The organism is Paenibacillus sp. J14, from assembly GCF_000518465.1.
In the GTDB taxonomy this organism is placed as follows: Bacteria; Bacillota; Bacilli; order Paenibacillales; family Paenibacillaceae; genus Fontibacillus; species Fontibacillus barengoltzii.
In genome coordinates this window covers 115,076-160,425 of record NZ_JADQ01000006.1, presented here as the reverse complement: position 1 = coordinate 160,425, position 45,350 = coordinate 115,076, and the positions used below count along the sequence as shown (strand labels likewise).

At 48.6% G+C, this 45,350-nt stretch carries 45 protein-coding genes and 1 pseudogene (1 of these 46 cut by a window edge); 8 read left to right on the top strand and 38 right to left on the bottom strand.

From position 1 onward, the window contains the following. From M891_RS24810 to M891_RS0102985, 4 genes are all read right to left on the bottom strand, one after another. Positions 1-154, bottom strand: a 154-nt coding sequence (locus tag M891_RS24810; protein ID WP_028537773.1) for a transposase, incomplete at its 3' end; no start/stop codon positions are given. A 173-nt stretch (positions 155-327) separates the two neighbouring features. Beyond that, positions 328-1,083, bottom strand: coding sequence for a class I SAM-dependent methyltransferase (locus M891_RS23215; RefSeq protein WP_036699255.1), 756 nt, complete (start codon positions 1,081-1,083; stop codon positions 328-330). Positions 1,084-1,118: 35 nt separating this feature from the next. Continuing rightward, on the bottom strand, positions 1,119-1,808 hold the full coding sequence (locus tag M891_RS0102990; protein WP_028537772.1) for a glycosyltransferase: 690 nt from the start codon (positions 1,806-1,808) through the stop codon (positions 1,119-1,121). Positions 1,809-1,929: 121 nt separating this feature from the next. Continuing rightward, entirely contained in the window at positions 1,930-2,619 is a 690-nt protein-coding gene (locus M891_RS0102985; protein WP_028537771.1) for a glycosyltransferase, read from the bottom strand. 199 nt (positions 2,620-2,818) lie between these two features. Between M891_RS0102985 and M891_RS0102980 the strand changes: the two genes are divergently transcribed. Then, complete coding sequence (locus tag M891_RS0102980; protein ID WP_009226570.1) at positions 2,819-3,562, top strand: GT-D fold domain-containing glycosyltransferase; 744 nt, start codon at positions 2,819-2,821, stop codon at positions 3,560-3,562. A gap of 38 nt (positions 3,563-3,600) precedes the next feature. Here M891_RS0102980 and M891_RS26060 read toward each other — a convergent pair whose 3' ends face one another. From M891_RS26060 to M891_RS23210, 19 genes are all read right to left on the bottom strand, one after another. Then, positions 3,601-3,807 carry an ATP-binding cassette domain-containing protein gene (locus tag M891_RS26060; protein WP_442852593.1) on the bottom strand — a complete coding sequence of 69 codons (207 nt, stop codon included), beginning with the start codon at positions 3,805-3,807 and terminating at the stop codon, positions 3,601-3,603. Between the two features lie 289 nt (positions 3,808-4,096). Then, positions 4,097-5,368: an MFS transporter gene (locus tag M891_RS0102970; RefSeq protein WP_050769821.1), complete on the bottom strand. Its 1,272-nt coding sequence runs from the start codon at positions 5,366-5,368 to the stop codon at positions 4,097-4,099. Between the two features lie 117 nt (positions 5,369-5,485). Continuing rightward, positions 5,486-6,325 (bottom strand): ABC transporter permease, encoded by an 840-nt coding sequence (locus M891_RS0102965; protein ID WP_009226567.1) that lies wholly within the window; start codon positions 6,323-6,325, stop codon positions 5,486-5,488. After that, positions 6,322-7,506 carry an extracellular solute-binding protein gene (locus M891_RS0102960; protein ID WP_028537769.1) on the bottom strand — a complete coding sequence of 395 codons (1,185 nt, stop codon included), beginning with the start codon at positions 7,504-7,506 and terminating at the stop codon, positions 6,322-6,324. Before M891_RS0102960 ends, M891_RS0102965 begins: the two co-directional genes overlap by 4 nt. Positions 7,507-7,522: 16 nt before the next feature. Beyond that, entirely contained in the window at positions 7,523-8,563 is a 1,041-nt protein-coding gene (locus tag M891_RS0102955; protein WP_028537768.1) for an ABC transporter ATP-binding protein, read from the bottom strand. 30 nt (positions 8,564-8,593) lie between these two features. Further along, positions 8,594-9,418, bottom strand: coding sequence for an ABC transporter permease (locus M891_RS0102950; protein WP_028537767.1), 825 nt, complete (start codon positions 9,416-9,418; stop codon positions 8,594-8,596). 5 nt (positions 9,419-9,423) lie between these two features. Continuing rightward, a complete protein-coding gene (locus M891_RS0102945) occupies positions 9,424-10,458 on the bottom strand; it encodes a LacI family DNA-binding transcriptional regulator (RefSeq protein ID WP_028537766.1) in 1,035 nt (344 codons plus the stop codon). Next, positions 10,455-11,198, bottom strand: coding sequence for a glycerophosphodiester phosphodiesterase (locus M891_RS0102940; RefSeq protein ID WP_009226562.1), 744 nt, complete (start codon positions 11,196-11,198; stop codon positions 10,455-10,457). The genes M891_RS0102945 and M891_RS0102940 overlap by 4 nt, the downstream gene beginning before the upstream one ends. A 16-nt stretch (positions 11,199-11,214) precedes the next feature. Further along, on the bottom strand, positions 11,215-12,237 hold the full coding sequence (locus tag M891_RS0102935; RefSeq protein ID WP_028537765.1) for a CehA/McbA family metallohydrolase: 1,023 nt from the start codon (positions 12,235-12,237) through the stop codon (positions 11,215-11,217). Then, positions 12,237-12,704, bottom strand: a complete 468-nt coding sequence (locus M891_RS0102930; protein ID WP_028537764.1) for a hypothetical protein — start codon at positions 12,702-12,704, stop codon at positions 12,237-12,239. The genes M891_RS0102935 and M891_RS0102930 overlap by 1 nt, the downstream gene beginning before the upstream one ends. A 242-nt stretch (positions 12,705-12,946) precedes the next feature. Next, on the bottom strand, positions 12,947-13,867 hold the full coding sequence (locus tag M891_RS0102925; RefSeq protein ID WP_028537763.1) for a hypothetical protein: 921 nt from the start codon (positions 13,865-13,867) through the stop codon (positions 12,947-12,949). Positions 13,868-14,035: 168 nt separating this feature from the next. Beyond that, entirely contained in the window at positions 14,036-16,693 is a 2,658-nt protein-coding gene (locus M891_RS0102920; RefSeq protein ID WP_036699252.1) for a discoidin domain-containing protein, read from the bottom strand. A gap of 114 nt (positions 16,694-16,807) precedes the next feature. Continuing rightward, entirely contained in the window at positions 16,808-18,478 is a 1,671-nt protein-coding gene (locus M891_RS0102915; RefSeq protein ID WP_028537761.1) for an extracellular solute-binding protein, read from the bottom strand. After that, a complete protein-coding gene (locus tag M891_RS0102910; protein ID WP_028537760.1) occupies positions 18,475-20,847 on the bottom strand; it encodes a helix-turn-helix domain-containing protein in 2,373 nt (790 codons plus the stop codon). Before M891_RS0102910 ends, M891_RS0102915 begins: the two co-directional genes overlap by 4 nt. 267 nt (positions 20,848-21,114) lie before the next feature. Beyond that, positions 21,115-22,245: a glycoside hydrolase family 88 protein gene (locus tag M891_RS0102905; RefSeq protein ID WP_028537759.1), complete on the bottom strand. Its 1,131-nt coding sequence runs from the start codon at positions 22,243-22,245 to the stop codon at positions 21,115-21,117. Positions 22,246-22,289: 44 nt separating this feature from the next. Next, positions 22,290-23,171 (bottom strand): carbohydrate ABC transporter permease, encoded by an 882-nt coding sequence (locus M891_RS0102900; RefSeq protein WP_028537758.1) that lies wholly within the window; start codon positions 23,169-23,171, stop codon positions 22,290-22,292. A gap of 10 nt (positions 23,172-23,181) precedes the next feature. Beyond that, positions 23,182-24,105, bottom strand: coding sequence for an ABC transporter permease (locus tag M891_RS0102895; protein WP_028537757.1), 924 nt, complete (start codon positions 24,103-24,105; stop codon positions 23,182-23,184). Between the two features lie 61 nt (positions 24,106-24,166). Beyond that, positions 24,167-25,822, bottom strand: a complete 1,656-nt coding sequence (locus tag M891_RS0102890; protein ID WP_028537756.1) for an extracellular solute-binding protein — start codon at positions 25,820-25,822, stop codon at positions 24,167-24,169. Between the two features lie 146 nt (positions 25,823-25,968). After that, positions 25,969-26,178 carry a hypothetical protein gene (locus M891_RS23210; RefSeq protein WP_036699249.1) on the bottom strand — a complete coding sequence of 70 codons (210 nt, stop codon included), beginning with the start codon at positions 26,176-26,178 and terminating at the stop codon, positions 25,969-25,971. A 138-nt stretch (positions 26,179-26,316) separates the two neighbouring features. Between M891_RS23210 and M891_RS0102880 the strand changes: the two are divergent. The 3 genes and pseudogenes from M891_RS0102880 to M891_RS0102870 form a co-directional block, all read left to right on the top strand. Next, positions 26,317-26,526 (top strand): annotated as a pseudogene (locus M891_RS0102880) (helix-turn-helix transcriptional regulator); the annotation flags it as partial. 97 nt (positions 26,527-26,623) lie between these two features. Then, positions 26,624-27,148 carry a DinB family protein gene (locus M891_RS0102875; protein ID WP_036699247.1) on the top strand — a complete coding sequence of 175 codons (525 nt, stop codon included), beginning with the start codon at positions 26,624-26,626 and terminating at the stop codon, positions 27,146-27,148. 3 nt (positions 27,149-27,151) lie between these two features. Next, positions 27,152-27,721 (top strand): YdeI/OmpD-associated family protein, encoded by a 570-nt coding sequence (locus tag M891_RS0102870; RefSeq protein WP_028537753.1) that lies wholly within the window; start codon positions 27,152-27,154, stop codon positions 27,719-27,721. Between the two features lie 20 nt (positions 27,722-27,741). On the opposite strand, the gene M891_RS0102865 is transcribed toward M891_RS0102870, so the two are convergent. Together M891_RS0102865 and M891_RS0102860 are read right to left on the bottom strand one after the other, a co-directional pair. After that, positions 27,742-28,158 carry a hypothetical protein gene (locus M891_RS0102865; protein WP_028537752.1) on the bottom strand — a complete coding sequence of 139 codons (417 nt, stop codon included), beginning with the start codon at positions 28,156-28,158 and terminating at the stop codon, positions 27,742-27,744. A gap of 32 nt (positions 28,159-28,190) precedes the next feature. Beyond that, positions 28,191-29,045 (bottom strand): helix-turn-helix domain-containing protein, encoded by an 855-nt coding sequence (locus tag M891_RS0102860; protein WP_028537751.1) that lies wholly within the window; start codon positions 29,043-29,045, stop codon positions 28,191-28,193. Positions 29,046-29,152: 107 nt separating this feature from the next. Here M891_RS0102860 and M891_RS0102855 point away from each other — a divergent pair, with 107 nt between their 5' ends. Then, positions 29,153-30,319, top strand: a complete 1,167-nt coding sequence (locus tag M891_RS0102855; protein ID WP_028537750.1) for an epoxide hydrolase family protein — start codon at positions 29,153-29,155, stop codon at positions 30,317-30,319. Between the two features lie 36 nt (positions 30,320-30,355). Here M891_RS0102855 and M891_RS0102850 read toward each other — a convergent pair whose 3' ends face one another. The 12 genes from M891_RS0102850 to M891_RS0102795 all read right to left on the bottom strand — a co-directional run bounded on the left by M891_RS0102850 (position 30,356) and on the right by M891_RS0102795 (position 40,525). After that, positions 30,356-31,393, bottom strand: coding sequence for a Gfo/Idh/MocA family protein (locus M891_RS0102850; protein ID WP_028537749.1), 1,038 nt, complete (start codon positions 31,391-31,393; stop codon positions 30,356-30,358). A 13-nt stretch (positions 31,394-31,406) separates the two neighbouring features. Next, the gene (locus M891_RS0102845) at positions 31,407-32,375 is read right to left on the bottom strand and encodes a sugar phosphate isomerase/epimerase family protein (RefSeq protein WP_028537748.1); all 969 of its coding nucleotides are present in this window, start codon (positions 32,373-32,375) and stop codon (positions 31,407-31,409) included. 24 nt (positions 32,376-32,399) lie between these two features. After that, positions 32,400-33,110 (bottom strand): ThuA domain-containing protein, encoded by a 711-nt coding sequence (locus M891_RS0102840; protein ID WP_009226550.1) that lies wholly within the window; start codon positions 33,108-33,110, stop codon positions 32,400-32,402. An 18-nt stretch (positions 33,111-33,128) separates the two neighbouring features. Then, positions 33,129-34,202: a Gfo/Idh/MocA family protein gene (locus M891_RS0102835; RefSeq protein WP_009226549.1), complete on the bottom strand. Its 1,074-nt coding sequence runs from the start codon at positions 34,200-34,202 to the stop codon at positions 33,129-33,131. A 162-nt stretch (positions 34,203-34,364) separates the two neighbouring features. Further along, positions 34,365-35,231, bottom strand: coding sequence for an AraC family transcriptional regulator (locus M891_RS0102830; RefSeq protein WP_009226548.1), 867 nt, complete (start codon positions 35,229-35,231; stop codon positions 34,365-34,367). A gap of 178 nt (positions 35,232-35,409) precedes the next feature. Further along, on the bottom strand, positions 35,410-36,162 hold the full coding sequence (locus tag M891_RS0102825) for a sugar phosphate isomerase/epimerase family protein (protein WP_028537747.1): 753 nt from the start codon (positions 36,160-36,162) through the stop codon (positions 35,410-35,412). Positions 36,163-36,324: 162 nt separating this feature from the next. Beyond that, positions 36,325-37,029: an SDR family oxidoreductase gene (locus M891_RS0102815; RefSeq protein ID WP_028537746.1), complete on the bottom strand. Its 705-nt coding sequence runs from the start codon at positions 37,027-37,029 to the stop codon at positions 36,325-36,327. A 256-nt stretch (positions 37,030-37,285) separates the two neighbouring features. Beyond that, positions 37,286-37,627: a TetR family transcriptional regulator C-terminal domain-containing protein gene (locus tag M891_RS25215; RefSeq protein ID WP_028537745.1), complete on the bottom strand. Its 342-nt coding sequence runs from the start codon at positions 37,625-37,627 to the stop codon at positions 37,286-37,288. Continuing rightward, on the bottom strand, positions 37,600-37,785 hold the full coding sequence (locus tag M891_RS26110; RefSeq protein ID WP_425270075.1) for a TetR/AcrR family transcriptional regulator: 186 nt from the start codon (positions 37,783-37,785) through the stop codon (positions 37,600-37,602). Before M891_RS26110 ends, M891_RS25215 begins: the two co-directional genes overlap by 28 nt. 289 nt (positions 37,786-38,074) lie before the next feature. Next, positions 38,075-39,223: an AAA family ATPase gene (locus M891_RS23200; RefSeq protein WP_016311982.1), complete on the bottom strand. Its 1,149-nt coding sequence runs from the start codon at positions 39,221-39,223 to the stop codon at positions 38,075-38,077. Further along, a complete protein-coding gene (locus M891_RS0102800; protein ID WP_016311981.1) occupies positions 39,216-40,013 on the bottom strand; it encodes a DUF6414 family protein in 798 nt (265 codons plus the stop codon). The genes M891_RS23200 and M891_RS0102800 overlap by 8 nt, the downstream gene beginning before the upstream one ends. A gap of 236 nt (positions 40,014-40,249) precedes the next feature. Continuing rightward, positions 40,250-40,525 (bottom strand): DUF6809 family protein, encoded by a 276-nt coding sequence (locus M891_RS0102795; protein WP_016311980.1) that lies wholly within the window; start codon positions 40,523-40,525, stop codon positions 40,250-40,252. Positions 40,526-40,667: 142 nt separating this feature from the next. Here M891_RS0102795 and M891_RS24800 point away from each other — a divergent pair, with 142 nt between their 5' ends. Together M891_RS24800 and M891_RS0102790 are read left to right on the top strand one after the other, a co-directional pair. Beyond that, on the top strand, positions 40,668-40,886 hold the full coding sequence (locus tag M891_RS24800) for a helix-turn-helix domain-containing protein (protein WP_084628800.1): 219 nt from the start codon (positions 40,668-40,670) through the stop codon (positions 40,884-40,886). Positions 40,887-40,977: 91 nt separating this feature from the next. Beyond that, positions 40,978-41,481 carry a GNAT family N-acetyltransferase gene (locus M891_RS0102790; RefSeq protein WP_028537744.1) on the top strand — a complete coding sequence of 168 codons (504 nt, stop codon included), beginning with the start codon at positions 40,978-40,980 and terminating at the stop codon, positions 41,479-41,481. 28 nt (positions 41,482-41,509) lie between these two features. On the opposite strand, the gene M891_RS0102785 is transcribed toward M891_RS0102790, so the two are convergent. After that, a complete protein-coding gene (locus M891_RS0102785; RefSeq protein WP_028537743.1) occupies positions 41,510-43,075 on the bottom strand; it encodes a carbohydrate-binding protein in 1,566 nt (521 codons plus the stop codon). 475 nt (positions 43,076-43,550) lie between these two features. On the opposite strand from M891_RS0102785, the gene M891_RS0102780 reads away from it, so the two are divergent. Then, positions 43,551-45,350, top strand: the 5' portion of a protein-coding gene (locus tag M891_RS0102780; protein WP_028537742.1) for an alpha-amylase family glycosyl hydrolase. 360 nt of this gene lie beyond the right edge of the window; 1,800 of the gene's 2,160 nt are visible here — the first part of the coding sequence; the start codon lies at positions 43,551-43,553; the stop codon falls past the right edge of the window.

The following is a 45,350-nucleotide window of genomic DNA, read 5'->3' as shown; positions in this document are numbered from 1 at the left end:
CCACTCCCTTGTATTTGCACAGACGCTTAAATATTTCGATCAAATCTCTCCTCACTTGATTATAGATCTCTTTCCGTCTATACTTCGGGGTGAACACGATATGGTATTTGCACATCCACTTCGTGTGAGCTAAACTATAGCTCTTGTTTGCCATCTAAGACCATTCCTTTCTTTTATTGAGCCTGAACATCTCAATTTTATGGGAATGGTCTAGTTGGTCAAACCTTCGTTCCTCCACCCGCATAGCGGGTGGTTTTTTGTTTCGCACGCTTCGCGAGCTCAACTGGCTAAAGCCATAATAAAAAACACCCGATGGATCGGGTGTTTTCAAACCTTGGGCGCTTGATTGGACTTCAATTTTCGCAGTTCTTTCAGTTGCTCATTTGCTTGCCCCAGCGCTTTTTTTCGCTGCTCGATGTCTTTCATGTGCTGGCGTTCAATCTCGGCAAATTTTACACTGTCAAAAAGAATCCATTGCTTCATCATGGAAGCATCAGGAAAGATTTGATTCCGAATCTCTTTACGTTTCACAGCCACGCAGCACAAATAGTTATGATGAACTTCCATCTTCGTGACCTCGAACCAAGGATCCAGGCAGATACCTAGGTTCCCGGCATAAAAGGTCTGCTTATGATCGTGGAAGGGATGATATCCGTATGGCACCGTTACAATCAGAGTGCCGCCGTCTGCCAGCAATCGATAAGCATGACTGATCAACACTCCGGGATTCGCAAAATGCTCCAGAATTTGTCCTAGAATGACGGTATCAAATAGCTTATGACCTTGGAATTCCGTAACATCGGCGACTTTAAATTGAACCTTGGATCGGACAGGCTTAGATTCCCGGGACAACTCCCTTTTCGCATACTGGACCGCCCCTTCTTCCAAATCTAATCCAAGAACTTTGCGTCCTTCTCGGCCCAGCAGGATCGAAGTAATCCCTTGGCTGCACCCTACGTCGAGCACTCTTCTACCCGTTACTTGACGGCAAATCCAATGAATGCGTGCTCTTGTTGCTTCATGGGACTTTTCCGAGTTCACCTGACCATAATAGCGCTCGTTGACCCGATCTTGGTTTACCAAAATCCTTCACCTCCTCTATTTCGAGGAAACCGCGGTTAACTCATAAATTCTTTCAGGACTTTCTGGATTTCTGCCGGGCTTAGACGGTCTTTTTGCGGTACCTTCTTGACTAAGGTATTATTTTGATGGATGACATTCACATAATTTCGGGGAGCCAACAGTTCATGGGGTAAATCAATCACATTGCCATGTGTACCCCGCCCTGGAAGCTTCACGCGATATCCCTTCATATACTCGGCAGTCTTGTAAAGAAAAACATAGAATTGCGGGGAATAATGAAAGGTTGGTGCCATTTCTCCATTGACCGTGTCCCATAAATAGCCGTTTTGATTGATCAAAGCAATCGTTCCTTGCTTCGGTTGATAATCGTACAACTGCTGGACATACGTTTTATGATACAGGTCGTCAGAATCCAAACGTGCGATATATAAATCCTCGCTATTTCCGGCGTATGCTTTCATTTTCTCGATACTGTTGCGTTTCGTTCCAAACCAGATATTGTTTGGCAGCGGCGGATATTTTGACAGGATATCTGCTACAATCGCTTCGCTTTCTTCGGCAATCTTAAATATCGCCAGAAAGTTTTGATTCGTTTGGGCTCTTAATGATTTCAAGGTAAAGTTACGAAAGATCGCGATGCGCTTCTCCAACCACGGCCGAGTCAGCCGATCTGGCGATAACCCGAACGTATTGAAATTGCTTTCAATCACTACTTTTCTAGTCATGCACTTCCCTCCTTGTCATAATAGCCCGTATGTTACTTTTACTTTCGTGTAACGGAGCTACCGATCTTTCACTATATGTTGGACGTGAGGAGAAGGACAGGGCCGTCTTCCAATAACGCAGTTACCCCATGAATTCTTTCAGCACTTTTTTCTGCTCCTCTTTCGACAGTCGTCCTTTAACCGGGAGCGTTCTCGGGATCGAATTATAGCGGTGAATAACTTCGACAAAGTTACGAGGAGTTAAGATTTCATGAGGTAATTCAATCACGTTCCCGTGTGTGGCCCTTCCTGGCAGCTTGATGCGATATCCGGATGTAAATTCCGAAGTCTTATACAAGAACACATAGTATGGAGGAGATTTTCGAAACATCGGTACCATTTCTCCATGGATCGAGTCGTAAGCGTAACCGTTTTGATTAATTAAAGCAAGGGTGCCTGGCTTCGGTCGATGGTCATGCAGCTGTTGGATATAGGATTTATGGTACATATCGTCAGATTCCATGCGAACTAAATACAAATTCTCGCAGGATCCAGCATAGGTTTTAATGCGCTCCATCCCTTCTTGATGGGTTACAAACATGATGTTTTTCGGTAGACGAGGGTATTTAGCCAAAATCTCGTTGATCATTTTCTCTGTCTCGGGCACGACCTTGAAGATCGCCATAAAGTCTTGATTGGTTTGAACTAACAGCGACTTCAGTGTGAACTCGCGAAAAATCTGAATTCGATTCTCTAGCCAGGGACGGGTCAGCCGGTGCGGACTAAATCCAAATGTATTAAAATTGCTTTCGATTACGATCCTTTTTGACATCTACAATCCTCCTTGCTTATAGCCGCTCACTCAGCTTAATCTAGTTCTGGAAAACAGGCCTTCTACTTTTTACTATATGTTTGTGATAACGAACGGACAGGACGGATTCCATTGCTTGCTGAAAATAGTCTTGTACCCTCCTCTACTACTTGGCAGTACAAGCACACAATTCATTCCGTGCTCGCAATCATAGACTGAAATGATTAAGCATGCGAAAGGAATGAATTGTCGGATGCAACAAATCTATTTAGATACTAAAGACTTGCTAAAGACAATCGAAGACGCACTCAAGAATCAGAAGGCATTTTCCTTAGTAAGGATTGGTGACGGGGAGAATTTGGTCATGTCTCAACATCATGTCTGGCCTGTGTCTAAAGTGCTTCAGGAACGGTGGGCCATCAAAGCCAACCGAGGGGAAAAAGGCCTGACCCTACCAAATTTACATCTGCGAAATGCCGTGATTTCTTCTGTAAAAAAGGCGACCGTTGTTGGAATCCTTCCTCCCGGAGACAACACGATTAAAGCACCGGATTATTTAAAAAGACCCTTAACGGACGAAGTGTTCTCCTATTACAAGATTGAGCCGCCTTTGATTTGCCATGCCGGAGTGAACCGGGAGTTGGCCAAAATGGAGGAATTCTGGTCCCTCCTTTCCGGCCGGAGAATTCTGATCATCACACGGGAAGCTGCAAAGCTCAAGGAACGGCTTGAACAAGAACCCTATAATCAAAAGATCGTACATGCACTGCCGTTTGACCAATGGTCGGAGTATCGGAATACGATGAAGTGGGTTATCGCTCATAAGAATAGCTTTGACGTGGCTCTGATTTCCTGCGGAGTCAGTGCAGTAGTTCTCGCGGAACAGATTGCGGCGAAATCGGGCAAAGTCGCTCTCGACTTTGGCAAAGCTAACAATATCATATTGAAAGGGCGCCCCAATTAACCTGTGGGCGCCCTCGTTAGGTTTTAAACTTAGCTGTCTTACTTTCCAATCCGCATATAGTCCCGGATCGACATCGCCCCCGGAACTCGGGCATATTGATCCAGGTGTCCTAGCCGCAGACGTGGCTGCCATTTGATGAGGCCTTGATCCGGAATCAACTCGCCGATAAGCATGCGGATCAGCGTACTTTTTCCTGCACCGTTCTGTCCGACAAGCCCCATATGCTCACCCGCATGTAATTCCAGAGAAGTTCCTTGTCTCCAATTCGGTGCGTTACACCGCTTATTTCTAATAACCTCATAGCTAACTCCCCTTATCGCTGAAAAAATAAAAAAGCAGAGAAACTAGCGCCTGTCGGCGCCGGCCCTCTGCTACGGGAACTCCCTTAAAAAACGCAAAGGACCAAGGACAAAACATTGTCCTTGGCCCATCCATTCATACACCGGTTTCAAGCACACTTAAATAAGCCTAGGGATTATATGCTTTCCGAGTTGCGCTGTCACTTAACATGAATCGATTTCGAGGCTACGTTTGTCACGGCAGTGCGCCTTCCTGGATGACCGGTTTGCCGGCTTCCAGCAATGCTTGATTCCGTCCAAGAAAGATCGAAAGAATTAAGATGAGAAGGCCGGTCGCAATCAGCAGCCATTCGATCGCGATCACATCGGCGATCGGCCCGAAGATCAACATCCCGATCGGCATCATCGACGTGGAAATCATGCTGAACACCCCGAAAATCCTTCCCAAATAGCTCTCATCGACTTTTTCCTGAATCATCGTCATCGTTGGCGTATTAAAAGCCGGCATGGCTACCCCAAACAAGGCCATAAACGCCAGATAGATCCAAAAGACGGGAATGACGCCGAGCAAAAACGTGCATGCCCCCATCAGAACGGTAGCCAGCGTCATCGTATGGACTTTATTCTTAAAGCCGCCCCATGCGGCAATCAATCCCCCACCCGCCATCATGCCGACAGAAAAAGCAATTTCAATTGCAGTAAGCCGCCAGACTTCCTCGCCGTAAGTTCGAGTCACCTGAAGCGGGGTTAAAAATGCGGCGGGGGCCATCAGAATAAAGAAGACCGCCATGAAAGCGAAAAAGGATTTTAAGTACGCTTGCCGACGAATGTAGAGCAGCCCCTCCTTAAGATCGCTGAAATAGCTGGACGACTGCTGGTCGGTGGCACGTTGATGCGGCGGAATCCGGAAATAAAGCAACAGTGTCAAAATTGCGATCGCCGCCGTAACCACATCGATGAAGAAAATGGTTTCGATCGTAGCCACGGTAAGCAGTGCAGCGCTGACGATAGGGGACACAAACATAATGACGGCTTGAATGCTTCCGTTAATTCCGTTCACCTTCGTTAATTGGTCGGACGGTACGATTTGCGGCAAAATTGCCCCAACTGACGGCGTCTGCACACCCGAGCCAAGCGCACGAATCGCAGCCATAACAAAGAGCAGCCATGCTTCCTCATATCCCATCAGGAACAGGAGCGCGAGGATCAGGGTGGCCAAAGCGATCATGCCATCTGACAGCATAATTAACCATTTTCGGTTGTATCGGTCCGCCCAAACGCCCGCCACCGGGGATAACAGGAACGTGGGAATAAACCCGCAGATGATATATAACGTCATCATAATCCCCGACTTCGTATTCAGCGTAATATACCACATGATGGCATACTGCACCAGCGAAGAACCAAACAGTGAAATGGTTTGACTGCTCAGGAACAGGATGATATTTCTTTTCCACTGCTCTTTTGTTGTCGCTTGATTTGACCTGTCTACGTTATTCACGGACATCCCCTCTCGATCTGAAAATTACAGAATAATTATACTGTAAGCGACTCCAAATCACCAAATCAATGGAAAAGATGGTTATAAAAAAGAACCCCGAATCCCGGGGTACATCGAGCCTTGTTATAATTTGGCGTTCTCCTCTTTGGCCATGGAACGAATGTAGAACACTCCCAGCACGGAACAAAGCAGAAACGAGAAGAACGCCATCGCTGCTGCCTGCTCTCGCTCCTGAAAGACACTAAACACCTGCTGCATGGACACGCCCAGCATTTGCGGTGAGTTAGCCCCCAGCAAGAATGGAGCCGTAAAGGAGCCAATAGCCCCCATAAACACGAAGGTTAGCGCAACGAGAAACGTTTTGTAGGACAACGGTAAAATAAATCTCGCAAACAATCTTAACTTCCCTGTTCCGACGTCTTTGGCGCTTTCGATAACCGATGAAGGAATTCCGGCCAGCGCCGAGCTGAGCAGCATGGTCGTAAACGGAATATTGAACCAGAGGTTCGCAATGATGATCCCCTTCTCATCGAAAATAATCCGCGGCAGCGTGACGCCGATGTGCGTAAGCAGGCGCGCCAACCAGCCGTGGTTCCCGAGCAGATTGATCAGCCCATAAGTCGCGATCACCCCTGGAATGAACAACGGGATCATATACGTCTTGCGTATCAGCTCGACGATGGGGCCCTGATTAAAACGCATGTAGATCGCCAGCGTATAGCTGATTAGCAGCACCAAGGCACAGGTAATGAGGGTGATCCGCAAGGTAAACAGTAAATTCGCCCGCATCCCTTTATCCGCAAACAGGTAATGGTACCGGCTCAAATCGTATCCCCCAGCCTCGTTCGTGAGACTTAGCACCAATGATTGGATGATAGGGATGATGACGACAACCAATAAAATGGCGAAGGAGGGGAGGACCATTGCCAGCCCCGCCATCGCTTGTTTCCACTCTTTACTCATTGTGCAGCAACTTCACTTTGCCAACGTTTGTTGATTTCTGTGCCGAGGTCGCCAATGTTGAAGGTGCGGAAGCCTTCGGCCACCCCTTTGAATTTATCCTGTGTTTCCTGCGGCATATTGGACAATTCGATCCCCGGGAACCCGTTCATTTTCTCGACGATGACGTTTTGTGCTTCTGGCGACAGGACAAAGTCGAGGAACTGGTAGATTGCTTCTTTTTTATCGGACTCCCCGTTGACCATCAGATACGTAGGCCCGCCGTTAAAGCCAGGCGTGATTTGCTGCATTTTGATCGTATCGGGAAGCAATCCTTCGTTAATTTGCTGCAGCACCATATCCGACCATGCCGGAATCAGCGATACCTCTCCGTTCATCAGAAGATCTAAAGTGCCTTGGTTCTTCTTAGGGTAAATCCCATCACCGTAAACGTATTGACCCAGCTCTTTGAGCGTTTGGAATCCAGGATCCCATTTGGCCATCACGGATGGATCGGAATTGTGAATATCTTCCTCTGGTAAGTCCTTGTAGATTACCGTATGAACAAAGGAACTGCCCGCACCGCCGGTGGACGGGTCATTATAAGCAAATTGTCCAGGGTTCGCCTTGATCCAAGCCAACAGCTCGTCCAACGTTTTTGGCGGGTTGGAGATTTTCGTACTGTCGTAAGCTAGAACAACGGCGGAGGAACGGTAAGGAATTGCGTAGTTATCCACGTCTTTCATAGTATCGGAATTGACCTTGGCCAGATTCGGGATAGCGTTCGAATCTAACTGCTGCCACACTCCGTCCTTCGTGCCTTGGGATACAACGCCGATTCCGTCTTCATACAAATCGATGTCCCCCGAGCCTTTGCCAGCCTGCTTGGCAGCCAGAATCCGATCATAGGTCGGCTGCGCACCGGTTCCGGACGGGATATAAACGGGGTTCACGTCTACTTGATTGTTTTGCTTCTCGAACATCGGAATCAGTGTATCCCACAGATCCTTCACGTTTTGCGAGCCTGTAAAGTAAAAGTTAAACTTCACCGGTGCATTCGCCGTTGCCGGCGTTGTCGTTGATTCGCCCTGTGCTCCTGTATTTGACGCCGCTCCATTTATATCCGCACCCCCACATCCGGCAAGCAAGGCCATTGACAACAACGCAGTAGACAATAGAGTTAACCACGGTTTCTTGGATCTCATGTTCTTTTATCCTCCCTTAGTTGGGTTCACCTGACGGAAACCCGATCAATTTGACGATCTTGACGCCAACGTCCTTCCCAACCGACAAGTGCTGTGTTGCTTCCTTCGATTGGAACGTACGCAGCGTCCCCCATCCCGGCAGCTCCACGGTCACTTCGGCATAATGCCCTAGTACCATCACTTGCTTGATTCTCCCCGCCAACTTCTCTTCATTCTCCTCTGCCTCACTTAACACGACATCCTCCGGTCGGATCGCTGCGGTAACTTTGCCGCTGAGCCGCTTCTCATTCGGAAAGCGGAGCGCGCCGATCCGGATGCTCCGTTCATCCGCCACCCCCTCCAAAAAGTTCATCTTGCCGATAAAGCTTGCCACATATAAAGTCTCAGGCGCATCGTAAATTTGTTGCGGGCCTGCGATTTGCTCGATTCGCCCGTGATTCATCACCACGATCCGGTCGGAGAGCGACAAGGCCTCCTCTTGGTCATGCGTTACGAACACCATCGTAAGTCCGGTTTGCATTTGAATTTCACGGAGTTCCTCACGCATCTCGTGACGTAGCTTCGCATCCAGCGCCGAGAACGGCTCGTCCAACAGCAGCACAGCCGGCTTCAGCAACAAGGAGCGGGCCAAGGCGACGCGTTGCTGCTGTCCGCCCGACAATTCAGCAGGATACTTCTTCTCGTAACCCGATAACCGGACCAGCTTCAACGCGTCAGCGACGGCAGCACGGATTTCCAATTTGGGCATTTTACGGATCTTCAGCCCAAACGCCAAATTTTCGTACACAGACATGTGCGACCATAAATTGTAACTTTGAAACACCATCGACGTAGGGCGCTTCTCCGGCGGCACCCCGATAACGCTACGGCCTTCGATCAGGATGTCCCCCCCATCTGGTTCGAGAAAGCCGCCGATACTGCGCAGCACCGTCGTCTTTCCGCATCCCGATGGACCCAGCAGGGTCACGAGCTCACCTTGCTTCACGGTTAAGTTGATATCGCTGACTCCGTCCCCTGTCTTATAACGTTTCGTCAAATTTTGCAACACTAATTGCATGCGGTTTACCCCCTTTTCCCTTGGGTCGGCTTATTTCGTTTGGAACCCGCTCGCCAGCACATCTGCGCTGACCAGACGTTGTGCAGCAAGCAGCAAGATAATGGTCGGCAAGGTTAAAATGATGGAGAACACCGCTCCTGCGCTGCTCGGAAAGTCCGAAATAATGGAGTACATCACGATCGGCATTGTCTTGAAATCCGGAATCCCCACAAGGAAGGTCCCTTGCGCCTCATCCAACGAGTTGAGAAAGGTAAAGACCGAAGCAACCATAATGCCGGGCATCGCCATGGGCAACGTGATACTCCGAAACACCCGAAATGGAGTTGCCCCAACATCCCGTGCCGATTCCTCCTGCGCCCGATGCACATTACGGAAGGCAGCCGTAGGAATCCAAGTCATGAACATCAACACATTAATCATATGAATCAAGACGACACCCAGCAGGGTATTCATGAGACCAATTCGATAAAACAACACCGCAATCGAGACATATAACCCCATCTTCGGGAATGCATGCGTCAGCAGGAACGAGAACAAGAACATTCGCTTCAGCGGAAACTGGATTCTCGCGAATGCATACGCAGCTGGAATACAGATCAGGATGGATAACGCCGTTACGATCACTGCGATCAAGAACGACAATGAAATCGAGGAGACGATGTCGTCCTTGGCTAATACGAAGTTCCACCATTTGAATCCCCAAGTCGCCGGCAAGAGTTCCGGATAGTTCCACTTCTCACTGAACGCCAGCACCAGCAGGTTCAAGAGCGGGCCGGCGAAAAATATCGCAAACACGGTAAGCAGCACAAACTCGATAATTCGCCTTGCCCCTACTTTTTTCCAATACCATCCCATTCAGGTCACTCCTTCCCTTCCGTTGATTGACGTTTGACCACATAACTCTCATATTCCACCAGCTTCGGCAAATCGGCTTCGCCGCGGATCAGCTTGTCCAACAGCTCCACCGCATCTCGTCCGATCCCGACGGCATTTACGGTAACCGTTGACAGCGACGGTGAGTACATGCGGCCAAGCTCGATATCGTCGTACCCCAAGACAGCAACTTCCTGGGGAATCTGAACGCCTCGATCCAGCAGCAACTTCATGGCGCCTAGCGCCAGCATGTCGTTGGTCGTGAACAGCGCGGTATATCCGTATTTCCGAAAGTCCGAGAAGTGCTTCTCCATCCGTTGGAAGCCGGTATCAAAGCTGGACTCCGGAGAAGGAATCACCCTTACAGCGCCGGATTGCTCCGAGAGGCCTAATTGTTCCAGACGCCGGAGGAATCCCGTTAAGCGGAGCGAGTGACTGCGATGCTCCACTGGTCCGGCGATGACGAAAAATTGACGATGTCCCAGCCCGTATAGATATTCGGCTGCCCGCGCGCCGCCAGTTTCATCGTTGCTGACGAGATGAATCACATCCGGATCGTCGGTCGAACCGTTGACCATGAGGTAAGGCAGATGAAATTTTTTGACGTAATCGATCACGTTCTTCTGCAAACGGCTGACCAGAATCAATCCATCCACCCGCTGTTCCAGTAAAAAATCGGTGGAGCGTAAGCTCATCTCTCGATCCGTCTTCAAGAAGACAGAATACCCGCGGGCTTCGGAAGCGAACAGAATTTCGTCAATGATTTTGCCGTACAGCGGATGAGAGACGATCGGCGGCTTCTCACGAAATACGATGACCCCAAGATTGTAGGTGCGTTTGGTCACCATCGCCCGGGCGACAGCATTCGGCTTGTAATGGAGAGCTTCCGCCGCTTGCAGCACCCGTTCCTTCACCTCCGCACTGGCATATCCGTTGCCGGAGATCACCCGGGAGGCGGTGGACTTGGATACTCCCGCCACCCGGGCTATCTCCCGCAAGCCATGGTTCGGCTTCCTAGTCAACGTAGAGTCTCTCCTTCACTTGCGATCATTTCGTTTTTCACAGCGATCAGCTCGGCAACATTCCGGGATGTGATCGAATCTACGCCCAAGCCAGCCATTCGCCGCATAACGTCTGGCTCTGCGACCGTCCACACATAGACCGCCAGCCCTACTTGTCTCGCCGCGGTTATGAGCTCCGGTCGAACCAACTGGTACGGAACGTTTAACCCGAAGCATCGCGCCGAACGGGCTTCATCACAGGCCTGGGCAACAGCCTCTGCATATGAGCTCAATCGAAAGCTGTCGATATTGACGTTCAGCAGCTTACGAATGGACGGGGTGAGACGTTCAGCTTCCATGGCAACCGCATACCCACATCCGCTGAAGAAGGCTTGATTCGTCATTCCCATTTGGAGCAGCGTCGCAGCCGCTGGTTCCAGGCAGGCCGCTGATTTGATATCAAGGTTCATCGTTTTTCCGGTTTCTTTGATCCAACGCAGAACGGATTCCAGAGGGAGACGCTCCTCCTTCGAAAATTCCTCCAGCTCCGCCAGTGTAATGTCTGATAATCGGGTCTGCCGTCCATCTGCAAGCACCACCTCGTCGTCATGAGCCAACACCAACTTTGCGTCTCGCGTAATCCGAATGTCGTCTTCATAAACGTCCACTCCAAGGGCCAATGCAGCATTAAATGAGGCTAAGGAATGATCGGGGTGCCCCATGCACCCGGTATGAGCTGTGATCAAAGGGAATTGCTTCATGTCATGAATTACCTCCTTAATCGAAATAAACCGGATTGGTAAAAGCAATTAACGTATAAATTTCGCGCACCCTCCCCCAAAGCTCGGCTCGCAGCCATTTTCTCGGCTCAGACGAGAGCGGCAAACCGGATAGACGGATGACATCGTCGCCCGGTTTGCCGCCGTTCCACATCACCTCGGTATCCAGCTCCTGGCCCCGGTCCGAGCAGAGGATCAGCTTGAAATTTTGATCGGGCAACGACCATAACCCCGGCCGAACGGAGAAATCAATCGTGATCTCCGCTTGCATATCCGTGTCCTCTTCCGGTTGCAGAGGTGACGGAATGACGGAACCCAGAGCGTAGCTTTCGCCGCCGCAGCTCACCGAGAGCAGCAGCAACGGGCCGATCGTCACCGAAGCTTTCCCTTCTCGAAGTGCGTTGACCAGATGTTCCTCCTTCGGCAATTCGTCTTCCGGGATGCCGAGATAGGTCACCGACAGCGGCTCATCCGTCTCCTTCTGCACATGCCAATCCCGGCCAGACGTCGCTGAGATCCGCAAGCCTTCACTCAGCTTGTCGGTCCAGAGGGCATACGCTCGTCGGTTGTTGGTGCGAATGGAAGCAAACGTCTCAGACCAAACCTCAATATAGTCAACAACGGACCAGTCCTGAATCTCATACTCCCAGAAGCATCCGGTGCAAGCCGGACTGCCGATCCGGAACGGATGAGCCAAACCGGCAATCCCGCCGAGTCGATGCACCGCTTGAATCCCCTCATCGATCTTGCTGCGGTCGGCTTTCCGCCAATCCGCATATTCGCTTAATCCGATCGTCACCATATGGCCATAGAATGTCGTCCACTCCATCCCAGGAACGATGAGCAGTCCAAACTTTTTGGAGATCGTCTCCTTCCCTGCGAGCCCGGTCATCGTATTGTGATCGGTAAGCGCAATTGCATCGAACCCAAGTTTTGCCGCGCCCTCTGCTAACTCTTCCAGCGTCTGGGCGCCGTCGCTATGCAGCGTATGAGTATGCAGCTCACAAGCCAACCATTTCATTACGCCTCATTCTCCTTTTCCGCCCAAACTTGGAGCAAATAATTACAGGTATCCGTGACGATCGAGTGAACGCTTAGCGTGACTTCCCAATCTCCGGCGGGTAGAGGGCCTGGAAGTAACCCAGGGGAAGCTTCCCTTGCCGAAAGCGCCAGCTCCTGTACCGGATCATGACGATGACAGGCGCCCCGATAACCTAGCGGATCGTCAAGCGAGAGCGTGATCAGGTTTTTCAGGGGGATATATTTGTCTGCTTGGGCTAATGCCGGTGCCTTCTGTTCCGGCAGCAGATATGCGTCGAAGCTTTGACTTAGCAGTTCCAAAGATCGTCCGCGCTCTTCCAGCAGCTTCGGAGTATATTCAAATTTCAGTCGCAACCGGCTGCAATCCTCATCCAATTGAAACGGAATACGAATATGCGTCTTGTTATTGTCCGGCGTCACACGCCCCATCACATCGAGTACTAGCAATACGGCTCATCGCCTTTCTTGTTTTATAGAATCATCACAAAGCCTAATGACCTATCTTGAAGTGGGAACGGTCCCACATGTTCTCATGGTACTGCTCGAACATCAAGGCGGTATCATCCGCGTGTTAATCTTGTGTAAAAGCAAAAGAAGGAAGCGAACAGGTTCGCATCCTTCTTTTTTCATCCTTATTCATGTTCAGTTGTCCGTATGCGTACAGATAAGCCTTACCCGCCGATTGCTTCTTACCGGTCTTGCAGCATAATTCGGTAAGCAGGGTATTGATGGATGGCGATGCCGCCAAACCCGGCATGCTGCGCAAAATAAGCGTTGATGGCCTGAATCTGTTGGTTCATGTAAACTAAGCCTTTATTATAGTACGTAATCTCACTGGGAATCGTAGAGCCATTAGGCGGACTGGTCTCTGCACCGATATAAACCTTCTTCCCCAAGCTTGCGGCATAATCGGCTTCCGCCAATGACGCGCGAATCTGCCGGTCAGCCGTGTCGCGGTAAGCCATTAGGGATACGGTATCCACGATATCCAATACGAAGTAACTTAACGGCTTCCGTTGTCCGCCTGTCTCCACCATCACCGGATTTTCCCCTGTCGCATACCAGCAAGGAATCGCCGCATTAAACTCGAGCGGATTGCCGCTGGTGCGAATTTCTGCCGCGATTTTCTTCAACACCTGCAGGTATTGATAATTGACAGAACCTCGCTTCGTTTGGTATTCCGGCAAGACATGCGGTTCAATATCAAATTGAATGCCGTCAAAGGTGCTGTCCGGGTGGGAAGCATTAAACGCCAGCACCTGACGAAGCTCTGCGAGCGCATCGCGATGTCGTCCTTCCAAGGCCCACTCGGCTCTTCCGACCAGCGCAAAGACGCGGATCCCCTCCGCATGTGCACGATTGATCAGCTCCGTATAGGTTGCCGGTTGATCCGGCAGCGTTCTGCTTGTTCCAATAAACAACAGGTTGATGTTCTGGTCCTTCAAAAACTCCAGCAAAGACGTAATTTTTTGTGAGTTGGAAGCCGCATCATAGAAATCCCATGCCCAAATGGCTTTGGTTGATCTTGCCTCTGCTTGGGCCGGAGTGGTGACTCCCATAATTCCCGCCAAACAGATTGCCAACAACAGCAAGATTGCCTTGTTCTTCACTCGTTCCTCTACACTCCATTCCTTCTCTGATTTCCCTGTGATGCGATCCTCAAATGTCCGTACTTCTTCCAGGGCGATTTGATTCAGAATGAGATTAACATAAAACGGAGGAGCGCAAATGATCTGTTTGGCCTATTGTAGAGGGATTCCAGCCCTGATTATTCGACATTATTCAGCGTGAACCCAAACTTCAAGCAAGCTGTTCCACGTATTGATCTCGTTACCTTGCCCCACATATCGGATAAATTTTGCCGGCGTCGGCGTAAACTCAAACGTCTCCAGCTCCGTTTGTTTCTTGCTGGCCATCCCCGTTAGAACGGGTTCGAAATGCACGCCATCCACGGAGACCTCCAGATCAAAATAGTTCGAACGGGTGTGACCGTTATAAAACCACAGGCTCACCCCATCTACCGTCGTGACCTCATCCAGCTCTATCTGTAAATATTGGCCTTTCCCATCCGCCGACCAACGGGTGTCCGGATCACGATCCAGTGTGTTGCTCGGCACATTGCCGTCATCTGCGCTGGCCGATACTTTGGCAATTGCGGCTAAAGGTCCCTCCGGCTCAGGGATAGGTTCCAGCACCTCAAAGGTCTGGCGCGCTTCAACAATCACGCCTTGGAGCTGGCAGCTGGCAATGATATCAACGACACCGGGCCGTTCAGCGTAAAATGTATTCCCTTCGATATAGCCCACCTGTTCGTCACTAACCCGGTACGTTACCGGGATATTCAACTCGGAAGTGTTCACGACTTCTCCATTATCGAGCGTCAGGAAAGATTGCAGACGTCCGGTCTTGCCTGCACTGATCGCATAACCGGCGGAACGCCAGCCCGGTACGCTTTTGTCCGGAGCAATCGTAATATTCTCCGGCAGCACCGGCGTCTTCGCCACGCTGAACTTCACCCGAACCGTTTGTGTCTTTCCACGCCGTGTAATCGTAATTACACCAGTTCCGTCGATCCCTTTAGGTTGATCGATCTTGAGACGGGCATCCTCGGAAACCGCCTGTGCAGAAAGGACTGGGGTTTCTGTCGTGCCAAAGGGCAGTACGTAATCATATTGCGTTCGCAAAAATTGCACGCCCGCTACGGCTTCCCCGTTGACGAGGATCGACTGGAGACCTAAGGCCTGAAGATCCAACCGTTGCTTCGTTTGATCCTTGTACAAGCTTTGCGGGAATAGCCGCTCCCCTTGCCCAACGCCTTCAACCCAATCAAACGGCGAGGTATCGGCATCCGGGATCGAGCCTACAATATCGACCTTCACCCCGTTCACTTTCCCTTGGGTACCGATGATATACCCGTTGCCAAACTGCTCCGATTCGATAATGACCCCAGGTTTACTTGAATGGGCAGCGATGCCTTTCGTATTCCAAAATACGCTTTCGGTTGTCACTACGCCGTGCCGGCTCGTTGCGGACGAGCCGTAATCCCTTGTAATCGCGGATATCGCGTCCCCGTTCACCGTGAAATTATCAATCAAATTGGCCATGCTCAAATACATGTGGAAGTCCGTGAGGTAAAAAGAGTTCTCAGAATACGAATCGAGCAACACATTGCCATTTGCTGAGAAATTGGCATAGGTGAAGCTGTGTCTCGCCCCAACGGCACGGCTGTTCTTAATCAGGTTATCGTTTCCGATGAATTGGTACAGATAGCCGTTTCCGTTGGCTCCCCGGTATTGCGGATACTGCATCGTGACGTTGTCGACGGTGATATTTTTTGTCCGGTCTAAAATAATGCCCTTCGATAAAATATGGTAGGTGGCATTCCCCGGCGGCTTGTACGTGCTAACATTGCGGATCCAACTGTTAGCCACTGCAATCATATTGATCGCTTTAGCATTATCAGATTCGTACCCGGCGGTTCCTTCCACTTTGAAATCATCTTCCCCAAGCCCCGGCTTCGAGTTCTCAACGTTCGCGATCGAGAAGTCCTCCAGGCCAACTTCCGTAATGGGGGCTTCCGTTTTGGTAATCGTAATGTCATCGCGAAGCTTCAGAGGATATCGGGTAGGAATATCTAGGGTCAGGGTTCTGGCCTTGGGATCAACCGCCACGATCTGCCGATAAAATATCGGCTCCACCTTACCTAGACGGGAAGCCCATTTATTCTGCATCCCATGCTCCTTCAGGAAGCCTTCCGTCGTCTCAAAGGTGATCACGACAAAGTCATCCACTTGAAAGCCATCCGTGCTTTCTACGGGCAACAGCACCGTAGGTTCGGACACCGTTTTGCGCAGCTTGGTCACCGTGCTGGTCCGTTTCCAATCTCCATTGCCAACCCGGATGATGTCCTTTTGTTTCATAAACTCCTGAGTATTGTAAATATGCGTCTGTTGCTGCCCGTCACCCTTAAGCACCACCCCGCTGGAGTGGATATTCAGAGCATAATCCTTCCCTTCCTGGGGTGTCACACGGTACGTCCCTTTGGGAAGGTAGACCACGCCTCCACCGCGCTCCGCCGCATCATCAATCGCTTGCTGAATGGCGCGTGTGGAGTCTGTACGCCCCGTAGGGTCCGCACGGTACGGAGATTTCGTTACATTAATGCCCCGGTGCTTGTTAACGGAAGGGATCGGCATCTCACCTCTCCGATAGCCTGCATAGGAGAAGTCATGCAAAAATTGCCCCTCTTCCGTCCGGTATCCCGGATACCACCCCTTGGGATAAAGCAGGCTTCTCCCATCACGACCAAGGGACGGACCTTGATTAGCTGTAGGATTCGCTTCTTCAGCTGACACCGAGACAGCACCTCCTCCCGGAACAGCGAATCCGGCGACAACGGCGAGGGCGAGCAGCAGAGCGGGCCATCTTTTGCGCATCACATCATCTTCCTCCTTTGTATATGGGATTCACCCCCGATTGTAAAGCGAGAAAGCTTGTTTATCGATGCTCAAAAACGCCACTCGCGTTGCCATTTTATCCAAATCCAACCATCATCTCGCAGATAATGCCGCGTTATATCGATCAAGGGACTGTTGTTGGATTTGAATCGCCCGGTCGATCCCCATGGCGTGGATTTGCTCCACGTAACCTTCAAACGCATCCAGCGGCTCCATCCCATAGATGATCTTAAGCGACATCTCATCCACGAGGCGGTTCACGTCCTGAATAATGACCGAAAACTCCGTACTCTCCTCCTCGGTCTTCGGCAGTACCGGCAAGATGTGCAGCGCAGCGTCCGTGTCGGACCACAGCCGGGTAGCCTCCTGCTGCTCTGGCAACGCATAATACTGCTCCATATACCGTACATCTTGCACGAACGGACCAAAATAACTAGCCCGTGTATACATCGCCAGCGCTTGTGATGGAGCCCACTGGTTCGGATTGTTTAAAATGAGGTCGGTATAAGCTGGATAACCGTCCTTCATTTCATAGCTAACCCCTTCGATCCCAAAGTTGAACAGCATATGCCCCTCAGGGCTGTAACCATAATCCAGCATCCGGGCCGATTCCTCCACATGCTGATTGCTTGTTGAGATCGCAACACTGCCGCTGACTCCCACGACCGGAGCAAGTTGACCAAATTTCGGACGATCCCCCTTTTTCAGTACCGGATAAGGCGTCGGCGCCAGTTCGACCTTCGGGTCCCGGGCTCGCATCACCGGCAACCAAGTCCCGATTCCCGCCCCGGCGTTCCAGATGCTGGCGCCGCTGCGCCCGAGAATCATGCTTGTATCCTGGGTTTCCGAGTCCACTGCAGCAAGGTTGGGATCGATAAGCCCTTCCTGATACCAGTCGCGGAACAGTGCGAGAAACGCCTTGTACTCCGGCTCGATGGCGCCAAATTTGACCTTCCCCTGCTCCTGGTAGAAGTTTTTCTTAATCCCAAAAGCGCCAACGAATCCACCGCCTTCGATACCAAACAACGGATTGGGTACGCCAAGGAAGGTGAGCGGAGCCTCTGCTCCCTTCCGTTCTTTGAACGCCTTCAGCACATCATGCCATTCCTCGATTGTCTCCGGAATCTCAAGCCCAAGGTCATCCAGCCAATCCTTGCGGATGATCGGGCCTTGGTAAGTGCGAAGCCGCGGTTCACCCTGAATAAAAGGGAAAGCGTAGTAACTGCCGTTTGCAGTACGAACTTGGAGATCAATTTCGGGATGGGCTTGGAGATACTTTTTCAAATTCGGGGCATTTTGGTCCAGGATATCGTTAAGCCTCAGAATATAACCATCGTTCATTGCCTTCTCCGGGCCGCCCGGATAATTGATCCATTCATATTCGATCAAATCCGGCAGTTCTCCGGAAGCAAGCAGGACGCTGATTGCCTCCTTCCCTTGATTGGCTGGAGGCTGAATGAAATTAAGCTGGACTCCGGTTCTCCGTTGCCATACTTGAAAGAAGGGAACTTCGCTGAACTTAGATTTGATACTGGCTGCATTTCCGTTGAGCTCAGCCCAATAGGTCAGCGTCACCTGTTCCTTCGCTTCTTTCCCGACCGATTGTTGTATCTCCTGTGGACTCTCCACCGAAGCAGCGGATGACCCATGGAAAGGCCTCACACTGGAATCACAAGAGCTCAACAAGACAAACAACGCCAGGATCACCACCATCGCGAGTCCTCGGTTTGCATAAGGCTGAACCTGATCTCGATTCCGACTCATACCGTAACCTCCTTCCCATTCATGCCGCTGATCTCTTTATATCTGCCTGGCGTGATGCCTTCATACTTCTTAAACACCCGAATAAACGTAGCGGCATCGTTATACCCCACTACTTTGGACAGCTCGCTGATCGATTCCGATTGCGCTCGCATGAGCTCCTTCGCCTTCTCAATTCGACATCGGTGGATGCTGTCCAGCAAGCCTTCTCCCGTCTGATTCTTGTAAAGCTTGGAGAGGTAACTGCCTTTCATCCCAAAATGATCACCAATCGCATTGACATTTAAGTTGGCGTCGTTATATCGTTCCGCGATATACGCCGACACTTTCTCGATCAGGTTGCGGAGCGAGTCCTCCCGTTCTCTTAACAGATGGCTTGCACGTTTGTCGGCGGCAAAGGTGCAGACCTCATGCAGCAAGCTTTGCAGAGCGCTTTGCATTTCCTGTACGGTATCACAGGCCAGCACCTCATCGATCCATAGCGGATAATCGGCCAGCCGGCAATCATCCTCATGTCCGCCAAGTTCATGGATGACCTTGATCATCGTACTTACCAAATTAAACATGAGGCATTTAGCCACATTCAGCGACATCACCGGCTTCTCCAAATTCCGCTTCATGATCTCATTCATGTAATGACCGGCCTGTTCGGCATCCCCGGCTTTGATGAAGTTAATCAGCTGCTGCTCGGTCTGCAGCGGATAGTCATACCCATACATCCCACCTGTCGTCTCTTGCTGGATTTCCCCGTAAGCAATGATCCCTTTCTTCCCCAAAACCATCTTGTATTCCATCGCATCCACTGCTTCTTGATACGCCTCATGAATGCCAATCCAGGATGGATGGCGACCGCTGAACGAAATCGTCAGCTCCATCTCGTAACGCTCCAAGAATCGCTGAGCTTCCGCCGCAATCGCTCTCAAATCCTCGCTCCATGTCACGGAATCCGCCTGCAAATTCACCAGGCATACGATCATCTCGTCGACCTCCGCAACATAGCCCACATGTCCTCGCGTGGCAACCAGTTCCTCGACCACATTGGAGATGATCAGCTGAATCAGTTTGCTCCGTTCGCTTAATCCCACGCCAGGCAACTTGTCATAGAGTCGATCTTCATTTTCGATCACAAATAAAATAACTGCAAAATCCCGCGAATACAGCGGCATCTGAAAGGAACGAAACGATTCCTCATAAGGAACAAGCGGGTCGGTCTTCCCCTTCAGCAGTCGATAGATCAAATTCGAACGAAGCACCTGCTGATGCTTCTGGAGTTGCTGGGCAATCTCATTCTTCTCGCTCCGGGCCCGCTGGATCATGTTCTGGATAAACCGGAGCTCATTCGGTTCTCCAGGTACAGACTGCGACGTTTTGTCCTTCAACGACTCCACCAGCTGTTGGATAGGAGAATAATTACGGCGCATAAAAAACCACGTCAACACGCTGGCACCGACCAAGCTGACCAGGATGCTGATATACGTGAAATTGCGGACGTTCACGGCTTTTTCCCAATACAACCCGCTTGGGATGATCAACGCATATTTAAGATCCGATACCGCCGAATCCATATAGAACAGCTCCGATTCTCCGACCTTCGCCTGATCTAGCCTTACGCGGTTGCCCTCCATAAAGGGAAGCAGCTCCTCGGCAGGGTCCCGATTGGTCATCAGCACTTCGTCATTCTGATTGAGGATCATTAGCAGACCATCACTGAAGCCGGAGATCCCCTCAAGTGCCTGCTGGAATCGGCTCGTATCCGTCATCACCACAACGGTCCCGGTCTCTTGCCCATTTAGATCAGCAGGCAGCTGCGTGACATAAGCGATCGAGGATTCCGCAGGCCCCGCATTGAGGTGAGGGAGCACCATAAAGCGCTTTGTATCCGCTTCCAAAACTGACCGTTTCCATGTCTCCAAACTAAGGTCTCCGGTTTCGTGAATCGTATGAAAGGCGGTAGGGATATCCCGAATATTCCCCGCCCGGAGAACCGCATCCCCTTTTTTCCAGACTACGTAAAATTCATCGATCGTGGCGTACGACGTCTTGAACAGGCGGAACTCCTTGACAAGCTGATATGCGGTGTAAGGCGCTTCGGCGTCAGATTGGCTTGAGTACATCAAAGTTTGCAAGTTCGGACTCCAGGTCATCTCCATGTTGAGCCGCTTCATCAAATCGATTTGCGTATCGATCGTGTAGCGCATTTGCTTCAGCAATGAATCATTCGCCCGATGAATTTCGCTCTTTAATGCCGTATTGGCCTGAGCGTAAATGATGAGGCTGAACAGAATCGGCACAAACAACACTGCACTGTACGAAACGAGCCAGGTTACGATCACGCTTTCCCGTTTCCGCCACAAAGATTGAATGTTCAACATCCGTTCCTCCCCCGTATCCTTCTGGTTTGTAAATAAGCAGGTAACTGGGTTAATCGGTTCGTTAGTACGTTGGTACGTTGGCTTTATGCGTTTGTCAGTATGTCAGATCAAGACCTAATTATAACGTGTTTCCCCGGCCCAAGCCTATAGATAAAAAGTTCAATTCGATTGATAATTCTGCTTACAGGCCGTTCTGCAACCTATCCAATGCCAATAGCCCGAGGGACTTAGTCGTCCTTCGGGCTGATTATAATCGAGTTCAAGTTCTTAGAAAATTCGCCGCCTCCAACCTTGGAGCTTCGCCAAAGCTTCAACGAAGTAATAATCTCCATAGATCAGCGACACGTTCACGTTCTGATTCGCTGGCTTATGACCCGTGCCTTGAAGCAGGATCGCCTCATGCTTCGGCTCGTCCCAAGTAGCATAATTCGCCGCGAGGGAGCTTAAGATCCGCTCAGCTGCAGAGCGGTACGGTCGGCCAGTGGGTTCATCCAGCTGGTCGGCAAGCTCCAGCAATCCGGAGGCAGCGATCGCTCCGGCCGAGGTGTCCCGAGGAATTTCTTCCTCTCCGCCTTCGCGCACGGCCCGGAAGTCCCACGGAGGGACATTGTCCTCAGGCAAGCTGGCGATAAAGAAATTCGCCACCCGCTGGGCTGCACTTAAGTACACGGCATCATTCGTATGACGGTACGTATTCGTCAAGCCGTATAGCGCCCAGGCGTTCCCCCGGCTCCAAGCCGAGTCAGGACCCGCACCTTGCCCGCCTAATGCCCCCACACGTTCACCTGTTTCAGGATCAAACACCACGATGTGATGGGTCGACCCGTCCGCCCGTACGAATTGCTTCATAACCATATCTGCATGAGCCTTGGCGATATGCGCAAACCGCGGGTCGCCGCTTTCCTCAGAAGCCCAGAAGAGCAGTGAGATGTTCATCATCGTATCGATGATTGACCAGCCGGTCTTTTCGATGCCGTTCCAGGCCCTAAGATAGCCGCCCTTTGGGTTGAAACGACCGGCTAGGAAGTTTGCCGCGAACAAGCCTCGCCGCAAGGCGTCTTTGTCGCCGGTCAGTTCATACTTAAAAACCGCTGTCGGCAAAAAATGAAACCCAACATCATGATCAAAAGCATTCTCCTGCTGGAACAGCGCAAACAACCGCTCATCCCAAGACCAGGCCGCCTCCCGCCAACCTTCATCTCCTGTCATGTCGTACATCAGCCAAAGCATTCCCGGCCAGAATCCGGAGGTCCACCAGTCCAGCTTCGTATCATCATAAATCCCGTTTTGTCCTGCAACATGTGGAGCCTTGGTCCCCAAGGAATCCCTCATCTGCGACACCTTGGACTCCAACCGCGGCCAGATCTCCTGACCGATCGTATTTAAGGTCGTTGTCATGCTTCTCCTCCTCTACCTGTACTCGTGGATATCCCCTTCATCCATTACCCCTTCAAGGATCCGACCATAACACCTTTCACGAAATATCGTTGTAAAAAAGGATACACGCACATGATCGGAAACGTAGCCACAATGATCGTGGCATATTTAATCGTCTCCCCGATCTGGAACCGATCTCCAGCGGAGGCACCAATCGACATACTGTCCGTCGAGTTCGAGATCAGGATTTCACGGAGTACGAGCTGCAAAGGGAACAGCTCCCGGCTTCGAATGAATACCGAGGCGTAGAACCAACCGTTCCATTTATCTACAGCATAATACAAGATCATTACAGCGATCACGGGCATTGAGAGCGGGATGATGATTCGGAACAAAATCGTAAAATGGTTCGCTCCATCAATCTTGGCCGACTCCTCTAAACTGTCCGGGATGCCCATAAACGACGTCCGCATAATAATCAAATTAAACGTGCTGACAGCAAACGGGATAATCGTGGACCATAACGAGTCCAACAGACCTACGCCCTTGACGATCAGGTACATCGGAATTAAGCCACCGCCGAAAAACATGGTGAACACGATGATGAACATAAAGACTTTGTTCCACATCACGTTTTTGCGGGACAAGACGTAAGCGCCCAGGGCGGTCATAAAAATATTCACGGTCACCCCAAACACGACGATAAACAACGTATTGCGAAACCCGATCCCGATACCTGGGTTGGCGAGCACAGCCCGATAAGCTTCCAGACTAAAACCGATCGGTTTCCAGAGGAACCCTTTATAGGCCAACAGGCGTGCTGGATCACTCAGCGAAGCTAACAGAACATAGACCAACGGATACAAAGTCGCGATCACGAGCAAAATGAGCAGCGTATAATTCACTACATTAAATAATCGATCCAGCCAACCGCTTTCCGTCTTCATCGCTTCCACCTCACCATAAGCTGTTTTCATTCACTTTGCGGCTGATGTAGTTCGCGGAGATGAGCAGCGCGAGATTGATCACCGAGTTAAATAATCCTACGGCCGAGCTGTAGCTCCAGCCAAATTCCAATAGCCCTTTGCGGTACACAAATGTGGAAATAACATCCGCCGTTTCGTAGGTAATCGGATTGTAGAGCAAAATGATTTTTTCAAAACCTACATTCAACAAGTTTCCGATCCGCAAAATAAACATGATGGTGATGACAGGCACCAGACCGGGCAAGGTGATGTAGAACATTTGCTTCAGCCGGCTCGCCCCGTCGATTCGCGCGGCTTCGTACTGCTCAAGATCGATACTCATCAACGCGGCAATATAGATAATCGATTCCCAACCGATCCGTTGCCAGATTTCCGACAGCACGTAGATCGGCCGGAACAGCTCTGGCTTTTGCAGCATCGCTTGACCATCGTATCCAAACAGCATGAACAGCCGGTTGATCAGTCCATCCGCATTCGTAAAGTCCGTAATTATCCCGCAGATGACAACTAAAGAGATAAAATACGGCATGTACGTAATGGTCTGCACGACCCGTTTGAAGTAGCGGCGGCGCACTTCATTGATCAATAAGGCCAGGATGATCGGTGCGGGAAATTCGAAGATTAACGTATATAAGCTGATGAGAACGGTATTTTTAAGCACTCGCAAGAAATAGTAGCTTCCGAAGAACTCTTCAAAATGCTTTAGACCTACCCAGTCGCTCCCCAAGATCCCCTTCACCGGGGTAAAATCCTTAAAGGCGATAATCGCGCCATACATCGGACCATAATGAAAAATCACGTAGTAGGCGATGACGGGAATCATCATGAGATACAAGTATTTGTTTAACCGAAAATCCCGGATGAACCGGCGTTTGAAGGACACGGGTTTATTCATGGGCTTTAGGGGTTCACCTCATTTCAAGTCGGGAGGGCAGATCCGCCCTCCCGCATGCTTCTTATCGGTTGTTGTAACGCTCCAGCGCTGCAGTTTGGATCTCGATTGCACGGTCCAGGCGAAGCGACTTCATTTTTTCTACATAACTTTCAAATTGGTCTGCGGATTCTTCCCCTAAAATGATCTTGATCGTCATCTCATCCACCAGCGTGTTAATGTCGTTCATAATCGTAGCGTATTCCGAGCTTTCCTCCGGCGTTGGCGTAATCGGCGGCAATTGGTATTTCGCGACATCGGTGTTCTTCCAGATTTCAATCGCATCCCGCTGGGTTTGCAAGGCGAAGAATTGCTCCGCATACCGTTTGTCTTGGACAAACGGTCCGTTGTAGCTGCCGCGGGCATGTAACGAGATCGCTTGCGCAGGTGCGAGCTTCTCTGGATTATTCATGAGCAAGTCGGTGTATTTCGGATATCCATCCACCATTTCGTAGCTGACGCCTTCTTCGCCAAAGTTAAAGAACATATGGCCTTCCTCGCTGTAGCCGTAATCCAGCATCCGCACCGCCAACTCCGGATCCTTGGCCGTTGTCGTGATGGCGACGGTGCCTTCAGAGGAGTACGGTTGGTTGCGCTGTCCGAATTTAGGCTTCTCGCCTTTGTTCAGCACCGGATATGGGGCTGCCACAAGCACGGCTTTCGGATCGTTGGCTTCAATCAGCGGCTGCCATTTCCCCATCCCGCCGCCGGCGTTGCCAATCGTTGCCCCCGTGGCGCCGGAGGCCAGGTTGCTGTCGAGCGCTTTCCCATCCACCGTCGCAATATTTTTATCGAGCAATCCTTCCTTATACCAAGACTGGAACAATCTTAAATACTCTTTAAATCCGGGCTCTGCAGGGCCAAATTTGACTTTGCCGTCCTCCTGGTAAAAGCCTTGCGTTACCCCGTAGGCACCTAGAAACGCCCCGTTGTAGGATTCATTAAAGAAGCGTGGCTTGCTGACCAGCGAGAGCGGAGCGGCAGCCCCCTTCTTCTCTTTAAACGCACGAAGCGTGGTCGTCCATTCGTCGATCGTTTCCGGCACCGGCAGGCCCAGTTCATCCAGCCAATCCTTACGGATCATCGGGCCTTGGAAGACCTGCAGGTACTCATCGCCCCGAATAAACGGGAAGACGTAATAGCTGCCGCTGTCGGTTTTCACCATCTTATCGATTTCTGGATGCTCCGCTAAATACTTCTTCAGATTAGGCGCGTACTTGTCGATCAGATCATTCAGGCGCAAAATATACCCGTCACTGATTGCTTTCTCCGGTCCGCCGGGAAAACTCATAAAGTTGTACTCGATCATATCCGGCAAATCACCCGAGGCCAGCATGACGTTCAACGCCTCGCGGGCTTGACCTGCCGGCGGTGCGGTAAATTCGAGCGAAACCCCCGTTTTCTCTTGCCACTTCTGGAAGAACGGGACATCGTTATGGGAATTCACGATCCCGATCAGGTTCCCGGTCAAATCCCCCCAATACGTTAGCTTCTTATCGGTTTGGATCGGATACGTTGTCGCAGTTTCGGTGACTGGATTGTTGCCGCCGGTATCTGCTCCCCCTTCATTCGATTTCGCGCTGTTCGTCTGCCCCCCGTTAGAGCATGCCAGCAGCATGGTGCCAAGCAAGCCGATTGCTAGGCCAGTGGAGACCCAGCGGGCTAAGGATTTTGTCTTCATATACCTTTCCCCTCCATGATTTGTGATGGGAGTGAACCCATCCTCAGCATACGAACGATTCGAAGAGCAGCCTATGGGCAAAACCTCCAATGGCATGTTGATTTCATTTGAGGCGGATTGATGATTTGTGCAATGAGGTTGATGATCTATGTAAAAAAGCCCGCCGAACAGTAGTTCAGTGAGCTCATTCGCTTGCTTGCTCCGTTTGAATTCAGATGAGCGACAGCGCTGATTTCGATCAGCTGTTCGGGAGATACCAAGTAAGTAACACCTAGCAAGGTTTCCCCCACATCCGCTTTCAACAATCCAATCACCGTTGCAATATCCTCCAGCGGTCGAGTCAAATTAATCTCCACCTTTGTTTTCTCTCCTTTACATCAAAGTAAGGATAGGATAAACTGTGCACAAAATATGCAGTCGTACGCACTATTTTGATAGGTACTACCCGAAACTTATGGGAATGGCGGATTATCAGCAGAACAAAGGAGAAGCCTATGAAATTGGAGCGATTAATCTCCATCATTTATAAATTGCTAAATCATGATGTCTTGTCGGCAGCGGTGTTGGCGGAAGAGTTTCAGGTGTCGCCGCGGACGATCTATCGGGATATGGATGTGCTTAGCGCAGCTGGTTTTCCGGTTGTGGCATACCAAGGAACCAAAGGCGGGTACGGTCTGATGGACGGGTACAAAATGGAGAACAGCTCCAAAAAGCACTAAAACTTTATGAAGAAGTATGACAGCCTGTTGTCATACTTCTTTTTTTATAATCAGAACATCAACAACCAAAGGAGAGATTCAAATGAGTAAACAAAATATTCCTTTCGACATGTACAACTACCACGCTTGGGCAAACCAAACGATCCTAGGAAGAATACGCGAACTCCCGTCTTCGTTGCTCCACCAAGAAGTAAATAGCTCCTTCCCCACTCTTGCCCATGCCTTAAGCCATATTTATGCGGTGGATCAGATGTGGTATCTGGTTCTGACTGGGATGGACATGCCCGAAGCCTTTCAAGCCTGCCGTTCGCTAAATGAACAGGTGCTAGAATCCGTGGATGATTATGCGAATGCCTATACCGAGTTGGCTCAGAAGTTTAACGCATGGTTCCAGACCCAACCCGATTGGGATCAATCGGTGTTGTTAAACAATCCGTTTGCCGGTCCCCGCCAAACCCGTTTATCGGAAATGATCCTTCACGTGGTGAATCATGGTTCGTATCACCGAGGGAACGTGTCCACCATGTTGCGCCAGCTCGGGCACGCCTCTACGATGAATGACTATGCACTGTATTGGAATCAGCAGCCTACGGCTTCCTTGGAATAAACGATGAAGATCGAGAATCTGCTTCCCGTGAGGTCCAGAGCGGAATTGAGGGGTTGGCTTCAGGAGCATGGCCGTACTGCGAAGTGTTGTTGGGTTGTCGTACGCATGAAGCCTAGCCCCGACACGCTCTATTACTTAGATGTGGTTGAAGAAGCTTTATGCTTTGGTTGGATTGACAGCACCAAGAAGAAAATCAATGATACGGAGACCGCCCAAAGGCTGTCTCCACGTCAATCAAACAGCTCATGGACGGAGTTAAACAAAGCACGCGTTCGTCGCCTTGAGAAGTTGGGGCTTATGACCGAAGAGGGACGACAGGTTCTTCCCAATATGGCTCCCGAGGCTTTTCAAATTAATAAACAGATCGAACAACGGCTGCGAGAAGATCCGCAAGTCTACGAGAATTTCAAGAACTTCCCGGCGCTCTATCAACGAGTTCGGATCGATACGATCCAGAGCGTCCTCCAACAGCCGGAACTTTTTCAGCGCAGGCTGGATAAATTTATCGCCTGCACGAAAGCAAATCAAATGTACGGCCAATGGCATGATGGCGGACGATTGCTGGAGGTTTAGATACTTCAATCGCGCAGTAATCACTCTGCGGTAACCAGAACCATCTCTTGAGCTTGGGAGGTGTGATCACTGCCTAAGGCTTGAACTACGATACGGTCGTGCATGCTACGGCTGCCAAAGTTCCACGTGAATGACCATCCATCGCTTCCATCGAGGTCATAACCGAGGAGTTGCCGTTCTCCCCACGTTTCCGTCCCTGTAGGAACAACCCAAAACAATACGGTTTCGGTATTTAAGGCTTTCACCTGAAGGGTCATCGACTTCATACCGTCGCGAACAACCCACCAGCCTTCGTTATGCGGCAAATCCACGGTAACTTCAACAATTTGAGCTCGTTTATCCTGGGCTTGAGGTTCTTGGGGTTCAGCGGAATAGCTGCATGCCGATAATATCAAGGACATGAATAAAAAGAAGCCAACAAGATGTAATTTCCTCATCCTAACCTCCCCTACTAAAACGACTTATACTATTATTGCGCATTCGAAAAATGACGAGAAGTGTTCCGGTACGTTGTCGGGGATATCCCCTTCTTGGACGTGAACTGTCTAATGAAATAGGTATCGTATTCAAACCCCGTCGCACGTGCAATGTCGTTCAGATTCATATCGGTATGGGTTAGAAGTTCGCAGGCGACTTTCAAACGATACGAGAGCAAGTAACCCATCGCGGTTGAACCACATCTTGCTTGGAACAACTTGTTTAAGCTGACCCGGTTCAAGTGCGCAACTTGAGTGAGATCCCCTAAGGTGATTTTGCGGGAATAGTTGGCATGAATGAACTCTAGCACTTGATCCACCGGGGAAGGCTCCCGAATTTGATTCAACTCCTCTAACAAGCCCAGAATTTGAATCAGATACTTCTTAATCCGACAGGCCCAGCGTTCATCGCTCTGTGCCATCACTTCCATCCCCAGGACAAAAAACCATTCAAAGATATGCGGATAAGCTTGACTCGTCATTCGGGGAATGATCGGATACGGTTCCACGCGTTGAAAAAACGATCGCCCGGTTTGGATACTTGGTGCTGACGGAAATAGGTCCTCCGTTTCAGCCACCCTAACGCTCCTCAAAAATTCAGGGTGAAAATGAAACGATTGGGCAGCTATACCTTGCATCTCGGTAATCTTCCAATCATCGCTTTCAACCAAACAGAGAATTGCTGGAGCCGTGATGGCAATCGGGTGATCGTTCAGGGTGCCTTGAAGGCTTCCGGAGGTAATCAAGACCAGGGAACGGCGCTCAGGATAAGGCAGCCGAGTGACCTCCTCCATCGGAACAAACTCAATGTTGACAATGCGGTTCTTATAGCGGTCTAGCAGCGGCATGGGCTTCACCTATCAAATCGTATAGTCAGATCCTTCATTTATGTCAGTGTATCATATCTACCCGAGGGATATAATGAGCGATATAGCAAGAGAAGGAGGGAAACGCAATGGCACCTATGCCGTATCGCATTCATGTTCCCGAAGAAGTTTTGGACGATCTGAACCATAGACTTCAGCATATCCGCTGGCCCGATCAGCCCGAACATACCGATTGGGAACGAGGAACCGAACTAAAGTATTTGCAATCGCTAGCTACTTATTGGAGAGATCAATTTGATTGGCGAGCCCAAGAAGCTAGATTAAACCGCTTCTCTCATTTCCGTAGCCGTATCGACGGGATCGATATCCACTTTGTGTATGAACGCGGGAAAGGCCCTAATCCTCTGCCTTTGATCCTGACTCATGGATGGCCTGACAGCTTCCTTCGTTATGAAAAAGTCATCCCGCTCCTTACCGATCCGGCAAGTTACGGGGGCCGTGCGGAGGATGCTTTTGATGTGATTGTCCCATCCGTTCCCGGGTTTGGGTTCTCTAGCCGTCCTTCGCATCCGGGCACGAACAACGCCCAGGTTGCAGAGCTTTGGGCCAAGCTGATGACGGAGGAGCTAGGTTATAAGAAATTCGCTGCCGCTGGTGGGGACATCGGCTCTGGGGTAACGCGGTATCTGGCCGCAAATCATCCAGAGCTGTTATACGGTATCCATCTCACGGACATCGGGATCATCCGGTCGCTCATGAACGCCTCAGGAGAGGAGCTCTCAGCTGAAGAACGGGAATATCAACAAGCTGCTTTGGCTTGGGTCGCTCAAGAAGGGGGCTATATGTCCATTCAATCTACTCGCCCCCAAACCTTAGCTTATGGGCTTTCCGATTCACCTGTTGGATTGGCCAGTTGGATTTTGGAGAAGCTGCGCGCCTGGAGTGATTGCAACGGGGATCTTGATCAAAAATACACCAAAGACGAGTTGCTCACCCATATTATGATTTATTGGGTAACGAACACGGCCGGCTCCTCAGCCCATATGTATTATGAAAATGCGCATACCCTTCCGCCTCTCGGATACATCGAGGTTCCAACTGCTCTCGCGTTGTTTAAAAAGGACATTTTGCCTCCGCCTAAGGCATGGGCTAAACAAAACCTAAATATCACGCGTTGGACAACCCTCCCCCGCGGCGGTCATTTTACCGCCATGGAGGAGCCGGAGCTGATGGCCAAAGACCTTTGGGCGTTCTTCCGATCATTTCGAGCGTCCCATCAAACAGCAAAAGGCTAACCGCAGAGGCGGTTAGCCCTTCAACTTGCTGTAGCATTATTTTTTATGATTGGATTGTAAAATATCATCCATCAGCTTCATAACCCTGCGAACTTCAGCATTCTTCACGATGGGCTCAGCGCCTTCGCGTACAACTTCATAGAAGTTCTGATAGAACGGTACGAAATCCGCTCTAGGCTCAGGGAAATCCAATTTCTCCGTAGCTTCCTCCGAAGGAGGCGCCATCGTCTTCGTGAGTCCTACGCCCGCTTGGATTGGGGTTGGAGCTGCCACATCCTCACGGCCGGTAGCAGCGATGATCTCGCCGGACAGATCCCAATCGTTAATCTTCGCTGTCCCTTCAAGGGCCTTCACATACCAACGCGGAAGCTTGGTATAGTTGGTGGTGCCGACTTCGACCAACGCCTTGACACCATTCTCAAAGGTAATGTAGCAGATGAATCCGTCATCAACTTCATCCCCTAAGATGTAGCTTAAATCCGAAAATACGCTTTGAACCGGGCTGTCGACCAGCCACAGCAGTTGGTCCAACAGATGAACGCCCCAGTCCAGGAGCATCCCGCCGCCATGCTTCTTCAAATGACGCCAGTCGCCTGGAATGCCGTTCGCCCCTTGAACGCGGGATTCGATTTGAAAAATCTCCCCAATCGTTCGGTTCTGATACAACTGGCGAATGATAAGGAAATCCGGGTCCCACCGCCGATTTTGGTGAACCATAAAGACCTTGCCCGTCTCTTCAGCCACCGCCAAAATCTCATCCAGCTCTTCGGTATTCATTGCTACCGGCTTTTCGCAAACCACATGTTTACCAGCTCGCATCGAGCGGATCGCGATTTCCTTGTGCGAATCATTGGGTGTCGCGATTAAGACGGCTTCGATGTTGTTATCAGTTAATACTTCCTCCAAGCTGCCATAAATATGCAGGCCTTTGCCCTTGGAGATTTGCTGTCTTTCTCCGGAAATATCGTAGGTTCCCACGACATGAAAGCGAGAGCTTTCTGCCGGAATGAGGCTGTGGGCATGATAAGAGCCCATCCCGCCATAGCCGATGACGGCAAAATTGATCTTCGACATCTTGCTTGCTCCTTTACGCCCACCACATGGCAGAAGGCTGCTCATGGATCATGATGGATTTCAAGTTCGTAATTGCACGAGTGAGGCCTTCATCTACCGACATGATCGGATCTTCATGTTCGATGCTAAGCACATAATCGTAACCATATACGCGCAAAGCGGAGATGATATCCGACCATACTTTCAAGTCGTGGCCGCAGCCCACCGAACGGAACGTCCAAGCCCGTGTCTTCACATTGCCATAAGGCTGCATGTCCGTTAACCCGTACATGTTGATGTTATCTTGATCCAGATACGTATCCTTCGCATGGAAGTGATGAATTGCACCAGCTTCGCCAAGGATCTTCACCGCAGCAACTGGATCAATCCCTTGCCACCACAAATGGCTTGGATCCAGATTACAGCCGATCGCTTTGCCGGTCGCTTCACGCAATTTCAGCATGGTGTACGGCGTATGAGCCAGGAAGCCGCCATGGAGCTCGATCCCGATTTTCACGCCAGCCGCTTCCGCTTCTGTGTTGATCTCCTTCCAATATGGAATCAGCTTCTGTTCCCATTGATAATTGTAGTTATCGTCGTATTCGGTTGGCCAAGGCAAGACCGGCCAGTTCACTTGGGTATCCCCGGGTTTTCCGCCGGATACGCCGGAGAATCCGTTGACGACCGGAACGTTCAACAAGCTGGCCAGCTTAATCGTTTTGCGCAGCAAAGTGTCCGCTTCGGCAGCCACTTCCGGGATCGGGGAGATCGGATTGTTGTGACAGCTGAGCGCAGAGATTTCGAGGCCTTTGTCCGCTAATTTGGCAAGATATTCTTTACGCTCATCGCTGCTTGCCAGCAATTTGTCGATATCTAAATGAGCGTTGCCTGGATAACCGCCGGTTCCGATTTCAACCGTCTGCAATCCTTTTTTGGCTACTTCTTCAATCATCTCTTCAAAGCTTAAATGATTAAACAAAGGTGTAAATACACCGAGTTTCATTGCTCTCACTCCTACTGGTTTACCTTATTTTTCGCGTGCTTCATAGTGTCCGTATACAGGGTACAGGTTCTGGGTAGGTGCGCACCAGCGGATCCCGTTCTTAATGACCTTCTGCACTTTTTCGTTATAGTAGCTTGGATACGTTTCATGGCCAGGTTGGAAGTAGAAGATCTTCCCGTTCCCCCGCCGGAACGTACAGCCGCTGCGGAACACTTCGCCTCCCGGGAACCAGCTCACAAAAATCAATTCGTCCGGTGCCGGAATATCAAAATGTTCCCCGTACATCTCTTCCTTCTCCAACTCGATAAAATCGCCGATACCTTCGGCAATCGGGTGGCTCGGGTTCACGTTCCAAATGCGGCTATGCTTCCCGTCTTCCCGCCATTTCAGGTCGCAAGAGGTTCCCATGAGTCTCTTGAAAATTTTGGAGAAATGTGCCGAATGCAGCACAACCAGCCCCATACCTTCCAGCACCCGCTTATGCACGCGTTCCACGATTTCATCCTGAACTTCATCATGGGCCATATGCCCCCACCAGATCAGGACATCCGTATCCTCTAATACTTCTTCCGTCAAGCCATGCTCTGGTTCGTCCAACGTTGCCGTCTTCACTTTGAATTGGTCCTCACGGAGAAACTTTGCAATTTGCCCGTGAATCCCTTCCGGATATACTTCTTGAACGACTTTATTGGTCTTCTCATGCCGATATTCGTTCCATACGGTGACTTGAATCATGGATATCGCTCCTTGATCTTATAGGTATACCGGCTCGCCGGTCTTCGAGGATTTGTAAATCGCCTCTAGAATTTCCGTAACCACCAAGGCTTCTTCCGGTTTCACGACAGGCTCGGTATCATTTAGGATCGCCTGAATCCAGGATTGGGCTTCAAGCACCTCCGGTCTTTCGCCTGCACCATCGTAGAAAGCAACGCCGCCGGTTTGCAACTCGATCTTCTTCTCATACAGCAGGCTGTGGTCTTCCCCGTTGATGGTCAGGCCATTGTTCATATCGGCGCCTGCTTTGGTTCCGCACAGCGTCGTTTTTGCTTCCTTTACGTCCAGGCTGTTTAACGCCCAGCTGGATTCCAGGAAGATGGTGGCCCCGTTTTCCATCACGACAAAACCAAATGCGGAGTCTTCTACAGTGAATTTTTCCGGATCCCAAGGTCCCCATGCATTCGCTGCATTTTTCGTTTGGGACAATTTATGATACGTTTTCCCCACCACGTACTTCGGCTTGTAGTTGTTCATCATCCAGAGCGTCAGGTCAAGCGCGTGGGTACCGATGTCGATCAATGGACCTCCGCCTTGCGCTTCCTCATCCAGGAATACGCCCCAAGTTGGTACCGCGCGGCGACGAATCGCATGAGCTTTAGCAAAATAAATTTCACCCAAACCGCCCTCTTCACAAACTTGGTGCAAATATCTCGAATCCGTCCGGAACCGGTTCTGATAACCGATCGTTAATTTCTTGCCGGTCCGCTTGGACGCTTCGACCATGCTTCTAGCTTCTTCAGCCGTCTTCGCCATCGGTTTCTCGCACATCACATGACAGCCCGCTTCCATCGCTGCAATCGAAATGACCGCATGCGAGGAGTTTGGCGTACATACATGAACAACATCCAAATCGGTATTCGCTAACATCGTTTCATAGTTATCAAAAACCTGCGCATCCGCAGTACCAAATTTCTTCTTCGCTTCCTCCGCACGTTCCACGACAATATCGCAGAAGGCTACCATTTCTACTTCTTTCACCTCGGAAAGAGCCGGCATATGCTTGCCGTTTGCAATCCCGCCGCATCCGATAATACCAACTTTTAGTTTCATCTTATCCCTCCTGAAAGCGTTTCTATTGTCGAATTCATTATAGCCAAATTTATAACTGCTTTCTTCCCAATTTCCTCGCATGATACTCCCGAATATTGCCCTCCGGTTCAAAAAACAAACAAGGGCTTCTACCGAGAATAAACTCGTAAAAGCCCTTGATCTTTAAGACTCTATTAGATTTTTGCGATACTGCAGCGGCGATTGTCCAACCTCATCTTTAAACACATGATGGAACGTTTTGACGCTGGCGAAGCCGGCTTTATCGGCGACTTCCGCCATAGGGATATTTTCGTTGGCCAAAATAAACTTTGCTTGATTGATCCGATACTCCGTCAGGAACTGCATGAACGTCTGCCCCGTATTCGCCTTAAAGAATCGAGTGAAATAGTACGGACTAAAGCCCACGAATTTCGCCACGTCTTCTAGGGTAATCACTTCCCGATAACGATTTTCCACATATTCAAAGACTTGATTCAGCAAATCCAAGGTTTCTTTGTGCTGAATCGTGGATCGCTTGCTGGGCAAGTTCGAAGTTTGGCGTCTTGGCAAATGCAAATAAAACTCGCCGATTAATTGGTACAGATATCCGAGGGTCAAATAATTCATGCCCATCGGTTTCGTCTGTTCGACTTCATATAAATGAATTAACAGCTCCGTCGCCTTCTGGGCTAACCCCTGCGGCCAGTTGCGGCTAAGCGGCTCGCCGGTTTCAAAGAGATTTAATAAGGAGTCCTCTGAAATGCGCAGGGTTCTCTCATCAAACAGTTTCAGATTAAACTGATAGACATACCGTTCACTCTCTGGCGAAGCCAAGAAATAATGAGCCTCCCCGCTAGGGAAAAAGAAGATCTCCCCTTCCTCCAACTGGACGATCTCTTCCCGAACGCCGATGTTCACCTTGCCTTTGCGGGAATAGATGATTTCAATTTCTTTATGCCAATGCGGATAGACAATCGTCATTCCGTCATTTAGGAACGTTCGAAACAAAATGGAATCCTGAAACTCCGGGATTTCCAAGTACTCGCTCATAAACCTGATGACTCCCTGTACGTTGGATTTTGTCGTGTTCAGTTTGATTATAAGGGGCATCACTTGTCCGGACAACCCGAGAGGGGATTTACCTTTAGTTTTTACACTTATGATTAGAAATGTACATGAAAAAACCACCCTCTGCATCTTAGCTTTGGGTGGGTTAATATAATTCCTTCTATGCTGAATGAACCTCATCCACCATCGCCCGAAGACGCTGGCAATCAATCGCTGTAGCCTCTAACGGCGGATAGTTCTGAAACTCCTCTTGCTCCACAATTAACCATGGAATATCGATCTGCTTGGCGATCTGGACGTATTCCTTCATCGGCAGGACGCCGGAGCCAATTTCCGTGCTTTCCCGAGGAGAATCCTGCATATCTTTCATATGAAAAAGACCAATCCGATCCTTAAGCGTCTCTAGCCAAGAAAATGCGTCCACGCCGGCATCTGCCAGCCAGTATAGATCCACTTCCAGATCAATGTGCTTCGTACGTTGCACCATTTCAGCCAGAATGTCTACGCCGGGGATCTCCGAGAGTTCATTGGCATGATTATGGTAATAGAACTCGAAGCCTTCAGCCGCAGCCTTTGTTGCAACCTCCTCCATCTTGCCAATGAAGGTGTGCCAATCTTCCAAGGTCTGGAAGCTGGCATAAGGAATCACAAGCCGAGAATTGCCAATCTCCTTCTCGAAGGCCAACGTCCCCTCGAAATCCCGTTCCAAAGCCTCAAAAGAAAGATGCGAAGCCGCGACCTTTAATCCCAGTTCCTCTAAGTAACCTTTGACTTCAGCAGCACTTTTCCCATGATAACCGGCAAATTCAACGCCGTCATAACCGCTTTGTTTTACTTTTTTGAGCGCCTCATAAAAGTCGTCTTTGCATGCATCCTGAATACTCCATAATTGCAAGGCAATTTGGGGTTTCATCGAACCTCCTCCTTTCACGAGTCCATTATAGCGAAATCACCTCCCACATTCTTCCCGCTTTCTTCCGAAAAGCTCCTGAATAATGCGCTTTCATTAGCGATATAATAAAAAGCCACAACAAGAATATCTTGTTGCAGCCGGTAGATCATGAACTTCTTTCTATTAATTTGTTTGGAACAACTGAGGATACAATGCTTGAATGCCGCCAGCAAAGTCATGTTGCACCTTACGGCTAAAATCATCGGCGACAATTTCGTATTTGTCTGCCTCAATCCCATCAATGGCAATCTTCGCAATATCCGCTGGACTTGCTTTAGGAGCTTTTACATTGGCGGTCATATCTGTGTCCATAAACGCCACATGAAGTCCGGAAAGCCGAATATTCTTAGGTGCCAAAACCGTGCGAAGCGTATTGGTCATATTCCATTCCGCCGATTTCGCTGCAGGATATCCCGTGTTGCCTACAGTTACCCAGGATAGGACAGAGAGGATATTCAGAATCGTCCCGCCGCCATTTTTCTCAAGAATCGGGGCAAACGCACGGATCATCGACAGAGTCCCGAAGTAATGAGTTTCCATATCCAAGCGAATCTGTTCCATATCGCCGTCCAGCAAAGAAGCTCCTGTATGCGATCCCGCATTGTTTACCAACAAAGTCAGATCGGGAATGGATTCTGCCGCCTTCGCAACCGATTGAGGATCTGTAATATCCACTTGTACGGGAATGGCCCCCGGCAATTGAATCGCTTTGGGATCTCTCGCTCCGGCATAAACCTTAGCCCCTCTTGTTAGAAGTGCGCTTGCAAGGTGGTAACCCAGCCCGCGATTCGCACCCGTAACCAATGCAACTTGTTTTGAAATTTCCATTGTTAGCAGCTCCTTTTATAGTTTTGAATGTGTTTTTGTCTGGAATCTTATTTAGAACAATCGTTCTTTTATTATCAAAAAAATAACTTATTTCAAAGTTGCCCTCCCCCCTGCAAAGTCAACTCCTATTTCTAGAATGATCGTTCCTGTTAATGTTCAGGGAGTTCCGCCTCCAAAGTCATCATACATGATTTGAGAACGATCAGTCAAGAATTTTTTTGCTCCTCCTCTATGGCAGCCAATCTCCCTAATTGAATCAACCAAAAACAGCGGAAATTACAACTTTAGCAGTGTCCTCCATAACTTTACGATCCGTAGCTGTTTTTGCGAGTACATAAAATCCGTGCCGCGTAGCCACCAGGAACCTTGCGGTCTCACGGATATCCCGTCCAGCCTTTAATTTGCCTAACTCTTGAGCTCGCATCAAAAATCTATAAAAAGCTATTTCCATGTCTGACGTAAAAACTTCGAACCGTCGGGAAATCTCCAAATCCACAGCCCCTAGTTCCATGGCGGTGTTAGCAATAAAACATCCACGACGTCCTGTTTCATTGTTTAAAGCCGTATCTATCAAACTATCGAGATAACGTTGTAACAATTCCTTAGCTTTTCCATCCTCTTCAAGGATCCAAAGGCTCGATTTTTGGTCACTGCCTGGAATCGATCCAAACAGTTGAGGAACAATTGATTTTTATCGCCAAATGTATCGTACAAGCTTCCTCTGTGGACCCCTGTCCGATCGACCAAATCCTGAATGGAGGTTAGTAAAGAATTATGCTTATGGCATTGCCTAAAACCAAATCTTTCTATACCTAGTATTCATAACCCATAGCAATGATGATAGAACTGTTTCAATATTCACTTCTTTTGTGGCGAAGGTATAAAACACTGACCTAAAAAACATTTTTTTAGATACACAGTAATTCAGCATCACTTTCGTGTTCACATACCTCCTGAGGAAGTTATTGCAACACCACATCCATACAATCCAGCTCTGCATCTAAGAGACTTGTCCCTGGATATTAATTGTATTTCAATATTTGTTTTACTTAACTAGCGTCTTTGTATTTTCTTGTACCGGTAATCTTATATCTGTAATTTCCTGAAAAAGTAGTTCCTCGATAACGCTTAATACTTTACTCTTGATAGTTCGAGCATTTTCACCAGTTGTTTGGATGATTTTACTAACCCTACTATATACTTCGAGTTTATCGATAAGCCCTTCACACTCGTTAGCAATTGAATCTATCTCCTTCATCGTTAACTCGTATATTGTTTCTTCAGAAAAGTCACTAAATTCGATAAATTTATCAATTCTATAAAAAATCGGTAGACCTAAACTCTCTTTGATCTCATTTATACTAGAAAAATTAGATGTCAGTATTATCAATAAGCCTGAAATATCAACATCATACGTCGCGTCACTAAAAACAGTATTATCAAACAAAGTGTAAAAGGCTGAATAGAAGTACTCTGGGCATTTATCAAGTTCGTCAAGAAATATAAGATTTGATTCTCTTTCCATAAGGTCGAATCCTAAACTTCTTCGATTCGGTCGGTCACCAAAAAAATAATAAGAATAAGCCTCATTTTTAAACATCGACAAGTGCTTTTCCATATATTTTCCATCAAAGAATTTTTTTGATATTTCCCTAACTAGTTCCGTCTTCCCTAAACTACTTTTACCATATAACATGATTACATAAGGCTTTTTTCTATTTACAGTTGTTAAATACCACATACTTTTACTTATTTCGTAAATTGCATTATTCTGTCCAATAATGCTCTGCGCGATAGAACCCATATTTTCTGAAAAATGCTCTGGTTGTCTGGTTATAGCATATTTCTCACTAATCCGGGTCAAATCAACTATTTCACGGTTGCATAAATCTTCAAGATATGTTTCTAACACTCTTGGAGGATTATGAATATATATAGTTGCATCATCTGTTGTCAGTTCTTCAATTAATGAGCCTAATCTATCGTGGGCAGATTCCACAATTCCATGATAATTATTATTTTTTAATATCATGGATGAAGCTTTAAATTGGTCTAGTTGATAATCTCTTTTCTTTATTTCATCAAAAATCCTAACTAATTCCAGAAAGTATTCCGCCCCTTCTTTGAACTCTTTAATTTGATCATCGAAAAAAGACTGTGAACCGATTATTATTTTGTATGTTCTTTTATCCACCTTGGATACCTCCTGTTGTAATACATGCATATACTACATCGAATAATTGAACTTTATTGGCACTGTTCCCTTTACTTATAGAATCACCATTTTTAATATCATCGTCGGTTGATATAGTTGGTGGGTATGCATCAGCAAGAGATTTATGATGACTGACCCCAGTAATAAAATTTTCCATTTTACTTATTTGTTTTAAGAAGTCAAATTTCTCTTTATCAAATTTTCCAACATCAATACAATATAATGTCATTCTTGTGGCCAACAAATCATTCCGTTTATAGTTACTAACGAAGGCAGAATTATTAAATCGAACATACCGCTGATCATCAACTTTATATGTATCATACCCATCATAATCGTCCATTACAGACTTAAACTCATTTATATCTACACCTTCCACACCTCCTTTAATAATTCGTAAATATCCTCCAGCAACCCTAAAAAAAGTTGATGAGTTTTCAATGTCGAAAATTAGCGTGTCCTTAATTTCTGTAAAGTGCAATTTTAGTTGTTCAAATTCAGAAATCTCAGTCGATGTAATTGTTGTAGAAGAATCTCTTTTAAACATAAATGATGCGTTAATTCTTCCTGAAAATAAAAAAGATAATCTATCCCAAAAAGGTACACTCAATTTAACTTTCGCCTCTACCTCAGCACTAGTTTCGATTCCCGTTGAGGATACAGAATCTAGCTTAGTTGTTTTTGAACCTTTATATTGCTCTTGAAGAATATTTCTTATCGTTTCTTTGTCAAAATATATTATCTTGTTAATACCTTTATTTTTTATCATTAACTCTAACCTCCATACCCATGAGTCCTCTTACAAATTAAATAGTATAATTTACCTATATTCATATACTACTATAAAATGGAATATTATGTAGAATAAAATATATATTGCTCGAAAATAAAGTAAATCTCTCTGTTGACAATACTGTGGAAGTCAAGTGACCTAACTGAATAAACATGCATACAACATGCTCTGTACTAATTCTAACCTAACCTTCTCTCTAAATTTTCACTTATTTACTCCTTCCCCCCACAAAACACCTCTACCATAACCAACGCCCCCATCCTAAAGCCCTGGACAAAAGCCTCCCTTATTACCATTGAATTAGATTCACCACTTAAATCTAAGATTTGCTCTAATTTGGCAAAGTCTCTATCCGAAAAACTTTCTTTAGCTTCCTGCATTAAATTTGAAATCTTTTTATTAAGTGGACGATAGTCGGGATCTGTAGGAACCAATCGTTCTTCAGGTCTCAGGTTGCCGTAGAATATATCTTCTACAATACTCTTCATACCTCTCTCCCTTTCAAGTGCTACGTTACTATATTCAAAATCCCTTGAAATATTTGGGATATGAATTGATTTTATGCGAAAAATGCATAAATCTCAATATGCATTTTTCGCATAGAGTAAACTTAGCATGGGTGATATATGAATGTATAAGCGAATCAGGGATTTAAGAATAGATAGAGATTTAACACAACATCAAATAGCTCAACTTTTAAATATTTCACAGGCAACCTATTCTCGTTACGAAAACGGAAACTTGGATGTTCCAAGCTCCGTTTTAATTAAATTAGCCAACTTCTACAACGTTAGTATCGATTACATTTTGGGTCAAACCAACATTGCTAAGCGTTCTTATGACAAGTAACTTAGTACTAATTAGCACTAAAACAAAGTTCACTTACTTTACTGGCATAGTAAATTTATAGGTTATTAACAAATGTCCCCGAGGTGAGCCCATGATCACAATCAGAGCACTGCAACCCAATGACTTCGAGTTTTTCACGGATATGCACTACGAGTCGATTCATATCCCGGAGGGGAAGCCGCCCAAGGATGAGTTGTTGAATGCGCCGCATCTGAAGAAATATCACGAAGGTTGGGGACGATCAGGAGACCGGGCTTTTGTCGCCGTGAAGGACGATCAACATGCCGGGGCGGTATGGTATAGACTGTTCAATGAAACGAATCCAGGGTTTGGTTACGTCGATAACGAAACGCCGGAGCTGGGAATTGCCATACATCCGGATTTTCGAGGAATGGGAATCGGGCGGCTTTTAATGAATGAAATCATCAAGCAAGCAGCGCTTGATGGATACCATTCACTGTCCCTAAGTGTAGATCCCACCAATACTCCAGCCGTGGAACTCTATCAGAAATTAGTTTTTACCTACTTCGGGATCTCCGGAACCTCCTGGACAATGAAACTGGATATTGCTCCAAAAACGAAACCCACGCCTTAATCCAAGACGTGGGTTTTCGTTTGCTCCCTTATTTCAACTTCCACAAGGCAGGTACATTCTCAGGCTCCCAGCCCGGAAGAGAGGTATGGGCTTGTAGGCAAATATAGATGTTTCCGTTGTAAGATACCTCGTCGTTAATATTGAAGGATACATAAGGTTGCCAAGGTTGGGCATCACCTGGAGAACCTGACGACGCCGTTGTCCCTTGAACTGTAGCTCCTGAGGAGACATTGCCGGCAGCATCTTTGGCTGTGACGGTAAATGTATACGTCGTGTTCGGTGACAAACCGCTAATGGTTGCCGTGGTATTCGTCGCATTTACACTTCCAGAGCCGTAGGAGATGGTATAACCAACAACCCCCACATTATCAGTGGAAGCGGACCATTCCAGCGTGATACTGTTTGACGTAACTGCAGTTACCCGAAGCTGACTCGGGGCAGTTGGCGGCGTTGTGTCAGGAGTTGGATTCGGATCTGGGCCAGGACCTGGGTTCGTCCCTAAATTGTCTAAATATGCACGATGAGACCGAGAAAATTCAAAATTCGCCGCCTTGTCCCAGTTGATGGACCAGGTCATCAGGCCTTTGAAGCTGGGATAACCTTGCGGTTGACGTAATGTATAGCTTCCGCCAAACGATTGACCTTTAATCAGATAATCCAATGCTTTGTGTACGTTGGCTGGTGTCGTGTATCCTCCTCCCGCTGCCGCTTGCGTCGCCGGAAGGCCGATGAGCAGTTGCTCCGGACGTAGGGCTGGGAACTTGTAGTTCGCATTACCGCCGACATTAAACCCTTGCAATAGCATTTCAGCCATCGCCACTTGGAAGTCAGCGGTACCTTGAACGTAGGATCGGCCGTCTAACGCGGTCATCGGACCGGAGTTATAATGCTGCACGTGGAGATAATCCAGTTGATCCCGAAAAGCGTAAATCACCGGCAGATATGCACCCCATGGCCCGCCGTAGGCTACATAACCGCCTTGAACGTAAGCCGTTTCCGGCGCCATCGTCAACATGAAGTCCGAACCGTAGCTGTTCAAAATTTCACGTACTCCGGAAATCAAATTTACGATTCTCGGAGTCGTCGGATTTCGAAAATCCGTATCTCCCCCGTTTAAGGACAAAGAGCTGCCTTCGAGATCAATGTCCAACCCGTCAAAACCGTAAGTATCGATAATGCTCTTCATCGTCTGAACAAAAGTCTGCCGGGCTTGCTCACTGGACAGATCCACGGTCCCATTAGCGCCGCCCACGGAAATGAGAACCTTCTTGCCTTTGCCTTGCAACTCACGGATATCCGCCTTGAAGTCGTTGATGGAAGCGTTATACGGCGTAAATGCCATATTCCCGCTAGCAGGTCCCCCGACGGGCTCTGCGAACGCAACCTGAATGACATCAAAATCCGGTGAAACATCCCGCAGCCGGATATTCGCAGATCCGTTATCGAAGTTATGCCAATATCCAACAAGTATTCGTTCTCCTGTTGCTCCAACTGGCTTGGCTGCAGCATACGCTAAGGTTGAAAACAGCGGCACCACAAGTATCAAGGCGAGCAACCAAATCTTTGTCCTCCTTAATAAACTGACCTGAACCATAATTTTCCTCCTTCACTTGAATCGTCAATCTCTCAAGTCCCATGAAGTGTGAGATTGCAATAGATATCTTATTTTACATAATCATCCATTTTACCTGCTAGATTTTAGATAATTTTTATAGATTATGAGAAAATAGAGACTTGAAGTTTTGAGGATTGCTGCGAAATCGAGGAATTCAAGAGAGATAATCTAGCATTTGACAGCTTGGCACCCCTGATATAAAATGAAGTCACATCCTTAATTTGCCATATCTTACTGACTTAAGGATGAAAGTTGATCCCACAATTTGAGGGCGCTGCTTTCCTGATCCTCCCTATCAGGAACAACCCCGTAATCTTCCGTTGAAGATTGCGGGTTTTTTTTGTTTTGTAGCGGCGGGAAAGGAGGAACCGAACGATCCTACAGCGGTTGGCTTAAATTTCAAATGAAGTCTATGTTCAGAACAGTAGAAAAAGCTGGAAAGGTGGTTTGATCTATGAAACCGTTTTTAAAAAAATCCATTATCACACTCCTTGCTTCCACCTGTCTCTTTACAGCATGGCTCATCCCTTCCATCGCCGTACCGACGGCGAGCGCCGCTCCCGATACGTCGGTTCTTAACAAGCAAAGCTTCTCTACCGATGTCATCTATCAAATTGTGACAGACCGCTTCGCGGATGGGGATCCTAGCAACAATCCATCGGGCGCGGCCTATTCACCCGGTTGTACAAATCTGAAGCTTTATTGTGGAGGAGACTGGCGGGGGATCATTAACAAGATTAACGAGGGGTACTTTGCCGGAATGGGTGTAAGCGCTTTATGGATATCTCAGCCGGTCGAAAATATTTACAGCGTCATTGACTACTCCGGTGTCAATAGCACATCCTATCACGGGTATTGGGCCCGCGACTTTAAACGAACGAATCCGGCGTTTGGCAGCATGAGCGATTTTCAAGAGCTCATTAACACAGCACATGCCAACAACATCAAGATCATCATTGATTTCGCACCGAACCACACCTCCCCTGCTTCGGAGACACAACCTTCCTTCGCCGAGAACGGTCGGTTGTACGATAATGGCAACCTGATTGCCGGCTACACGGGGGACACCAACGGAATTTTCCATCATAATCAAGGCACGAATTTCTCCTCGCTGGAGGATGGCATCTATCGGAATCTGTATGATCTGGCCGACATTAATCACCACAACAATGTAACGGATACGTATTTCAAAGATGCAATCAAGCTCTGGTTGGATATGGGGATCGATGGCATTCGGGTGGACGCGGTGAAGCATATGCCGGAGGGCTGGCAGAAGAACTGGGTTGCTTCGATTGCAGCATATCAACCGGTGTTTACCTTCGGGGAATGGTTCCTTGGCGTTGGCGAAAATGATCCGAACAATATCCGCTTCGCCAATGAATCCGGGATGAGTCTGCTTGACTTCCAATTTGGTCAAAAAGTCCGGCAGGTCTTCCGAGACAATACAGATACGATGTACGGCTTAAATAACATGCTGACTACAACAGCAGCCAACTACAAACATATCCATGACCAAGTCACGTTTATTGATAACCATGACATGGATCGTTTTAAGCTGGGCAACAACGACCGGCGATTGGAGCAAGCGCTGGCCTTCACATTAACGTCACGCGGCGTTCCGGCAATCTATTACGGGACAGAGCAATATATGACGGGCAATGGTGATCCGGCGAACCGAGGTTATATGAGTGGATTCTCGACTTCTACCACCGCATATCAAGTCATCGGCAAGCTGGCGCCGCTTCGCAAATCGAACCCGGCACTCGCCTATGGAAGCACGCAGGAACGCTGGATCAATCATGATGTATTTATCTATGAGCGAAAATTCGGCAATAGCGTAGCGCTGGTCGCCATTAACCGCAATACGACCACCGCCGCCTCGATCACTGGCTTGCAGACCTCACTACCAGCCGGTACTTATACCGACGAATTAAACGGACTGCTGGATGGCGGCAGTATTACGGTAAGTTCTACGGGATCAGTCCCCGCCTTTAACCTGCCGGCAGGGGCTGTTGCAGTATGGCAATTTGCAGCCAGTGAGTCCACACCGGTCATCGGTAATATCGGAACGGACATGGGTAAAGCGGGCACAACGCTGACGATCGATGGCCGAGGCTTTGGGAATACGAAAGGAACGGTCTTCTTCGGTACAACGGCAGTCACCGGTAACCAGATCGTGCAGTGGGAGGATTCTCAAATCCAAGTAAAAGTACCGGCGATCACTGCAGGTCAGTATGATATCAAAGTCCGCAAC

Bases quoted from the DNA above. Each gene is read 5' to 3' on its own strand.
- M891_RS0102825 (WP_028537747.1), bottom strand. From the start codon at position 36,162: ATGAAACCCCAAATTGCCTTGCAATTATGGAGTATTCAGGATGCATGC.
- M891_RS0102850 (WP_028537749.1), bottom strand. From the start codon at position 31,393: ATGTCGAAGATCAATTTTGCCGTCATCGGCTATGGCGGGATGGGCTCT.
- M891_RS0102840 (WP_009226550.1), bottom strand. From the start codon at position 33,110: ATGATTCAAGTCACCGTATGGAACGAATATCGGCATGAGAAGACCAAT.
- M891_RS0102910 (WP_028537760.1), bottom strand. From the start codon at position 20,847: ATGTTGAACATTCAATCTTTGTGGCGGAAACGGGAAAGCGTGATCGTA.
- M891_RS0102985 (WP_028537771.1), bottom strand. From the start codon at position 2,619: ATGTCAAAAAGGATCGTAATCGAAAGCAATTTTAATACATTTGGATTT.
- M891_RS0102815 (WP_028537746.1), bottom strand. From the start codon at position 37,029: ATGGAAATTTCAAAACAAGTTGCATTGGTTACGGGTGCGAATCGCGGG.
- M891_RS0102940 (WP_009226562.1), bottom strand. From the start codon at position 11,198: ATGAAGCAATTCCCTTTGATCACAGCTCATACCGGGTGCATGGGGCAC.
- M891_RS24800 (WP_084628800.1), top strand. From the start codon at position 40,668: ATGTATAAGCGAATCAGGGATTTAAGAATAGATAGAGATTTAACACAA.
- M891_RS0102830 (WP_009226548.1), bottom strand. From the start codon at position 35,231: ATGAGCGAGTACTTGGAAATCCCGGAGTTTCAGGATTCCATTTTGTTT.
- M891_RS0102900 (WP_028537758.1), bottom strand. From the start codon at position 23,171: ATGAAGACGGAAAGCGGTTGGCTGGATCGATTATTTAATGTAGTGAAT.
- M891_RS0102955 (WP_028537768.1), bottom strand. From the start codon at position 8,563: ATGCAATTAGTGTTGCAAAATTTGACGAAACGTTATAAGACAGGGGAC.
- M891_RS0102870 (WP_028537753.1), top strand. From the start codon at position 27,152: ATGAAGATCGAGAATCTGCTTCCCGTGAGGTCCAGAGCGGAATTGAGG.
- M891_RS0102965 (WP_009226567.1), bottom strand. From the start codon at position 6,325: ATGAGTAAAGAGTGGAAACAAGCGATGGCGGGGCTGGCAATGGTCCTC.
- M891_RS0102800 (WP_016311981.1), bottom strand. From the start codon at position 40,013: ATGATAAAAAATAAAGGTATTAACAAGATAATATATTTTGACAAAGAA.
- M891_RS0102790 (WP_028537744.1), top strand. From the start codon at position 40,978: ATGATCACAATCAGAGCACTGCAACCCAATGACTTCGAGTTTTTCACG.
- M891_RS0102990 (WP_028537772.1), bottom strand. From the start codon at position 1,808: ATGACTAGAAAAGTAGTGATTGAAAGCAATTTCAATACGTTCGGGTTA.
- M891_RS0102845 (WP_028537748.1), bottom strand. From the start codon at position 32,375: ATGAAACTCGGTGTATTTACACCTTTGTTTAATCATTTAAGCTTTGAA.
- M891_RS0102890 (WP_028537756.1), bottom strand. From the start codon at position 25,822: ATGAAGACAAAATCCTTAGCCCGCTGGGTCTCCACTGGCCTAGCAATC.
- M891_RS0102865 (WP_028537752.1), bottom strand. From the start codon at position 28,158: ATGAGGAAATTACATCTTGTTGGCTTCTTTTTATTCATGTCCTTGATA.
- M891_RS0102920 (WP_036699252.1), bottom strand. From the start codon at position 16,693: ATGCGCAAAAGATGGCCCGCTCTGCTGCTCGCCCTCGCCGTTGTCGCC.
- M891_RS0102875 (WP_036699247.1), top strand. From the start codon at position 26,624: ATGAGTAAACAAAATATTCCTTTCGACATGTACAACTACCACGCTTGG.
- M891_RS0102980 (WP_009226570.1), top strand. From the start codon at position 2,819: ATGATTAAGCATGCGAAAGGAATGAATTGTCGGATGCAACAAATCTAT.
- M891_RS0102915 (WP_028537761.1), bottom strand. From the start codon at position 18,478: ATGAGTCGGAATCGAGATCAGGTTCAGCCTTATGCAAACCGAGGACTC.
- M891_RS0102950 (WP_028537767.1), bottom strand. From the start codon at position 9,418: ATGGGATGGTATTGGAAAAAAGTAGGGGCAAGGCGAATTATCGAGTTT.
- M891_RS0102895 (WP_028537757.1), bottom strand. From the start codon at position 24,105: ATGAATAAACCCGTGTCCTTCAAACGCCGGTTCATCCGGGATTTTCGG.
- M891_RS0102860 (WP_028537751.1), bottom strand. From the start codon at position 29,045: ATGCCGCTGCTAGACCGCTATAAGAACCGCATTGTCAACATTGAGTTT.
- M891_RS0102970 (WP_050769821.1), bottom strand. From the start codon at position 5,368: ATGTCCGTGAATAACGTAGACAGGTCAAATCAAGCGACAACAAAAGAG.
- M891_RS0102960 (WP_028537769.1), bottom strand. From the start codon at position 7,506: ATGAGATCCAAGAAACCGTGGTTAACTCTATTGTCTACTGCGTTGTTG.
- M891_RS0102785 (WP_028537743.1), bottom strand. From the start codon at position 43,075: ATGGTTCAGGTCAGTTTATTAAGGAGGACAAAGATTTGGTTGCTCGCC.
- M891_RS0102905 (WP_028537759.1), bottom strand. From the start codon at position 22,245: ATGACAACGACCTTAAATACGATCGGTCAGGAGATCTGGCCGCGGTTG.
- M891_RS0102795 (WP_016311980.1), bottom strand. From the start codon at position 40,525: ATGAAGAGTATTGTAGAAGATATATTCTACGGCAACCTGAGACCTGAA.
- M891_RS0102835 (WP_009226549.1), bottom strand. From the start codon at position 34,202: ATGAAACTAAAAGTTGGTATTATCGGATGCGGCGGGATTGCAAACGGC.
- M891_RS0102935 (WP_028537765.1), bottom strand. From the start codon at position 12,237: ATGAAATGGTTGGCTTGTGAGCTGCATACTCATACGCTGCATAGCGAC.
- M891_RS0102855 (WP_028537750.1), top strand. From the start codon at position 29,153: ATGGCACCTATGCCGTATCGCATTCATGTTCCCGAAGAAGTTTTGGAC.